Consider the following 57,671-nt stretch of genomic DNA (forward strand, 5'->3'; position numbering starts at 1 on the left):
TGAATAACCGTTTCCCTGCCAAGTTCTCTTGCTTTTTCCAACAATTCAGAAGAAGTGCGATCTTGATCAAAAACCAGTTGGGTAATGCCATAGCGATCTCTAAGATCAACCCAAGCCACAAAACCTTTGTCCCTGACCTTGTGAACCCACCCGCTTAGGGTAACATTTGAATTGGTGTCCGATGCCCTTAACGCACCACAAGTATTGCTTCTGTACATGATATTTATGCTGAAGGGGCAAATTTAAGAGGAATGTTAATATTTATTGCTAGATATATCGATTTTCTGTTGGTTGATGTTATTGGAACACATGGTTTTTTAGAGATGATGTACTGATGGGGATTACTGATTCAATAGTGGAGTTAATGGGTTTTTTGGTGCTTTTTTTTCGATGAAAATGGAAGAATTAAAAACTTAACATTGGCAATTGTTTGATTTATAGATAATTACATTTTCAATGTAAATTTAATGTTATGTAAATGTGTTTTTAATGTAAAATAATTTTTACCTTTAAAACGTTAAGATAATTCCACATTTTAAAAACCATAGCATATGAAGCAAGTAATATTTTTAATGACAGCGCTATTTTCGGTTTGTATGTACGCACAAAAAGCAGAGCCGACTTTGGAAAAAGTAGGTGAGATGGTAAAAGCCACATATTTTCACGAAAATGGTGAAATAGCCCAAACGGGACATTTTTTGGAAGGCAAGTTGCACGGCCAATGGTTTATGTACAATTTGGAAGGAAAAAAAATAGCTTCTGGAAAATACATCAATGGTGTGAAGTCTGGCAAATGGTTTTTTTGGGAGGGTGAACAGTTGAAAGAAGTCGATTATGCTGACAATCGTATTGTTGATGTGAAAAAATGGAACCAATCCGAAATCGCTGCGACAAATCGGTAGCGTAAAAAAAATTCATAAAAAAGCCCCGACCAAAGGTCGGGGCTTTTTTTGTTTTGATTCGTCACCCTGAATTTATTTCAGGGTCCCATTTAATTTCTTGAGATTCTGAAACAAGTTCAGAATGACATTAATATTGCAAATAATCTATTTTCTTAGGCCGCCATATCTAAAACCTCGTTTTTGCTTTCTTCCTTTTTTCTTCTGTTCCTTCTTATCCGAACTTTGATTCTATAGACAAGACTAAATAGAATTGGTACTACGATTAATGTTAAGAAGGTGGCAACAAACAATCCATAAATAACCGTCCAGGCCAAAGGCCCCCAGAAAATTACGTTATCACCACCAAAGTAGATATTAGGGTTGAACTCACTGAACAGGGTAAAGAAGTTGATGTTGAAACCGGTAGCTAGAGGAATAAGACCAAGGATTGTTGTAATTGCCGTTAACAATACAGGGCGCAACCTAGCTTTACCTCCTTTTACCACAGCTTCCAAAAAGTCTTTGGATTCCAACAGCTCATCGTCTTCCAATTCCAATTCCACTTTCTTTCTGTCGATCAACAATTGGGTGTAATCCAACAATACCACGCCGTTGTTTACCACAATCCCTGCCAATGAAATGATTCCCATCATGGTCATCATAATTACAAAAGCACTTCCCGTCGCCACAATTCCACCAAACACTCCTATCAAACTCAAGAAAATGGCCAACATGATGATTCCCGGTTTGGATACGGAGTTGAATTGGAAAATCAAGATGAAGAAAATCAAACCTAGACCGGTAAAGAAGGCGCCCATTAAGAAGGCCATTTGCTTGTTCTGTTCTTCAATTTGACCCGTATAATCAATTTTGATGCCAGTAGGAAGGTCCGTGAAGCTTTCCATTTCAGCTTGAACTTTGGTAACAATGGCTCCCGCATCTGTAAATCCTGGTGCTAAAGCGGAATAAACAGTTACCACCCGCTTTACGTCCCTGTGCTTAATCGCACTAAAACCAGAGGTGTTTACTTGACTTGCGACCGCCGAAATAGGTACTTCTTTTGTTTGACCAGAATTTTGATCTTTAAAAGTGATTTTTTGGTTAAAGATAGCACTGGTGTTATAGCGGTTCTCTTCATTGAATCGGACATAGATGTCATAATCCTCCCCATCTTCTTTATAAATACCGGCTTTTGCTCCGAAAATTGAGTTCCGAAGTTGCTGCCCAACCTGACCTGTGGATACTCCTAATTCGCCTGCTTTTTTACGATCTACTTCCACAAGCATGGAAGGTTTGGATTTATTCACATCTATTTTAAGTTCATCAATTCCGGGAATATTTTTTGCATTGATGTAGTTCCGCATTTTTTCCGCGGTTGCAATCAGTTCGGAATAATCATTTCCTTCCAACTCAATATTGATTGGGTATCCGGCAGGTGGCCCAACGGCATCTTTTTCAACAGAAATGGCAACACCGGGATAGACATCTTTTAATGCTTCCTGAACTTTTTTCAATAGCTCATTACTATCCGACCCTTCTCTAAACTTGTACTCGCGCATGGTTGCGGTAATCTTACCACGATGCGGCATTTCTGCGGCCGAACCACCATCGGTTTGCGGGTTACCCGCTCCCTCACCAACTTGGGAAACCGCACTTTCTGTCAGAAAGTTATAATCGCCGTGCAGATAAGCATCTTCGTTGATGATGTCATATACTCTTTTTTCAACTTCGTTGGTAATATCATTGGTCTTTTTGATATCAGTTCCTTCTGGATATTCGATGTAGACAATAATCTGGTTTGGGGTATTGTCCGGAAAGAATTCCACTTTGGTACGTTGACTTCCAACTGACGCACCGAAGCCCATAAAGGCCAAGAACAACAATACAAAAGTACCGATGGCAATAAAAATTGGTTTTCTGCCCGCCAATGCTTTACGCAACATTTTTTCATAGAATTTTTCCCATCTGGGCAACACTTTGTTCTGGAAGCCATTGGCCCAACCTCTTAGGAAAAGCCTGTATCCCCAAAGCAAAATGGCAGTTACAACCATCAATGTTCCCAAAGCGCGGTAGCTTCCACCAAAAATCATGATCAGTAACCCAATACCTGCAACTATAGAGGTTAATCTAATAATCTGTTTCAAAGGCATATCCTTGTCCTCTGTAGTCATGTATCGCGACACCAAAACTGAGTTAAAGAAGATGGCCACAAACAATGAGGATCCCAATACAACGGATAATGTCACGGGGAAATAAATCATAAATTGCCCCATAACCCCAGGCCACAGACCAAGTGGTACAAAAGCCGCAACCGTTGTAAGGGTTGAAATAATAATAGGAAAAGCAATTTCACCAATTCCTTTTTTAGCGGCTTCCAAACGGGACATGCCTTCTTGATCTATAAGGCGATACACATTTTCTACAACTACAATGCCGTTATCCACAAGCATTCCAAGTCCCATGATCAATCCAAACAGGATCATGGTGTTCATGGTATAGCCCAAAGTGCTCAATATCATAAGTGACATGAACATGGACATCGGAATTGCAAACCCAACGAAAAGGGCATTTTTGAATCCAAGGAAAAACATCAAAACGGTAACCACCAAGATGATTCCGAAGATGATGTTGTTTACCAAATCGTCTACCTGTCCAATAGTCTTGGAAGATTGGTCGTTGGCTATGGTAACGGTTAGGTCTTGAGGAAATACATTCTCAATTGCATCGTCCACTATGACCTGAATCTGCTCAGCGGCAGCGACCATATTTTTGCCAGCTCGTTTTTTAACATCCAACATTACCACAGGATGTCCAAACTCTCTTGCATAGGTAGTCTTGTCCTCTTCTTTAAAGGAAACCTTGGCAATATCTTTTAGATAAACAGGGTCGTCATTTTCTGATTTGACGACAAAGTTGTCGAGGTCTTCTGGCTTATCAATTTCACCAACAATTCTAATAGTCCTTCGTTGCCCACTGGTAATCAAATTACCTGCAGAGGTGGTCATGTTTTCGTTATTAATCGCGTTGATTACATCGTTGAAGCTTACTTGAGCTGCCATCATTTTGTAAATATCAACGGCGACTTCAACTTCTTTTTCCTGTGCCCCACGAATATCCACTTGCTTGATTTCTTGCAGCCCTTCTATTTCGTCTTCCAGATATTCTCCATACTCTTTAAGTTTATCTACAGGATAATCTCCGGACACATTGATATTTAGAATTGGAATTTCTTCGGACATACTAAGGTCAAAAACATTGGGTTCAACCTTGGCTCCATTGAAAGTAGGCCAGTCTTCTCCGGCAGTTTGGGAATCAACCTCGTCCTTTACCTTTTGTTTGGCAGCCTCAACGGAAATGTTCTCATCGAACTCCACAATGATCATGGAGTAATCTTCCTGGGAGGTGGAGGTTATTTCAACTACATTACTTACAGTTTTCAACTCGTCTTCGAGAGGGTCGGTAATGAGTTTTTCAATATCCTCAGCGGTATTTCCCGGATAAATGGAACTAATATAAATTTTGGTTTCCTTGATTTCAGGGAAGTTTTCCCTGGGCATACTAAAGTATGCTGATGCCCCCAGGAAAAGAATCACCGCAATCAAAACGTACATGGTTGTTTTGTTGTCGATGGCCCAGGACGCCAACCCAAACTCTTTATCTACTTTTTTCTTTTGTTTGCTCATTCTTTAAAAGTCTTTGGTCTATGGTTGATAGACGTTAGTTGATAGTTTTCACTACAGAATAGCCCAGTTGGCTATTTTCCATGGCCTTGATCACCATTCTTTATCCTAACTTTTTGCCCTTCTTTCACACTACGCGCGCCTTCATCAATGATACCATCACCATTCTTGATTCCGGATAAAACTTCAACATAATCTCCTTGTGTTTTACCGGTTTCTATAATCACCTTTTTAGCGATTGCATCGGAGGAAATGGAATCGGCATCCACCAAATACACGTACTGTTCACCCTCTGCATTTTCAGAAACAATGCTTTGGGGAATAAGAATGGCACTTTCATTGGTATAATCGTTAATCATTACTTTGGCGGTAAGGTTTGGTTTTACCTTTCCACCTTCGCTAGGAACAGGGATTTCTGCAGTAAAGGAACGGTTACTTGGGTTGATAAAATTACCGGTTTGCCTAACCTTAGTTGTCACGCTATCGCCAAGAACCGGAAAATATACGTGGACACTTTTCCCAGGAGTTACATTAGGGAGGTGGCTTTCAGGAACCTCAACTTCAATATACATATTGGAAAGGTTGACAATTCTAAAGACTTCAGAACCGGGACCAGGACTAACCACTGTTCCTTGATCTTTGATCACATCATCAATGATACCAGAGAAAGGAGCTCTTATGGTTGATTTGGCCACCTGGCTTTGCATTTGTTTTACGGCACTCTCTTGAGCTTCGTAAGTGGTTTTGGCCTGTAAGTATTGAATTTCAGAACCAATATTTTGCTCCCAAAGCCTTTTTTGACGCTCAAAAGTGGTCTTTGCCAATTCTGATTGTGTTTTTAATTGTGCCAATTGACTGGACAACCCCCCATCATCAATAGAAGCCAATACTTGTCCTTTTGCAACTTTTTGACCTTCCTTGACATAAACCCTGTAAAGAGTTCCTCCCATTTCTGGGTAAACCAATACATTTTGTTTTGTCATTACATCACCTTGAAGCTCCAAATAGTGGTTGAATTTTTCAGTTTTGGCCTCAATGGTGGTCACCAAAGGTAATTTGGCATTATCGTCCAAAGCAGCAATCACAGAATCCAATGATTGTAAATCTTTTTCCAAGGCTTTTTGCTGTTCGGAAATTTCGGTCCTTTTTGCTCGTATTGCCTCCAAATCGTTTCCAGCGATAACACCTTCCACAGAACCGTTGTTCCCTCCTCCACAAGAGGACAAAACTACCGCCGTGAGCACTATATATATGATTCTTTTCATGATGATATGATTTTCTTTTTTGATTATTGATTTAGTATTGTTTCCAAATTGGTCTTGCGATTGATTACAGCGACCATAGATTGTAGGTATTCTTGTTGACTTGAATACAGTTGCGTTTGAGCTTGTCTTAACTCGAAACTTGTGGCCAATCCTTCGGAATATTTTATCTGATTCTTGTTTTCGATACGCTCGGCTAATCTTAGATTTTCTTTGGAGGTTCCATATTCCTCTATAGAAAGTATGTAATCACTTTTCGCACTTTCCAACTGAAGACGAATTTGTTCCTCAGCTTCCGTTAACTGGGTTTTAGCTTTGTCGAGTGCTATTTTGGCGCGTTGTGTACTGGCGCTTCTACCCAAAGAACTGAAAATGGGGACTTTAAGATTAAAACCCAAAACTGAAGATCCAAACCATTCCTGTCCGCTGCTTAAAAAGTTGAAACTATCACTAAAAGAACTTCCTCCGTAGTTAACAAAGGCGTTTAAAGTGGGAAGGGCACGGCTTTTGGCGAGCTTGTGCTCAAAATAGCGTTGCTCATTTAAATTAAGTGCCAATTTGTAGTCCACATTGTTTTCCATTTTGAATTCGGAATCCAAAAGACCCAGGTCTATCTGTTTTTGGGTAAGATCATCAAGATTTTCGGTCAATACCGTAGGAGATTCAATGGGAAGTCCCATGGTCAGGTTCAACATTTGAAGTGTAATCTTTTCCAAACGCTTGGCATTCTTCAACTGATTTTCTATGGATGATAAGGTGATCTGCAATTGATCTACACTTTCTTCATCACCAAGGCCATTCTCATAAATGCGTTTGGTTTCATAAAGATTTTTTTCAAGTGTGGCTTTATTGTTTTCAGCGATCAACACGCTCTCTTGTGCCAAGAGTACGTTGCCATAGGCTTCAACCACAGACTTTCTAACATCTAATTCTGTCTTTTCTTTGTTGTTCTGACTAAAGCTCAAAAAAGCTCTGGTAGCCTGCACGCCTACAATATATGAGCCGTCAAATATTTGCTGTTCCAAGGTTGCGGTTGCGGTTGCAGATTGCGGTTGACCAAATACAACTTCTTGAAAAGTGCCTGGTTCACCACCAAAAAACTCTGCTGGAATCTGGGATACCGGTTGCTTAAGCTGATTTTGATAATTAATTGCCCCAGAAATTTGTGGAAGTCCCGAAGCAATGGTTTCCCATTTCTGTTTTTGGGCATCTACAATATCCCTACTGGCGTTGATTGCACTGTAATTGTGCTCCAATGCATATACTATGGCCTCGTCAAGACTATAGCTGTTTGAACTGTCTTGAGCGTGTGAGAACCATGATAATAATACAAATAAACTGATGAAGGTTGTTCGCATTTATTCTTGGTTTGAATTGATGATTGAGTTTAATATTTTTCTTCCCTTGGGAGTTACAATTCCCCGAAGGTGATATTCCAGATAATAATCCATTAATTGAGGGGTGGAGAAGATATGTTTTGGGAAAAGATCATTGTCCTTGATGCTCATCACTCCAGAAAAATATATTCTTCCGACAAAATCTACATTTAGATTGTCCCTATAAATCCCTGTTGCCATCCCTCTTTTTACATTGTCAAAGACGCAATCCTGCATTACTTCGTACTGTTTTCTTTTTAAGGTTTCATGAACTTTCGGATAGTACTTTTGCAATTGGTACTGGGGTGATGACTTTTCGTCTTTTAAGTGCAGCATTACAAATTTCTTTATCTCATAAAGCTCTTCGATTGGATTTTTTTGTAGGGCGATAATTTCATCTATTCCGTTCGATATGAACCAAAACAAGGCCATGGTACTTTCTTCTACCAGCTTGGTCTTGTTCTCATAATGGGAGTAGATCGTTTTTTTCGAAATCCCCATTTCATTGGCCAAATCGTCCATTGTCACACTCTTAAATCCAAGATTTAAGAACATTTCTGTCGCCTTATGTAATATCTTTTCTCTCATAATGGGCAGCAAAAATAGGCTTGGAAACTTTAAAAACAAAAAAAGTTTCCAAAGTTTTACATTTTTTTAACGAGAGATTGGTTTTCTGTTTTCAAAGGCTAATCAATACTATATTGACGAACATTGCTGTCAGAATTGGACTGAACTGTTGTTTTTGGCCTTGAATTCCAGAAAAAAGCCCTGCGACCGTAGTTTTCAATTCTTTGGAGGACATTATTTTTCTTCTGTGGTGCCATTAGCTGTTTCATTTTTGATGCGTTCTACATAGGCATTAAATGCCGCTTTACCTTCTTGCTGCCAATACTGATCATAGTAACTCCAGTCAGCATCTCCATTTTTAGGATCACAAAAACGATCCCATTTTCGTTGTTTTTTGTGCTTTTTGCTACTGCTTTTTGACGAATCATGTCCAAAGCCGAATATAATTTTGGCAAGTAGGAGCAAGCCAAAAGATTGCCAATAGGTCAATGTGGTTAAGCCGAAGATGTCTGGCATCAACCAGTTCCATAACCACATAAACACAAACCCCATTAAAAATATAAAGAGGATGCCAAAAACAATCATGAAAAATATCTTGAACCCTTTGGTTACGTACCTTTCCACTTTCCTTTCGAAGTATTGCTTTTTATGTTCCATTTTTTTAATTTTTAGTATTCTTATTTTTTTCGATTTCTAAATTTTTTGATAAAAGGGACAATGCCCTGTGTCGTCTAGACATTAAAGTTCCTTGGGAGATTCCTGTTTGCTCGGAAATCTCGCGGTACGAATAGCCTTCAAAATCTATTGCGATAATGATATCTTGGTATGAAGGTTTCAACTGTTGAATTGCCTTTTTCAAACCATTCATTAAACCTTCTGAATATGAATTATCGGCAATCCCATAAAAAAGTTCTGCAAATTCAGCCCATTTTGTATCAATGTCCTCACCTTCGTGTACGCTTTCTTTTTTGGTGCGCATTACGTCAATGATTTTATTTCTCACCGAGTTGTACACAAAACCTGCGATATTGGTAATAGGTGACGCATCTTCAGACCTCGAAAATATCCGTAGTGCAACATCTTGAACAATGTCTTCGGCATCACGTTCCGTGGTATCATCAACCTTAGACTGCACATAAGCCTTGAGCGAATGATATTCGTCATTGAAAAAAGCCGAAAGATTATTATAATTCTCTTTGTTCGTCACCGCTAAAAAAGACTATTTGCCGTCTTCAATAATAAAGACGAAGCTTTTCAAATCTATTGCGTTTTTTGAACAATTTTTTTTTGGATCGTGCTGATTTTGGTTTTTAAACCCGATAAAAGTGCGATAAACTCTTATCGAGGTTTCATTTATTGACCTTATTTTTGACATATGACCAATTCAAATGCCATTGCGGAGTATCGAAGCAGATTCATTTCGTATTTAGAAGCAAAGACTTCAACAAAAGAACCCAAAAACCTATACGAACCTATAACTTATATATTCAGTTTGGGAGGTAAGCGTCTGCGTCCTGTTCTCACTTTGATGACTACGGATTTGTTTGGTGGCGATGTTTCCAAAGCTCTTGATGCCGCTCTTGCCATTGAGGTGTTCCATAACTTTTCATTGGTACATGACGATATTATGGACGATGCTCCTTTGCGAAGAGGAAAGATTACGGTTCACGAAAAATGGGATGTGAATACCGGGATTCTTTCGGGAGATGCCATGTTGATCAATTCCTATCAATATTTGGAGAGCTATCCTTCGGATGTATTCAAAAAGCTTACCGCTCTTTTTAGCAAGACTGCTATTGAGGTATGTGAAGGACAGCAATATGACGTTGATTTTGAATCCCGTGACGATGTTACCATTCCGGAATATCTCAAAATGATAGAATATAAGACCGCCGTCTTGGTGGCAACAGCAATGAAAATGGGAGCCATAATTGCTGAAGCTTCCGGGGAGGATACAGAGGCGATGTATGAATTTGGGAAAAACCTGGGCATAGCCTTTCAATTACAAGATGATTATTTAGATGCCTTTGGTGACCCAGAAACATTTGGCAAACAGGTGGGAGGCGATATTATTGAAAACAAGAAAACCTTTTTGTATCTAAAAGCACTGGAGTTTACCAAGCAAAGCGAAAGGGAGAACCTCCTTCACTTATATTCCATAAAACCGGAAGATTCCGAAACCAAAATAGCAACGGTAAAATCAATTTTTACTGAAAGTGGGGCGGTGGAAGCAGCGAAGGCCGAAATACATGACTACACGCAAAAGGCTTTTGATGCTTTATCTACTATTGATTTGCCAGAAGTGAAAAAGACGGTGTTAAAAGAGTTTGGTCAAAATTTGATGAATCGGACGGTTTAGAAAAGTCTACGGAATAGGGCTTTGATAAAAGGGGTTTTTGGACAAGCATTTATAATTTGCAGGTCTTCCCAAAGGGAAGTCTCCTCATCCAAGAATTTAAGAATCAATTGTGGTTTTCTTTTTTTGAACATAGATTCAAAAATTGAACTGCCCAAATGGTTTTTGCGGTGTAGGATATCAAGAAGCAGTAAATCGTAATACCAAAACTTATCTCTTTTATAAAACTTGGACAAAGGCTTATCCTTTTTTAAGTGCTCAACCAAGGCTGAAACTTTTTTACTGGTATTATAAAAAGTAAAACCGGTACTTGGTTTGGCCCATCCGCCTGCGATACCAATATGGATTAGCCGGTCAGAGTTATGTTTATGGAACCCATAACAGGTCATCGGAATATTGCCTTGTTCTGTATGGGTAATTTCAAAATTAGTCTGGGGAAGGTTTAAGTCAAGGTAATCCTGTATCCCTTCTTCGTATTCCGATTTTTCCAAGGTATTTTCCGAGAATAAGGTATACTCCAAAAGCGCTTCTGTTTCAGAAAATGGGAGCACATACATAAACCTGGTATTTCCTTTCTGTGGAATGGCAAAATCCATGAAAGTGGCTTCATCAGTATTGAAAACCGGTTTTTCCGTTTTTACAAACCATCCCAGAAAGTGCTGCTGTAGCAAAGGGTATTTTTTTTGGGACAATACATTTTGATGGTTCAGCCAGCTATTAAAAACAGTATCTCCTGTAAAAAAACCATTTTGTGCCGTCACCAAAATTTTCTGGTCAATTTCTTCAACCAGGGTTACACGATCTTTTACCCAGGTGACATTGGGATGTTTTTTGATTTTCTCCAAATAATGATTATAAAAATCGATGCCTTTCAACATGTTGTACTGATAGGGGACAATTGAGGTGGATTTTTCAAATCCTTTCCCGGCAAAGTGGATGCTGGACCAACTTTTATGGATCAAATGGTCAAATTTTCCCTCACCTCTTTCCCAAAAACACCAGGTACGATCATTAGAAATCTTATTGTTCCTATCAATGATCAATATGGATTTTGATGCAAAAAAATCATCACTAGTAAGGGCATCGGCCAATTGCATGCCCGCGGCTCCGGCTCCAATTATTATGTAGTCAAAGTGTGACATAAATCAAAAATACGGAATGGAAAATAGTGGGATGTAGAAAATCAGTGGTTTGTTGTGTGGGATTAAGAATTAATACAATTGTCACTTCGAGCGCAGTCGAGAAGTTTTTAAAGTCTCCATTGTTGAGAGGTCTCGACTGCGCTCGACCTGACACGGTTGATTAACTTTTGATAAAACAATATAAGATTTTAGATTTTACGCCAAACTGCAGTTAAATCAAGCTTAACAAATATCCCAAAACTGCCCCGCCCAAAACAATAAAAGCACTGTTAAGTTTTTTAAAGACAAAAACAACAATGAAACTGATTGCAGCAATAACGATGGTTCTCCAATCGGTTAAGGTGTCTTTTCCCATCTCTATACAAACCGCAATGATCAGTGCAACGGCGGCAACATTCACTGCATCTAAAAGGGCTCCAAAGATTTTTGATTTCCGCATTTTGGGAATCAATGGATTTAGGATCAGTACGAAAAGAAAGGAGGGTATAAAAATGCCGAGGGTTGCCATCAGCGCACCCGAAATGCCATTCATTTGCCATCCAATAAAGGTGGCTGTTGATAATACGGGGCCCGGGGTTATTTGCCCGACCGCCACCGCATCAATCAAAGCCTGTCTGGTCAACCATCCGTTGGCCACCAATTCTGCATCCAAAAAAGCGAACAATACATAGCCACTTCCATATAATATGGCCCCTACTTTTAAGAATGTCAGAAAGATTTTAAAGGATCCTATTTTCGCAATTCCATCTATCGAGAAAAACAAAAAGGGAGCAAAGCTCTTTGCGCTGCCCAAACTCTTTTTAGCAAAATAGAGACTCAAACCTATCAAACCAGTGCCAAAAAGCGCTGCAATTTCATTCACGCCTAGTAAACAAGCTGCTAAAGCAATGATTCCCAAGATGGCAAGCTCGTTGGTTTTTATGGCCTTTTTTCCAAGTCGGAAAGCGGCCATTACAATAATGGCGATCACGGCAGGTTTAATACCATAAATAAAAGGTTCTACTTTGGGCAACTGTCCGTATTCTTGATAGAGCCAAGCAAAAATGGCGGTAATCACAACTGCAGGGAAGATAAAACAGATGCCTGCGATAAAAAGCCCTTTCCAACCAGCACGTTCATGCCCGCAATGCATGGTCATTTCGGTGGAGTTTGGTCCCGGAATCAGATTGGTGGCCCCTACAAGATCCAGAAAATGTTCTTGGGTCATCCATTTTCTTTTGGTGACCACTTCGTCCTCCATCATGCCCACATGTGCTGCGGGACCTCCAAAAGCAATGCACCCCAGTTTAAAGAACAGTTTGGCGATTTCTTTTAACTCGTTTTTTTGGGACATTTTGGTTTGGCTTTTTTCGGTTGGATGAACTCATTTAGAATAAGGGCAAAAATAGTAAAAGGAAGGGTGGGTAAATTTCTGAAGATTAAAAATAATAGCATGGTGTCATTCCAAACGATTCCGATAACTATCGGAAGAGGAGGAATCTCTTTTGAATGAGATGTCTCGTCGTTCGTTCCGCTCTCCGTCGACATGACAAATCATGAATCCTCAAGAATTAAAACCAAAACCTTGTTTTCTTGAATGACCTTGACCGTTTTGCCCTTTTCAAAACCAAGTTCTTCCAGCCACTTTCCCTCCAAACGGATTTCGGGAACGGTGGTATGATCCCAAGCACGACGACGGAATTTAGAGTGGATCTTAAGTTTTCGAAGCTTTTTCAATGACAAATATTCGTTGGAACGAATATAAGATGAAGTTTTTAGCACTTGTTCGGTATAGTGAACAACAACTCATAAATTATGTTAAATAGGGTCTTTGAGTTAAAGAATTATAGAAAAATGGAAAAGCCAATCCAAGATTATTGACTTTGACTAAAATTGCGGATGGGTTGGGGATAAGTCTGCCGGAACTTTTTATGTTTTAGGAGGACTGTAAATTGAAAAAGCTTCAAATGAATTATATGGGTCGTTGATGCTAATCTTTGGTTGTTCCAATTGCTGTACCGAATGGAACTTCGTATGATTTTCCATATTTGTTTTCAGTTTTCAACCAGCCTTGGAAATAGTTTATTTCGGAATCCAATTTTCTTTCTAACCAAAATCCACCCTTGAATAAATTCAATGTATCCATTTTGAGGGTTTTGACTCCACTAGTTTCGGTTACACTATCCTTAATTATTACAGACGTGTTTCCATTTCCGTTATAACCAACAAAGACAATTTCAGTTTTGAAGACGGAATGTAGTTTGTTGGTATTTTCGTAATGTGGAATATTTCGAATAGTTATACTATCAAAAACATATTTATCATTAATCTCTTCCACAATATTTTTAAGAGAATCATTTTCTTTTTTCAAATTCTCTATAACTCCATTAAGTTTTTCCAACTGATTGTTGTTTCCGCAACCTAATGTTAGAAACACAAAGAAAAATAGGATTGTTAGTTTATTCATCTGACTGAAATTAGCACAATAAGCGGATATGATTTTAACCGTGTATCAAAAATAACAAAACCAACTAGGTCCTAAAAAACCGTATACCGTAACCCAAAGAAACCTCTAATCCCTTGGTTGGGGCCATACACATAACTGGGATCAAAAGTAAGGGCATAGGGGTTGTCCACGGTGGCCACCACATTTCCTTGTGGGTCAAACTGTACGTCTCTATCAAAAGGGTCATGCGAACGGGCAATGATAAAGGGGTTACCACGGTTGGGGGTCCAGTCCAACAGATTTTTAATACCTCCGTAGAGTTCAAAATCTTTGATCCCTTTATAGGTAAACTGAATATTCTGGATGCTCCAAGTGGGAGATTCAGGGGATCTTGGGTCCAAATCGCCCAAAACAGGCAATCGCATGGGGCCATATAGGTTTCCGGTATAGTCCACACTCAGATCCAACGAACGGAAGGTATAGGATACGTTCCAGGTTCCCGTAAAACTTTCGGTGAGGATTTGCTGCTCCGTAACCCCATTTTCGGTTTTGCTCACATCTTGCCAAGTAGCCCCCACCAAAAACTTAAGTCCGTTGGGCAACACAAAATCCAAGTTGGCACTTACACCTTGCGAGACCGATTTTCCATCCAAATTATCATAGATGATCTGATTGGGATTGGTGTCGTAATCCGGTAAAATAATGTTGGAAAAATGGGTATAAAAAACGGAGGCATCAATACCTATAAAAGTGCCATTGTCACTATAGATTTTTTTCAGATAGTTGAGGTTGACATTGACGGAACGCTCCGGTTTCAATGCATTGGCAATGACAACATCCCTGGCACCGGTCAACGCTGCATGCTCTTCGGTAAATAAGTTGACCACCCTAAAACCTGTTCCGGCGTTCACTCTAAAAATATCATGGTCACTGATTTTCCATTTGTAAGCGGCCCGCGGAGTGAAAATATTGCCGTGTCTTTTGTCGTAATCGTATCGGAGTCCGGTTAAGAGGGAATGTTTTTCAGCCAATGCAATTTCATCCTGTACAAATACGCTGGGAATCCAAATATTGTCTGCGGATGAGGTTGCTGGCGTGTTGTCGTCATAATAATTGTATCTCACAGAACTTCCAAAAAGCAAATCGTGTTTGCCAAGGGATTTATCCCAGGTCAATTGTCCAAAACCGATGCGCTGGTCGGCCAAATAAGGCACATCGCCATACACCGAATTTTGATTGTGATCGTTGTACGAAAGGGAAAGCATTACTTTTTCTTTAATGGGCAGTTGGTATTTGCTCAATATTTCCCACCTACGGGTATAAATGCTTTCGCCATAAATTTCATCCCCGCCACGGAACTCGGGCGTCCAATTGAGGTCCCCTCCCCAACGGTCTTCGTAAAAGAATCTACCTGCCACGGAGAATATCTTGGAATTATTTCGTTTAAAATTCCATTTCTGGAAAACCGAAATCCGATCTTGAAGTGTAAGGTCGGTAAAGTTGTCACCATTATTATCGACCACTTCGTCAAAATTAAAATAGTTGACGCCTAGGAGCAAATCAGTTTTCTTGCCCAGTTCAATTTTACTTCCAACATCCAGATTGTATTCGCCCCAACCGGTCACAAAACCATCGGCAAAAAACTCGGGAGCGTTGGGAGCGTGCTTGGTGATAATATTTATGAGTCCACCTACGGCTTCACTTCCATATAAAGTAGATGCCGGACCTTTTACAATCTCAATCTGCTCTATTAAGGAATTGGGAATTCCTGAGAGGCCATACACAGTTCCCAAACCACTTACAATGGGCATGCCATCTATCAAGACCAAAGTATATGGCCCTTCCAGTCCATTTATATGGATGTCGCCCGTATTACATACATTACAATTGATCTGCGGACGTACACCATTTACATTTTGAAGCGCGTCAAAAATGCTGGGTGTCGGGTTCTTTTTTAAAAAAGAAGGTTTGTATACTTCAACAGGTACCGGACTTTCCAACCTGCTTACGGGTTTCAGGGTTCCGGTGACCACAGTTTCGTTCAAGGATTCTGCGGAAGCCTCCATTTTAATATTTACCGTTTTTGTTTCCCCTTGCCGTACTACAATTGTGGACCTATATGGAATGTATCCTATGGAGGAAGCCGTCAAGACATATTCGCCCGGTACAATGTTGGTCAAACTGTAAAAGCCATCAAAATTGGTGGCTGTGCCCACCTTGGTTCCTTTTAAAAGCACATTGACATAGGCCAGTGGTTGACCATTTTCGGTAACCTTACCTTTTATTGAAGTTTCTTGTGCCCAAGCTGTAGCATGAAGGGTTAGGGCTAACAACAATGAAGAGAGATATTTAAGTTGATTTTTCAATTACAGTAAAATTAATTTTAGACAAATCTAAAAATTTGTTTTTACAAATAAAAATGTATTTTTGGAAAAATTAAACATAAGGTCGGTCCGAGCGCAGTCGAGGACCAAAAAATATAATGACCTCTCGCTTGCTCCTTCGACAAGCTCAGGATGACAGCTCGAGGGGACATTTAGATAAGTTATGACCCGATCGGAAGAGAATTATATCAAAACCATTTTTCATTTAGGGGGGAGCAATTCCACCACCGTGGCCACCAATGCCATTGCGGAGCAGATGGAAACCAAACCTTCTTCCGTTACCGATATGGCAAGGAAATTGGCCGATAAAGGGTTGGTGCACTACAAAAAGTACCAAGGCGTTTCTTTAACCGATATTGGGGTAAAAACTGCGCTTTCCATTATTAGAAAACATCGGTTATGGGAGGTATTCTTGGTTAAAAAACTGGATTTTTCCTGGGATGAGGTACATGAAGTTGCTGAACAACTGGAGCACATTAAAAGTGAAAAACTCATTGATAAAATTGACGAACTTCTTGACTTTCCCAAATACGACCCACATGGGGATCCCATTCCCAGCAAGGATGGAAAGTTTATGGAACGGGACAAGCAATTGTTGAGCGATGTTCCCATATCTACCAAAGGCGTTTGTGTGGGAGTAAAAGATACTTCGTCCACCTTTTTAAAGTTTTTGGACAAGAACAACATCGCTTTGGGAAACACTATAGAAGTTCTTGAAAAAGAAGAGTTTGATCAATCGTTGCATATAAAAATGAACGAAAAAGAACTTCATATTTCGCATCAAATAGCATCTAATCTTTACGTAAAATTGAATGATTAATGGAAGAAGTAATTCATTATTTTGAAAGTATAAACCCAATTTTGGCAGCTTTTTATGCCACCCTCTTTACTTGGGGATTGACCGCCGCTGGTGCGGCTTTGGTGTTTTTCTTTAAGGGAATGAACCGAGCGGTTTTGGATGGCATGCTCGGCTTTACCGGAGGGGTGATGGTAGCCGCCAGTTTTTGGAGCTTATTGGCGCCAGGGATTGAAATGAGCGAAGGTGAAGGTTTTGTAAAAGTGATTCCCGCAGCAGTTGGTTTTTTGTTGGGGGCCGCCTTTATTTTTGGATTGGACAAAATTTTACCCCACCTGCATATCAACTTTAAGGAAAGTGAGGCCGAAGGGGTAAAAACACCTTGGCATAGAACAACATTATTGACTTTGGCCATCACTTTGCACAACATCCCCGAGGGATTAGCAGTCGGAGTTCTTTTTGGAGGTGTGGCCGCCGGTTTTGATGGTGCCACCATAGGTGGGGCTGTTGCGTTGGCTTTGGGAATTGGCCTTCAAAACTTTCCCGAAGGCTTTGCCGTTGCCATGCCATTGCGTAGACAAGGATTGAGCAGGACTAAAAGCTTTATGTATGGGCAAGCTTCGGCCATGGTAGAACCCATTGCCGCCGTTTTAGGAGCTTGGGCAGTACTTACTTTTGAGCCTATTTTGCCCTATGCACTGTCTTTTGCAGCTGGCGCTATGATCTTTGTGGTGGTGGAAGAGGTGATTCCGGAAACCCAACGAGACAAATACACGGACATTGCCACAATGGGCTTCATTGGTGGATTTATTATTATGATGATGTTGGATGTGGGCTTAGGTTAAAACCTATTCTTTCTTGGCGATGGGTGTTTTTATTCCCATGATCAACAACCAAAGGCATGTACCCAGTTCCCCAATGCTGGCTGGAATGGTTATGTAATCTGAAATCCAAAGTTGGTTATAATCGGGACAAATGACCCTGCCCAAAAAGTCCATAAAATAGCCGCAGCTCCCAATCATTAGAAAGAGGCCTAAAAGTTTAGGGAGAAATCCGGATTTAAAAACGAGATACCCAAAAGGAAACAGCCACAGACCCCAAAATATTTGGGACACCAGAATGCCCCGATAATATGATTTAAAAGCCAGCATTACTTTTGCCTGGATTTCATTTGGACCATACACATTTAAATACTCGGCGTCAGTTAACAAGGATAGCACATCAAATTTGTGTACCACACTTACCATTGAAATAGGAACACTAACGATGGCTAAAACTACCATGAGCGTTGCAAAATCCTTTTGGATGTCCTTGAACAATTTATAAAGTATCAAAGGCAAAAGAACAAAAATCAGATAGCACAGTAGTTCGCATAAAATTTCCATTCGGAATAGAAATTCGGAGGATTTAATATTCGCAACAGTTTCTGCCGGATTGTCCCAAACTATAAGTTGTGAGGGCACATACATTAGGCTAAATATGCCCGTTACGGCAATTAAAAAGTACAAAAGCCCTGCTAAGTGGGCAGTTTTATTGTTTGCTCCCATTTTTTGATTGATAAAGGTTGTTAGTGAAAAGACGCAAACAAAGAGAGGATGGTTGCCTAGAGCTCTATTAAATCTTCAAGAGCCTGACCATAATCATATTGTAAATCTTCGTGAAGTGCTGTTATCTTTTTTTGGATGTAGATCAATTGCCTTTCATACAAATTGTGCATGGCGATATTGTTTTTTATGGAAGGTCGAAACGATTTTAGTTTTTGGCAGAAGTATAAAAGGAGCTCTACTTCAGTTTCTTTATTTCCCGAGTATCGAATGTACTTTTTAATGTTCCTCAAAATCTTGCGGATACTTTTTTTGATATAGAAAAAGCTGTTGACGTTAATGTCAAGGAATTGTTCATCGATTTCAGATTTTACACTTTCAATAAAACCAGCTTCATGGTCCGCTTCAAAGAGCAGGTAGGTGAGGAGTTCTTTATTTTCCTTTTTAAATCGACCCAAACGCAGACATAAATTCAAAAGCTCCTCTGGAGAACGATGTTGAAGTTCTTTTTTAAGTTGGGCAATGGTTGCGGATTTCATAGTGCGAAATTAGTCATTTCGAACCGAGCATGCGAGAGTGGGAAATCTTAATAAAGGGATTGGATTTCTCAGTCGGAACGCCTTCGAAATAATGCTTTAACATTTAACTCCTTAAATACGAAGCGCCATTAACATCGATGATAGTTCCTGAAGAATATTCAGCTCCCTCCGAGGCCAAAAACAAAATGGCATGGGCTACTTCTTCGGGTTGTGCCATCCGTTTAAAAGGAGATTCCTGCAACAAATTTTCACGTTCTTTGGGCGTTAGGGTAACAGCGGCCATTTCGGTTTCTGTAAAACCGGGTGCTACTACTCCGACATAAATGTTGTGCGGGGCCAATTTTTTAGCAAGGGATTGACTCATGGCATTTAATGCAGCTTTGCTGGCTCCGTAAGCGGGCTTGGTCGGCTCTCCTCTAAACGCTCCCCTGGATGATACATTTATAATACGACCACCACCCGATTTCATCATGGCCTGTGCCGCACAATAACACATATTGGCTGCCGCGAACAAGTTGGTTTTAAAAGTGTTTTCCCAAGCATGGGTCCACTGGTCAAAATCTACCTGATCAATGTCATGGAAAATGGAAATGCCGGCATTGTTCACCAGAATGTCCAAGGAACCATAGGTAGCAACAAAATCTGCTACGAGTGCTTCACAGTTTTCTTTTTGAGCAATATCTTTTTGAAAGAGTTGATGTCCTTCACCGGGTAATTCACTTAGAGTTTTTTGCGCTTCCGCCAAATTGCTGCGAAAATTAATGCCAATTTGGGCCCCTTTTTCAGCAAATGCAATTGCCGTGGCTTTGCCAATTCCACGAGAAGCTCCGGTGATCAGTACTTTTTTATCACTAAAGTCCATTTCTTTAGATCAATGTTTCCCATAAATATAACAAGTTCCTCAGGATAAATCTCTGTGTGTATTTAGGAATAGAACTACTCCATGGCTTCTACCAATGCCGCCTTTAGATCTTCTTTTAAAGATGGACTTAAAGTGTTGTCTTCATCTAACAGATTTTTTGCCTGCCGATAATGGGACTGCGATTTTTCGGTGAAGTTGTTCTTTTCCAAATAGTAGCCAAGACGATAATGGTTCAAAGCGGATTCGGGGTAACTTTCCACAGCCATTTTGTATAAACGCATTCGATTTACATAGTCCGGGTCTTTTTTCCAGGCCAACCAGTTTTTAAAATCAGTATAAAAGCTGTTTGCAAATGGTTTCGGATTTCCTTCGGAAATATGGGATTGATAAACACTGTCAATGGCAGAGATGCCTTTAGTGACAAAAAGGTTCTTTAGTATAGCCATATTGGGTGGGGGATTAAACCCCTCCAATCTAAAAAGTGTATCCACGGTCTTTTCAAACTGTTTGGGTATTCCACCACCGTAAAATTTATTCAGTTTTTCCGATTTTCCTTTCAGTTTGGCATCCAAAAAAGCCAATACCAGATCAGAAGTAGCTTTAAATCCTTTTTTGGTATCTCCTTTTGGCTTTCCGATGATATTGGGAATGAAATCTTCAAAAACCCCAAAATTTAAAACATGAAACTCGGTCATGCCCGGGAAATGAGCAAAATAGCGTTCGCTATAGGCTAAATCATAAATGTAATGGGGAGAAATATTGGGGTGGGGTGCATATATCGCCATGATGGGAATGGCCATATTTTGAGGTTGATAGAAACTGGTCTCATTTAAGATGTCCTGCTCAAACTGACTTAAAAACCCACCTTCCAAACTGATAAGTGCTTTGATCTTTTCATTGCGGGAAGCCAAAGCGGCACAGAAAGATGATTCAATGGCATTGCCCATTAAGGCAATTTGGTCTTTATCCACATTGGGTAGTTTCAGCAATTCTTGAAGGGAAAATTCCAAATCATCCACAGCAACTTCCAAGCCTCTAACCGAGGCATCAACAGGATGGGAAAATTGACCTTTCAACGATCCACCAGCAACGATGTAACCATGACTTGCAAGTAATTCACAGAGGATGCTTTGAAAGGTCGGACTTGACCCATTCGGAAATATGACCAAAGGAAATTTTTGTTGAAGTGCTGTTGGATTTAACGAAGCATTTGTATTTAGGCCCAAAAGCGTGTCCATTTGAGCAGGGCCAAAACCCTTATCTCCTCCAAGTTCACGAACCTGATACGAAAAAACTTGTTTGTAGAAAGAATCATTTTGTTTTAGGAGTTGATTTTCGGTCTCAACAGTGTTCAATTTTGCAAAGTGATCATAGGATAAACGTTCCATCGAGTTTTCTTCCGAAGGATACCAAATATGCAAGGGCAAATTTCTTCCGGTAGATTCCTCTTTTTGCGGATAGAGTTTTCCACCCCAATCAGCATAAGGGACGTTTGCTCGGGAGAGATCGGATACAAAAAGGGTCCTAAAACCAACTGGGTGTTCGCCGTAGTCCAGAAAATCTGTGAACGCTTCTTGATTTTTATTTTTAGAGGGTTGTTGGCATGCACCAAAAGAGAATAGAAGAATCCAAAGCAGTTTTGTCCTTTCCATTTTGAATTATTTTACCCTGGTGGCTACATCATTAAAAATCTGTTTCCAATCCTTGTCTTTTTTGAAAACGCTGGCCCATCCGTTCCATACCAGTTTGTCCTTATTTGCGTAGGAGATGGTTGCCCTAAAAAAGCGATCTTCGATTACATTTTTGGGAGTGATGGCAATAATGCGCTTGTTTTCCTTGTCCAAAAACCATTTGAATTGCCCGTGCAGCGGAAAATCATTGGCAAAGTTGGTAGCCCTAAAGCAATTTTCCTTTTTATCGTAGTTGATTATATAGGAATAATACCTTTTCCTTCCATTTTTTTGAATGACTGTTTCGGATTCGCATTTAATAAAACTTCCGTTCAGGTAATACGAACAGGTTCTGGTTCCGATTTCTTGATACGCTTTCTCCGTACCAGGTAAAATGGTTTCGACAACTTTCCAGGTGCCAATTAAAAAATCCAAATCCTTTATGGATTGTGAAAATGAAGATGATGAAAATGTAATGAACAAGAGAATTAAAATTGTTTTTTGCATGATGTGATTTTTCCCTGAATGTAGGAATGAAGTCTATCTGCAAAAGTCTCACTGCCCGATTATACGTCTCAAAACATGTTTTTTAACCTAAATTTTGGTTTTTAAATTCCTTGGGAGTCAAACCGGTATAGCCTTTAAATAAACGGTTAAATGTGGCTTTGGAGTTAAATCCGGCGTCGAACGCCAAGCTGAGGATTTTTAAATGGGAATTATTGGGGTCCATCAACTTTTCTTGAACATCTTTGATACGATATTCGTTTACAAATTGATAAAAGTTCTTATTGAGATGACCGTTCAAAGCTTCGGAAATAGATCGTTCGGAAATTCCAATGGCCTTGCTCAAACCAGTTAGGTTTAATTCTGGATTTCTAAAAAGTTTCTCGCCTTGCATGGCATTGTTCAATTTATCGATAATGTCTTTTGATTCTTTATCAGGAAGATTGACAGCCAAATCCTTCGGTTTGGATATTTTGATGGTTTGCGCTTGTCGATAACCATGGATACTTATCCAATACAACATACATGCATACAGCAGCAAAATAGCTGCCCTATATTCGTCCCATTGGTGGAAGAAAACCATCCCGCTAATGCCACTGCTCACACATAGAAAAATGAATATCAACACAAAGGAAACAACAATAACCACTATAGTTTTTTTAATCCATTCAAGGTCAATTCTGGTGATGTTGGAAACCTTGTTCAAAAGTTGTTGCTGATATTTTTTCACCAATTTAAAGGAGAGTACCATATAAATTAAAATGGAAATAATTGCTGCTGACTCAAAAAGCTCGGCCACAAAATGGAACCAATGATATGGATGATGGTTTCCGGAATAAATGGTGTGATAGATACTGTGAAGGTAATTGAGAATTAGAGGTGAAAAATGCCAAAGATGCGTTTTTGTGAATCGAAAACTTGGATTGGTAAGGGTTCGAACATAAAAGTAGAAAGCAGGCCCGATCCAATATGTAAATGAAAAAGGCATCCAGGCCAACCATCTATATTTATTCCAAATGGATGGATCCAGCATATAAGGGGTAAAGGTCAGACACATACATATCAGCGTAAGTGAAAGAAATCTGTTGGCAAACCGATTTTCTTTTTTTTCCAAGAGTAAAAAGGCAAAAACAAATCCATTGACAACCGAACAAATGGTAATAAGCTGAACGATGGAAATGTTGAGTTGCATTGGCAATTTTGTTTTTAAGGATCTTCCTTTTGCTTACCTTTAAAACTACAAATTTCAAAACTATGCGGAGACTTCTTCTTTTTGTTCTTACAGTCAGTACCCTGCAATTTTCAATAGCACAAAAACAAAATTTTTCATATCTCGATGTATTTGGGTTACAGTATGTTTCGGACCCCCAAATCTCTCCAAATGGCGAGTGGGTGGTGTATCGGAGAATGGGTTTTGATATCATAAAAGACAAATCCGTTGGCAATTTATGGATGATCAAAACAGATGGAAGCCAACATCAAAAGTTAACTGCACGGGAGTCTAACGAAAGTGGTCCCGTATGGTCACCTTCGGGAAATCGGATTGCTTTTTCGAGCAGTACGGAAGAAGGCTCGGAAATTTATATGTATTGGCTGGATTCAGGAAAAGTGGCCAAACTGACCCAATTACCTTTTAGTCCAAGTGCATTGACCTGGTCTCCAAATGGTCAGCAACTTGCTTTTTCCATGAACGTACCCAAAGCACCACCAGTTATTGCCAAAATGCCTAAAAAACCAAAAGGGGCAAAATGGGCTGAAAAACCAAGAATCACTGATCGTGTGTATCACGAAGCAGATGGAAGGGGATACATAAAGCCTGGCTTCAACCATATTTTTACCATTCCGGCAGATGGTGGCGCGCCACGTCAAATTACCTCTGGAGATTGGCATCATAGAGGCACACTTTCATGGGCCAATGATGGGAGCAAAATCTATTTTTCTGCCAATAGGGTGGAAGATTGGGAATATCGTTTCCGCAATAGCGAGATTTACTCTGTCAATATGGAAAACCGAGAAATCAAAGCCTTGACCAATAGAAACGGACCAGATTATAGCCCAAAAGTATCTCCAAATGGAAGGTATATTGCCTATTTGGGCTTTGAGGATAAAGTTCAGGCGTATCAAACTAGAAAAGTGCATATTATGAACGTTGATGGAAGTGGTAAAAAGGTCATTTCCGAAGGATTGGACCGCACAATTTCCGATATGCAATGGAATGCAAAAAGTGATGGCCTCTATATTGCGTATGATGACAAGGGCAATGGAAAGGTTGGACAGGTTTCCCTTTCAGGGACCGTTTCAAAATTGATTGACAATATCGGTGGTACCACGTTGGGCAGACCCTATGCAAGTGGTTCTTTTACTGTTTCTAAAAATGGGACAATTGCATATACACAATCACGCCCCAGCTATCCGGCAGAATTGACCATTCTTAAACCGAAGGCTAAAAGCCCAATCAAGATTACCAATCTGAACGGAGCGCTGCTCAATTATCGCGAGCTGGGCAAAGTAGAAGAGGTTTGGTACAAGTCATCGGTGGATGGACGCGACATTCAAGGTTGGGTGGTTTATCCACCCAATTATGATGCTTCCAAAAAATATCCATTTATGGTGGAAAACCATGGAGGTCCCATTTTGAATTATGGTGACCGATTTTCCATAGAAATGCAGCTCTACGCAGCAGCTGGATATATCGTTTTTTACCCCAATCCCAGAGGTAGCACGAGTTATGGAGAAGAATTTGGGAATTTGCTCTATAACAATTACCCTGGGGAGGATTATAATGATGTGATGGACGGGGTGGATTATTGCATTGAAAAAGGAATTGCCCATGAAGACCAATTGTTTGTGACCGGTGGAAGTGCTGGAGGCATCATGTCAGCCTGGATGATTGGGAAGAACAACCGATTTGAAGCTGCTGTTGTGGCAAAGCCAGTAATGAACTGGATCAGTAAGACCTTGGTGGCCGATAATTACTTTTACTATTATGATCATCGCTATCCAGGACAGCCTTGGGAAAATTTTGAGGGCTATTGGAAATTTTCTCCCATTTCGCTCGTTGGTAATATAGAGACCCCAACAATGGTTATGGTGGGAATGAACGATTTACGTACACCGCCAAGTGAGGCCAAACAACTGTACCATGCCCTTAAACTGCGCAAAATTGAGACGGTTCTGGTTGAAATTCCTGGAGCAAGTCATGGCATTGCAAGTAAACCGAGCAACCTGATTACAAAGATTGCGCATACGGTAGCGTGGTTCGATAAATTCAAATAATGATTGTCATTCCTGCGACTTGTGCTGAACTCGTTTCAGTAAGGCAGGAATCTCAATATAAAAGGATTCCCATTTTCATGGGAATGACAAAGATGACTCATGAATAAAAAGAAAAGACACGGGTTTTGGAATGTGCTCATAGTACTTACCTTGATTGTCTGTGTTTTGGCCTTCATACTTCATTATAAAAATTGGCATAAAATCGAAGAAGGGGAGCTTAGGCTCCTATCTGGAATCTATTACCAAAAGATTCCCATTTCGGAAATTGATAGTATTATGTTTGTTGATAGGATTCCGGAAATGGAACGGTCCAATGGCTTTTCATGGGCAGCAACCGAGAAAGGAGTTTTTAAGGATTCATTGACCGAGACCAAGGTCTATGTTTTTGTAGATGACCTCAGGCAACAAAAAATAAGATTGGTGCATGACGATTCACTTAAACTCTTTCTCAATTTTAAAGATAGTCTGGAAACTCAAAAAGTGTTTCATCTTTTGAATGAAGAATTGTTGGCCAAGCTCCAAGACCCAAATTAATTTTGCATGCGTATATGCTTAAGAACAATTACTTATCCCAAATTTGACATGAAAATACTCACTTTAAGCACTTTTGTGATTCCTGTATGGCTTTTTTCCCAAAATACCATCTCTGTAAAGGTGCACAACGTTCCATCTGAAGATGGAAGAATTAATGTTGCCGTTTATGACTCGGACGAATCTTTTTTAAAGTTTGACAAAGTTGTAAAAACCGGTTCGGCAGAGGCGCATGAAGGTGTTGTAGCCTTAAAAATTGAAAATATGCCTGCAGGGGAATATGCTTTGGCGGTTTTTCATGACGAAAACGCCAATAACGAATTGGATACCAATTGGCTTGGCATTCCAAAGGAAAAGGTGGCCTTTTCAAAAGCTAAAATGCACACTTTTGGCCCTCCTAAATATAAAGAATGTGTTTTTAGTGTAACCTCAGATTATGAAATCAATATTGAGCTCTAACCACTTAAATTACTAGCACAATTATGGAAACAATATTATTGACCCAATTTATGGGTGGTCTTTTTGGTCTATTGGCAGTCATTTTTGGTGCGTTTGGCGCCCATGCGCTAAAAAAGAGACTGACTCCAGATCAATTACAAAGTTTTGAAACCGGAGTCAGATATCAAATGTATCACGCAATAGTGCTATTGGTTTTGAGCTATAATTTTGGTTTTGACCAACCTTTGGAAAAGTACATAGTCAACTGCTTTATTTTTGGCACCCTGCTTTTTTCTTTTAGTATTTATGGTCTATGTTTGAGTGCTGCCAAAGGCAAAAAACTTCGTTTTCTAGGTCCTGTAACTCCATTGGGAGGTTTGTTGTTGGTTATTGGATGGGGACTGCTCTTGTATTCGTTTATTGCACCGATGTTATAGGCGCTATTCAATTTTTACTGGCTCAATTTTCTTGTAAAACCATGGTGTATGTTGATTGGTAACGGCGACCCATTTCCATTTTTCGTTTTGTTTTTGTGCGTTCAGGGTCATTAGACCAATTTCTTTAAAGGTTGTATCGGCCGGGTTCTCTTTTTTGAACCAAAACATTTTCCAAGAATAATAGGCAAGGGCATTATTACCGTCCAAGAAACGTATTCTTGGATTTCCGATTTCATAATAATAATTCAAAGAATCGTTTTCGGCGAACATCACATGGAACTTTTCCAACTCTTTTTTCCCTTCGAATAAATATCCTTGAGAGTTAATCCATGTGGCATCTTCTGAAAATTGCGGCATGACCAAATCAATATTTTTATCGATCATAGCTCTTTCCCGATCCATAATCATACTTACCAAATTCAAGGAATCAGTTGGAAAGGATTCTTGAGTTTGGTTAAGGGAGTTTTCCTTTTCGCAGGAGAATGTCAAAAAAACAAAGCCGAGTAAAAAAAGATAGCCCTTTGACATTGTTTAAAGCCTTAGGTACATATTACCATTAATGGTATTTAACCGAAGACGACTGGTTGCACCATTAAAACTTCCTTCTACTTTTTGGCCTACATGACGGTCGATTACTTTTAGTTTCAATTTTTCATCGGCGTAGATGTTCCCATGAATGGTTTCTGCAGTGAGTCGTGAATTGGCCATGACCAAATCAATTTCTCCATTTATGGTCTTCAAATCAAGATTGCCCTGGTATTTTTTAATATCAATATTTCCATTGATTAAATCTGCAGTGAAATCAGCTTCAATGATATCGGCCTTAAGGTCACCGTTTATGCTACTGACAGAAAAATTGGCATTTTTGGGCACATAGAGCACATAATTAAACTCATACATGTCGCTGGTATAGTAATGTCTGCGACCATCTTTTGGGCTATTTTTCTTCCACTCATCATGAAAAGCTTCAAGAATGTCTTTGGTTTCTGATGCAATATTGATGACACCATTGCCTTCTTTAACATTGAGCTTGTACAGTTCCAAATATTTTCCGTCTTCCGTGGTAATATCCGCCTTAAAGTAAACTGTGGATTTATCCCAGGTCTTTACTTCAATGTCCGATGCGAATTTTACCTCTACATCAATAATTTGGTTGTTGTAATTGATGTTCTTTTCAATGACTTTTTGAGCATGTAGTGATGTGCAGATGAATCCCATCACTAGAATGATTGATAAATTTTTCATGACTGTTCGTTTTTTGAAGTTGTGTTGTTTATTGTTTTCTTAGATAGATATTGCCGTTGGTGGATTTCAACGAAATATCTACACCACCTCCGTTGATTGCACTTCTAACTTTTTTTCCAGAGATAGACTTTAATCCATCTTTTTCTTCCCTTTTAATATCAAAATTGGTGTAGATGTCTCCATTTGTAGAACCTAATGTCAAATCAGCTGGTGTAGATGATGGGAGTGTCACATCCACCGCGCCATTTGTGGTATAGATAGAAATTGGAGAATTTTGTTTTACCGTTCCAAATTCCACCTTGATTTCCCCATTTAGGGCGTTTGCGGTTACCGGACCATTCACCGCTGTTATTTCTACACTGCCATTGAGTTGGGCATCCGCTTCGACCTCACCGGAAAAGCCATCGATTTCTATATCTCCATCCCAGGTGCTATGCACAGATACATTCTGATTTTTGGGCAAGTAAATTTGGGCTCCTTCACCTTTTCTCAAACTTTTTACGAGCAATGTATTTCCATCTTGAACCACATAAAACCCTACATCGGTATTGTCCGGGCCTCCTTCGCCCACAAGTTTAAGTCCTTTTGCTTTTTCGGAAACTTTTGAACTTCTACTCCCTTTGATCAATAATTGATTGGAGCTATGTGTTTTTACAGTGATATCCGACTTGGATTCGATTTTTACCCATGTAACACCGTTCAATGATTTGGTGAAATCTGTTTGTGCATTGGTAATTGCACAAAAGGCTAGCGCGATTAAAAGAATTGTTACTTTTTTCATGATTTTTCGTTTTTTGATGCTTCGACTACCTGTCCTCCGTACTAGACTTTGGAAGGTGGATGCTCAGCACGTGTGTTTATATAATTTTTGGTAATCCTAATTTGATTTCGTTTTTAATGAAGGGCTGGGTGTCCTCACGCTCCAATAATTTTTGCATGGGTCCAATGGCCTTCTTTTCCTGGATACTTACTAAGGCCTGAATGATAGCAATTTGAATACTTGGGTTTTTCTCAGTTTCCAAAGCACTGATAAAAGCGGTTTTGACAGTTTCGGAAGCCGTGAATTTTGAAAGTGCCTCAAAGGCATTCAACCTCACATTGTCATTTTCGTCATGTAGCAACCTGTTGGTCAATGCTATTACAATGGCTTCGTCAGGATTTGGAAATTCTTCAATATAGCTAACCCCTTGTATACGCTTACTGGCCGATTGGTTTTCCATTAATGAAAGCATGGCCGTTTGTTTTAGCTGCAAACTTTCGTTTTGTGCAAGCGCTAGGTCGTCATTGGATTTGCTTTGTTGAAAAACACTGCCCATTTGGAACGAACCCACAAGCAATGCAATACTGGCCGCGACTTTGAGCAAGTTGGACGCCCAGGAAGATTTTCTACTTTTCGAAGAGAATGTAATTACTTTGGCCGTGGTTGCTTTTTCCAGCTCCAATGCTTCTTCAAATTTGGTGCGAAGCCTGTCTGATGGCATTGATTCAGGTTCGCTTGCAATGGCGTCGAACAAAACTTTAAATTCTTCCAATTCTTTTTGGCACTCGGAGCAAATGGATAGATGCTTTTCTACCTCAAGAGTCTTGGTTTTTGACAGAATATTGTCCAAATATTCTGGAAGTAAATCTGAAACATGTTGTTCTTTCATGACTATATACTTTCTAAATAATATCCTTTTAGTTTTTTCAAGATTCGGCACACCCTTGTTTTTACGGCCCCAGGGGTACTTCCCGTAATTTCTGCCAATTCTTCATACCGTATTTCTTGAAATTTGTTTAAAATGACCATTTCTCTGTCAGCCTCCTCCAATCTGTTCAGTGCATTTTGCAAATGGGAATAGTCTTCTTGTTGATTTTCGCCATTCTCTACCGATTTGTATTCCAGCACACTGACATCATCATGATTTTTTACATCTCTTCGAAAGTGGCTTTTCAAATTATTGCGGGCAATGGTAAAAAGCCAGGACACAAACGAACCATTTCGATACGAGTTTCGATACTTGATCAACTTGTAAAAAACATCCTGGGTCAAATCCTCGCTCAACATACTATCTCCGCTCATTTTATATAAATAGTTGTACACGTGTTTATGGTGTCTATTAAAAAGCACTTTGAGCAAATCAAGATTGCCATCGGCAACTTTCTGCATTATTATTTCATCTGAAGGCTCTTTCAAAAGATGTTTTTAGTTGGTGTTACTTTATATAGTCAGGAAATTAAAAAAGGTTACAGCGGAAGTGAATTTTTTTTCACTCCGCAATATGAATATAAAGTATAATGGATTAAAAAGAATCAGTCGCAACCGCATCCATCCTGTCCGCAAGCCTCGGATGCATTCTTTTTTCCTTTAACCAAGGATTTGGGTAAGATAAACTTCCAAACCAGATAACCGACCGCCAGGGCCAAGGTGAGGTAAACAAGAATTTGCTGAAGAATTTCCATTAGTTAAGGATTTGAAAGGCGGTCAATGCTACAAGATAAGCAAAAACGCTCATAAAGAGGAGTTGTAGCATGGGCCATTTCCAAGTGTTGGTTTCCCTTTTTACGATAGCCAATGTGCTCATGCACTGCATGGCAAATGCATAGAATAGCATCAAAGAAATACCTGATGCCAAATTAAAAAGTGGTCGTTGCCCGGAAGTATCCAGTTCGGCGGCCATTCTATTTTTAATAGTCTCTTCCTCATCACTACCAACGCTGTATATGGTGGCAAGGGTGCCCACAAAAACTTCTCGGGCGGCAAATGACGTCAAAACGGCGATACCGATTTTCCAATCATAACCTAAAGGTTTAACAATGGGTTCTATGGCTTTGCCTGCATACCCAATATAGGAGTGTTCCAATTTATAACTGGCAATTTCCTGAGCTTTGGCCCTATCCTCTAGGATAGGAGTCATTATTTTAATGGAATCTTGTTTTGCTTGGGAATAGGCTTCAAGATTGTTTTGAATATAATTCTTACTATATGGGGTGAGCCCTTGTTCTTCGATTCTTTTGTTAACAATGCTCTCAGCATTTTTAAAATCCTCTGAAATCCCATTCGAACCTAAAAACCAGAGTACTATGGAAATGGCCAAAATAATTTTTCCGGCTCCGAAAACAAAGCTTTTGGTTTTTTCCAATACCGTATAGGCCACATTTTTAAGCAAAGGCAGTCGATAGGTAGGCATTTCAGCCATAAAAAGTGAACTACTCCTTATTTTAAGGATTTTGTTCAAGACCATTGCAGAAAAAAGCGCCATTCCAAATCCAATAAGGTAGAGCAGCATCAATGTCAATGCCTGAAAACTCAACCCCAAAAACCGTCCCTCGGGGATTACCAGGGCTATTAGGATTAAATAGACGGGCAATCTTGCAGAACATGTCGTAAAAGGAGTTACCAAAATGGTAATCAATCGTTCTTTCCAATTTTCGATAGTTCGGGTAGCCATTACTGCTGGAATGGCACAGGCGGTACCTGAAATAAGGGGAACAACACTTTTGCCGCTTAACCCAAAAGGGCGCATCAATCTGTCCATTAAAAAGACCACCCGGCTCATATATCCCGATTCCTCCAACAAAGAAATAAATAGGAACAAGAAGGCAATTTGTGGAATAAAAATTACAATGCCACCGATTCCGGCCAATATTCCTTCGGCCAACAAATCAGTAAAAACTCCGGGGGGCAATGTACTTTTGATCCATTCGCTGGCCATGGCAAACTGTGCATCGATAAAATCCATGGGATAGGTGCTCCAATCGAAAATCGCTTGAAATATCAACAATAAAATGGCAAAGAAAATGGCATACCCAAAAATTTTGTGTGTCAAAATCTTATCCAAAGAGGCTCTCAGACCTTTTGCTGCCTGAAAGTCTACTTTGTAGGTTTCTTTTAAGGTATTATTGATGAACTGATACCGCAGAACAGTTTCTTTATGTTGTAATTTTTTGAGCTCCGTTTTGGATTTGGTCGAAAAGGAAGTGGCATCTTCTATGCGCTTCTTTTCAATGGGCATGAAGTTGACATCCTGTGTAATCACGAGCCAAAGTTTGTACAGATCTTCGTTTGGGAAAGCTTTTTGCAAACGTGAAAAATACTCTGGTGAAATTCTGGAAGTATCAACGTTGGGGTTAGTGGTCAAAGACTTATAATCTGCTATGAGTTCCTTGATTCGATGAATCCCATTATTTTTTCGGGTACTGACCAATGCGATTTTAGTGTCGAGTTTTTTCTCCATCTGCCCAACATCCAAAGAAATTCCTTTTCTGGACATTCGGTCTGCCATATTAATGACCAAAATGGTTGGAATTCCAAGATCTTTTATTTGGGTGAACAGCAGCAGGTTCCGTTTCAGATTTTCCACATCGCTCACCACAACGGCAACATCGGGATAATCTTTATCATTTTTATTAAGTAGCAGTTCCACTACTACGCTTTCATCCAACGAAGTAGTGTTTAGGCTATAAGTGCCTGGAAGATCAAGGATATGGGCTTTGACTCCTCTTGGAAGCTTACAGATGCCTTCCTTTTTCTCGACCGTAATGCCCGGATAATTGCCGACTTTTTGTTTTAGTCCGGTAAGGGCATTAAAAACTGAAGTTTTACCAGTATTGGGATTGCCAATTAGTGCAACATTAATGCTTTTGCTCATATGGCTTTGGGGTCTTCTTGGATATCAATTTCAATCTGTTTGGCCAGTGACCGCCGAATGGCAATATGACACCCGTTTACGTTAATGTAGATTGGATCATTTAAAGGGGCAACTTGTATAAGTTCCACTATATTTCCTGGCAAACATCCTAATTCCAGTAACTTAATCGGAAGAATGTTATCTGAAAACTCCTTTATAACTCCCTTCTGCCCATATTCCAATTCCGCAACAGTAACCACGAATTCTTATTTAGATTGATTTTAAGTAAGGACAAAAATAGGTAAAAAAGGGAACATACATGCTGCAAAATGTCATTGGTTGATTCGGGTTACTCCGTGTAGCTTGCTTTTAGGATTTCCAAGTCGGAAAGCAACTTTGCTATTTCCTCTTTGTTTGTTCCATCATAAAAGCCGCGAATCCTACGCTCCTTGTCAACCAGGATGAAATTTTCTGTATGGATCATATCATAGGGACCTCCATCACCATCATTTTTTACCGCGAGATATGATTTTCTTGCGAGTTGATATATTTGTTTTTTATCACCGGTGACCAAATTCCATTTACTGTCAATAACTCCTTTTTCAAGGGCATACTTTTTTAATTGTGCTACCGAATCAATGGCAGGGGTAACGGAATGGGATAGCAGAAGCACATCCTTATCATTTATAATGGAATTTTGAATCTGGGCCATGTTTTTGGTCATTATTGGACAGATAGTAGGGCAGGTTGTGAAGAAGAAATCCGCTACATAGATTTTATCCCGATAGTTTTCCTGTGTGATTTTTTCCCCATTTTGATTGATGAGCTCAAAATCTGCAATGGTGTGATACTTTCTTTTGTAATGTAAGGTGCTATCTACTAATGATTGGTCAACCATTGATGGCTGAAATATGAGTAGTTTCTTTTGGGGCTGGAGCGCATTATAGAACAAGTAGATGATCACTATTGATAATCCAAGCAAGACCATTCCGAAGAACTTGTATTTTGAGAAAAAGGATAGCACTGAATGCAAAATTACAGACGACCTTCGGATTCCGCATCATAAAAATGCTTTTTTGGTGCTAAATCTTTCTTAAAACCAAGATGTGCTCCTGAGGCTGTTTTTTTATGAGTTGTTAAAAGTTTACTTTTGTGCGTTTTAACAGATTATTGCTGATGAGCCCCATTTTAATAAAGACCATACAATTCTTTCTTAGTTTGTCCTTCTTGATTGTACTTCACGAACTTGGACATTTTATACCTGCCAAAATATTTAAGACAAGGGTTGAAAAATTCTACCTCTTTTTTGATGTTAAATATTCCCTTTTTAAGAAAAAGATAGGCGAAACGGTTTATGGCATTGGTTGGCTTCCCCTTGGTGGATATGTGAAAATATCGGGGATGATAGATGAGAGCATGGATACCGAAGCTATGAAAGAGGAACCAAAACCTTGGGAGTTCCGAAGCAAACCAGCATGGCAGCGGTTAATTATTATGTTAGGTGGGGTCACCGTGAATTTTATTCTAGCCGTAATAATATACATTGGTATGGCCTATTCTTATGGCGACCAATATATTCCAATGGATAGTCTGCGTGATGGAGTTTGGGTAACCGAGAAAGAAATTGGAGATAAGCTCGGGATTCAAACTGGAGACAAGATCATTGCTGTTGATGGGGAAAAGTTAAAAACCTTTAATAGTGTTTTTATTGAGTTGATCAATGGAAATTCGATTACCATTGAAAGGAATGGGCAGCAAATTGAAAAAGAAATTCCTATCGATTTTATTTCAACCTTGTTGGAAGATGAGGAGAAGGTTCGATTTTTGAGCTTGCGAGCACCTTTTGTTGTAAATGAAGTGTCAAAGGGATCTCATAATGTTAGTGCAGGTTTTGAGGCTAAGGATGAGTTTTTATCCATTAACGGTAGCGAAGCAGTTTATAGAGATCAAGTGATGTCCCTTTTAGAAGCAAACAAGGGCCAAGAAATTAATATAAAGGTGAAGCGGGAAGATGGCAGTGTTGCCGATTTGGTGGCAAAAGTAAATGATGAAGCTAAATTAGGAATAGAAATCGGCGGCTTTACCATGGAGGATTTGGAAAACCGAGGGCTATTTAAGATTCAAACACAGAAATATACCTTTCTGGAAGCTATCCCTGCGGGTATTGATAAAGGAGTAACAACCTTATCAAGCTATGTAAAACAACTTAAAAAGATATTCAACCCTTCCACTGGTGCCTATAAAGGAGTGGGTGGTTTCGCTGCTATCGGCAGTATGTTCCCCGACACATGGGACTGGACGGCATTTTGGTCTACCACAGCCTTAATATCCATTATTTTGGCTTTTATGAACATTTTACCTATTCCGGCTTTGGATGGTGGTCATGTTATGTTTTTACTCTATGAAATGTTTACAGGACGTAAACCAAGTGACAAGTTTTTGGAATATGCCCAAATGGTTGGTTTCTTTCTTTTGATAGGACTGTTGTTGTTCGCCAATGGCAACGATTTATATAAATGGCTTTTTAAATAGAAAACCACTTTTTTTCTTTGGGACGTTATAAAGAAACTACTATATTTGCACCCGCTTAGGATAAAAAATTCCTCCTTAGCTTATCTTATCCCGATAGCTATCGGGAGGTTAGAGGAGAAAGTTCTTTAAAATTTGAAATGAGTTCTGTTTATATTATATTTTCTGAGAAACTAGGAAAGTATTATGTAGGAGAAACGATTGATGTGAGATTAAGATTGAATCAACATAATACAGGTTATTTTGATAAATCTTTCACCTCAAGTGTAACCGATTGGTCACTTTTTTTAGTTTTTGAATGTGAATCGAGAAAGCAGGCCAGAAAAATAGAAACTCATATTAAAAATATGAAGAGCAAAAAATACATTGAGAACTTGAAAAAGTATCCTGAGATGATTTTCAAGCTCAAAGAAAAATATAAATAATATTCCTCCTTAGCTCAGTTGGTTAGAGCATCTGACTGTTAATCAGAGGGTCCTTGGTTCGAGCCCAAGAGGGGGAGCAGCAATAGTAAGGCTTTAGAGAAATTAAACTCTGAAGCCTTTTTTATTTGCACGCAATTTGCACGCGGATTGGGAAAAATTTTATTTGGAGTCAAACTTTAACATTTCAGTCTAAATTTTTCCAGAATTACTTGCGGTTTGTCCCAAATACTTACCCTTAAACTTTGCGCACAGATCCTGCTCCACTTTTAAATTTCTAATTAATTCTTTAAATTATATCCTTTCAAATACAATAAGAATTGAATTTTAAAGAAACCCATAATCTTATACTTAACAATGTATCTCGTTTTATTTATTTAACTGATTTAGAAAAGCAGAAGTACATCTCTTTATTGACCGAAATTGAGGTGGAAAAGAAAACATTTCTTATGCAAGCTGGTGAGGTTGCCAAGTATGAGTATTTTATCACTAAGGGATGTTTGAAAGTATACACCTTAGATAAAGAAGGTTCACCCCACATCTCAATGTTTGCTGTTGAAGATTACTGGACGGGAGATTTGTCGAGCTTTATGACAAAAGAACCGTCGATGTATTTTATTAAAGCAATTGAAACTTCGGAATTGTTGGGTATTTCAAGAGCAAATTATGACTTACTATTTCAAGAGATTCCAAAATTTGAACGGTTTTATCGCAATCTATACCAAAAGTCTTTAATCAGTTATATACGGCGTTCAAACCACGGCATATCTTTGACCGCAGAAGAGAGATATGTTGAATTTAAAAAGAAGTATCCACAAATTGTCAGTAGAATTACCCAAAAAGATTTGGCCGCCTATATTGGGATCACCCCAGAGTTTATGAGTAAAATTATCTCAAAGGTCAACCGAATGTAAAAGTCTTAAACTAGTTCATTTTTTTTCACGCTTTCCAATTGGAATTTTGAGGTGTGAAAGAAATTAGAATCATATCGGTAACGGTCATAATGGGTTTTGTAGGTACGTTACAAGCTCAGTTTGCTCAATTGGAATTGTTCTCAGGATTTGAGAAAACAGACTTCACTTCATTCTCCAATTATTCCATTGATTCCAATAATACGGTAAGTATTGCTACCCTTGCTTTCTTTCAGAAATTCCAGAAAAAAGAAAATCAGATTTTTGATGAAGTAGGTGTACAACCAACTCTGTTTTGGAATATTAATGAAAACTTTTCTTTAGGACCTTCTCTATACCACAATAGTTTTGGGGGATTTTCAGAGAGACTTTCTGGTAAGTTCACCCTGAAAACTTCAAACGCTTTACTGGTAGTTATTCCTACCGTAGCATATTCAGAAAAGAAAGATACAGGCCTTGGCGAAATATTCGCCCAATTTCAAATACAAAAACCACTGAGTAAAACAATTTCCCTGTGGTTAAATGGACAGTTCTTAACTGTTTGGGATAAGTTCAAATCGCATTCCAGAAGCTTCCAACAACTACGTTTTGGCACATCTTATAAAGGCCATCAACTAGGACTTGGGGTCGATTTTGACCAATATGGGCCCAAACCCATTCAAAAATCCTCTTTTGGATTGTATTACCGCAAAACATTTTAAACTCGATATATTATGAAGAAAGTAGTAACAATTGCAGGCAGCAACAGTCAAAAATCAATCAACAAATCACTTTTAGGCTACACCACCAATCTTTTGAAGGAGGTAAAGACTATTTCTATCGATTTGAACGATTATATACTGCCTATCTATGGAGAGGACTTTGAAGCGGAGAATGGCATACCTACAGCAGTAAAAAGATTGGACGAAATCATTGATTCAGCAGATGGGTTTATCATATCATTAGCAGAACATAATGGCTCTTATGCCGCTGTGTTTAAAAACACCATAGACTGGTTGTCACGGTTAGACATGAAAATTTGGAAAGAAAAGCCTATGTTACTTATGGCGACCTCGCCTGGAGGAAGAGGAGGGGCAACCGTACTTCAATCTGCAAGCGCCTATTTTCCATTTCTAGGAGCAAAAGTGATAGCAACGTATTCGATGCCGTCGTTTTATGACAATTTTATAGAAGGTGAAATCATCGAGGAGCATTCTAGAAATGAGTTGGAAGATAAAACCGCTTTGTTTTTTGCAGCACTATAATGAAGACTATTGGGGCGATCCTTTAGAAAAATATAGGTAAGTCCCTTTCTAAATTCTTCTTTCAACCTCAATATTAAATTTCGATTGGTCGTGCAATGTACTTTTCGAACAAATCATACTTCCGCTCGAATAAATGATTGGAGGTATATCTCAGCAACTTTGTGTCTAAATTAATCATTAACCTATTTATAATGAGTGTACTAACAAAACTAATCATAACAACTTGTCTCTCAATTATGACAGGACTAAGCGAGTCAAAGACATCGTACGATGACTCCTATTATTTAGCAGTTACAGAACTATCCAGAGAAGACCCTGTAAAGGAAAAGGCTTTTGAAATTCTTACCGACAAATGCAACATACGCCATAGTAAGCGCAATAGACGTTGGGCATTTATAAGCAATAATATGAATGGCTGGTCGGCCGAGGTGTACGCACAAGTATTCATTAAAAAGAGAACGTCCAAAGACAAGAAAATCAAATTTACCAGCGAAGAATATCAAGATTTATTAACCTGGATATCATCCTTAAAAAACAATCAAAATGGAAATCACCTTTAAAATTATCGTCTTGATGCTAGGTATCTTATTTACGGGACTAACCGCAGGATTATGTTTTGCGTGGTCCAATGCCATAACCCCTGGTATTGGAAGACTAGATGATCTGGGCTTCTTGCAGGCATTTCAAGCGATGAATCGGGCCATCATTAACAAAAGTTTTCTAATCACCTTTTTTGGGCCTGTAATACTCTTGTTCATTAATGCCTTCTTGCATCGAAATGCACATCCAACCACATTTTGGTCATTTATGCTAGCGGCTGTGCTATTCTTTGTCGGAATCGGATTGATTACAGTTTTCAAAAATGTACCCTTAAATGAACTGCTTGATAAAACTGTGCTGGAAAACCTTTCGGATAAGGAGCTTAAAGAGTTACGAACCCAATTTGAACAACCTTGGAACAGCTGGCACGTGCAGCGTACCATAGCTTCATTCATAGCTTTTGCTTTGCTTCTTATAGGAATTACATACAACAAATAAATTATTAATCCTAAAACAAATAAAAATGAAAACAGAAAACATCTTAGTTATCGGAGGAACCGGTAAAACAGGAAAACGAGTAGTTCAAAATTTAATAGAATTAGGTTATAACGTACGTGTCGGCTCACGAAGCGCATCACCCGCATTCGATTGGCATCATCCAGAAGATTGGGCACAGGCCTTAAAAGGAATGGACAAGGTCTACATCACTTATCAGCCAGATTTGGCCGTACCTGGAGCTTTAGAAGCTATCGAACAGTTGGTCCAAGAATCAAAGCGAGCCCATGTGAAAAAACTGGTTATCCTTTCCGGTAAGGGAGAGCGAGAAGCACAGTTATGCGAGCAGGTTATCATCCATTCAGGATTGGACTACACCATTGTTCGAGCAAGCTGGTTCAACCAGAACTTTAGTGAAAACTTTCTGCTAGAACCCGTTTTGGAAGGTGTGGTGGCATTGCCACAGGCCGAAGCACAAATTCCTTGGGTTGATGCCGATGATATTGCGGCTGTGGTTACCAAAGTCTTGACCGAAGATCAATACAACGGAAAAATCTACCAGCTTACAGGTTCGCGTACCTTAACATTTGGAGAGGCCGTGGCTGAAATTGCAAAAGCCAGCAATCGTGAAATACAATTCATGCCAGTTTCCATAGAAGAATACGGAAAAGGAATGCGCGAGGCAGGAGTGCCTGAAGATTTCGCATGGCTTATTGAATATCTTTTTACAGAAGTATTGGGCAATCCCGAATTGGCAGAAGTGACCAATGACGTAGAAAAAGTACTGGGCAGAAAACCTATCAGTTTTAGTGAATATGCAACTAAAGTTGCGAAAACTGGTATTTGGAATCATTAGATTTTAGTATAAAAACATAGAATAAACTTTTAGCTCAGTCAAATCCACATATACTTACATCAAATTTCATTTTTTGGTGGTGCGGAATCGATTAATATTCAAATCAGTTGGTTTTTTGAAAGATCACAAAGGACCTACAAGATTACACACAAAACTAACAATGGATATTCTTGCGAGATAGCGATGATATTTTCTTATTCTATGGATAAATGGATACAGAAAATCATCATGGAAATTATTCAGAATTTAAATTTAGCATTGTTGACAATCCTTTTCACGATACCTTTCTGAGATCAAAATTGGTGAGACAATGGGTTGGAATGGGCAATTCTCAGATTTGTTCTGATATTCAAGGGTTGACTACCTCCTATTGGAACTGTTGATCATTCCATGTCGGTTTTAGCAAATATTTAAAATGAAAGTAAAGTATATAGCTTAAATTGAATCGATTATAACGAAACATTTGGCAAATGACAAACGAAAATCACATTGATGTATTTATTAATCATGTAAATAAAGATGTTGATTTAACCGAAAATGACATTAAAAAAATATCTGAAATTATTGAATTCAAAGAACTTAATAAAAAAGAGTTCTTAATTCAGCCAGGGGAAACTTCCAACACAATGAACTTTATAGTTAAAGGTTGCATGAGAAGTTATTATTTAGATGAAAATGCCCAAGAGCATACTTTGCAATTGGGGATTGAACAATGGTGGATTAATGATTTATATAGCTATTTGAGCAGAAAAAAATCTAGAATGTATGTTGAAGCTTTGGAGAAAACCAAATTGTTACAATTGCCAAGACTCAAACTGGAAAAGCTGTATTACGATGTCCCAGGAATCTCTCATTTCTTCCGAATTAAAATACAAAGTGCCTATGTTGCCGTTCAAGAAAGGATAATAGACAGCATGAGTGATCAAGCATATACCAGATATAAAGATTTCAGAAAAACGTATAGGGATATTGAGCAAAGGGTGCCCCAATATATTATTGCTTCATACTTGGGCATTACTCCTGAATTTCTGAGTCATCTCCGAAAAAAACACTCTTGACCTTCTTTCTTAAGGTACCTTAAGTTTATTCTTTTTTCCTGTATATAGTTTTGACCCATAAGTATTTATAGGGTCATGAAACGAACAATTCTTTTGATTCAATTTACGATACTGAGTATCTTTAGTTCCTTTTCCCAAGATACTAAGTTTACCCCGGAAGTAACTTTCGGTAATCGCGCAGTATCGTATCAACATCTGATGGATTATTCGTTATCAGAAAATTGGTCGGTTAACAATGTGACCCTTTTTGACACGGAATATGGCAATGAAGACAACAATATATTTTTTGTTAGAAATACGTTGTCGTATTCTCTGAGTCAGTCTTTCAAAACAAATATTGCTTTTGGTGTTAAAAATCCGGGGGGCTTCCTTACCGGAACTGCTCAATACTCGCTTAACACCCCAAGTTTTAAAGCAACTTATGTAGTCGGCAGTACCTATCAAAATGGATTTACACTGGAGCAATCACTAAGCTTTCAGTACACTAGACCTATAAATGAAGGAACAGAATTCTTCACGAGTCTATTTACGGTATTTAATACCGACCTGAAATACTTGGATAGAGGGATTCAACAGATAAGGGTAGGAATTAAGAAAGCTGGATTTCAAGCGGGTCTGGCATTTAATCTCGATCAATTTAAAAAAGCTGAAAAGACATTGGAAAACTTCGGCTTCGCCTTAAAGTATAACTATTAAAAAGTGCAATCATGAAAAAAGTATTAGCCTTTTCTGGAAGTAACAATCCAGATTCAATCAACGAAAAACTTGTTCAATCAATAATTCAAAGGTATTCTGATTATGACATTAGGTTCATAGACCTAAAAAAGTTCGACGCGCCAATCTATTCCCAAAGGATACAGCAAGGTGGAATACCACAGCAAATTCAAGATTTACATCAAATGTTTGAGGAGAGTGAAGGATTTATCATTGCCTCTCCAGAACATAATGGATTACCCTCAGCTTTTCTAAAAAATACAATAGACTGGCTTTCTGTCATTGCCCAGCGATTCTTCAATGACAAGCCTGTCTTATTGATTAGCACTTCTCCAGGTGCTACAGGGGCCAAGACGCATTTGGCAATATTGGCCAAATTGGTTCCTCTATGGGGCGGCATTCTACGAGGCACCTATTCATTGGGTAGTTTTAACGAAAACTTCGATACTACCTCAAATACCATTATAAAGGAGGAAGAACTAAGATTGGTCGATCGCAGATTTAAGGCATTCGTTGGTGAAGATGCGGAATTAAAAAGCAACAAAGAAGTTGTGCAAAACTACTTTAAAGCATTCCAAAGAGGAGATTTGGAGGCAGTACTGCGCACATTTCACCCTGACTGCTATATAGTTAGTGTAAAGGAGGAAGAACGTTCAACGGAGCAACTTCATGGAATTTACCGAACACGTGAAGAGGCAAAACAATTTCTCAAGAACATAGTTACTCTATTTGACACCAAGGATTTTACGGTGGACACGGTGGTTGAAGCTGAAGGAAATATGGTAGTGTCCAAGGGAACATTTTCACACTTAATAAAAAGCTCAGGAAAATTGTTCAATAGCAATTGGGCACAATGGTGTTTGGTCGAAGACGAAATGATCAAGGAATATAGATTTTATGAAGATTCCGCGGCTTTGATAGAAGCATCAAACGTTGAATTTGCTGAGCCATGAAATCTAAAGCTATAGCTCACCAATTTGAGTTTTGGAAATACCTAGGTGAAGCCGGAAATTACTTTTCATGTGATAGTGGTTATTCCACAATTTCGGCGAAAAATTTCACTTGGCCGTCTAGAATATTTAACTTGGCAAATCCTGATATCGGACTACTGAAGCAAACAATCCAATTAAAAGGAATGCCCCATTCGATTGCTGTGGAAGAAGGAGATGGCATTTGGGAGGACATGGAAAACAAAGGTTTTCAAATAAGTTCTATTGTAGACGGAATGACTTTGCTGTTGAAACCTTCCATGTCGTTTTCGGCATCAAAGAACATTGACAGGGTCAGAAACCAAGAAGATATCAAAGTATTTACCAATATTGCTTCAGAGGCTTTTGGTTATAACATTTATCCATCTTCTCTTTCAGGACTTATTGGTGAAAACAGGACGACGCTGTTTATTGGGAGATACAAAGACAACTACGTAAGCTGTGGAATTCTGTTTTTGGATTCCAACAAGGATTCCGGGTTGCACATGATAGGGACAAGAAAGGGCTTCCGAGGTTTAGGTCTGGGCAAAACGATGACAGAGCATTTATTGTATCAAGCAACTAAAAATAAAAGCGAACAAGTGCATTTGGTGGCTTCAAAATTGGGTTCACCTATCTACAATAAGCTGGGTTTTCAAAACCGTGGGTATTTAAAGTCCTACGTCATTTAAGTAAGATATTATGAAATATATATTATTAGTCATGTTCGGCACTATGTTCTACGCCAATGCACAAGATATCAATCAGTTATTGGGAAGTAAACTTGATTCCTCATCAGAGAACCCTGTGCATAGCATTTCCGTTTATGTAAAAACCAATGATAGCGTGATTGTAGACGAAGCCGTCGGACTGCGGCGAAAAAATGGAGAGAAAGCCAAGACTACGGACCTATTTAGAATTGCAAGTAGCACCAAATTATTTATAGCAACGATAATATTGCAACTTGAGGAAGAAGGTAAGCTCCAGCTTGAGGATAAAATGTATCCTTACCTAACGGATATCGATTTTTTGCGACTGGATGACTTTCATTTTTATCAGGATTCGACGAATTTGAGCCAGAGGAGTACAAGTTTTTCGAAAGCAATGACCATAAAACAACTTTTATCCCACAGAAGTGGTCTGGCAGATATTTTTAATGATAGGCAGGAGGCTTTCTTCAGTATGGTTATGAGGGAACCTGAACAACAGTATCGGCCAAGAAACATTGTCAATTTATATTTTGAATACGGGCTCAACAAAGAAGCCAAATTCAAACCTGATGAAGGTTGGCACTATTCCGATATGAACTATGTGCTGTTGGGCCTATTAATTGAAAAATTGGATGAAAAATTATTGTCCCAGTCCATGCGTGACCGGATTCTGCATCCCTTAGATTTAAAGGACACTTATTTCGAGTTTTATGAGACAACTGAAACCAAGGAAAGTCGGATACATCAATATGTAGGAGCCATCAATTTCAATAGTGTGAACACTTCATTTGATTGGTCAGGGGGTGGATTGGTAAGTACGCATCAAGACTTGGCTACTTTTATGGAGGCTTTGTTCGATAACAAGCTGATCTCAGAAAAATCATTACAAAAAATGATAAAGGCAAAAGCAACTATTAAGGATCATCTGCCTTACGGACTTGGAGTTTATAAATCTATTTACAATGGAGAAACCTACTATGGTCATTATGGATTTTACGGGACTTACATTGGATACAGTCCAAGTACCAATACAGTGCTTTCATACTGCATTTCACAGGCTATGCCTTCTTTTTATGTTTATGAGTTGGTTGATTCTTTGTTCAAAAATTTAAAATAGTCATTCTAAAATGTATTTTATAAATTAAAGAGGGGGTCTTTAAACATGGTCCTTTTTACTGGTCTCTTTGTCTGATGCCATAACCTTTGATCTACAGAGTCCCAAACACGGTCTCTTTTGGTAGTATTGTTAATTCTCTTTTATAGGACAGTTCGATGCTCATATTCTGTTTCTATAGCATTTTGATTTCAATTAATGTTAAACAGCTTCATACTTTATGTCCAACATTCTCATTTTCTTTAAACTTTAAGAATCAATGAAATTTGCAATGTTTTAGATAAATATGGTTGATGTGAAAGGCACCCAGTGTTTACATTTTTTGTCCTGCCAGCAGGACGAGAAATGTAAAGCGAGAGGGTAGCACGGCAAGCCGGTGCTACGTTTTCCGATTTCTGGCCAAAAGGCCAGTGAAATTAGGGCTTTAGTCAGTTCATTCTCATGAATGAATTTTCATTTTTTTACTGTAAAAACCCTTGAAACCCCTAAAAACATTGAAAAAGTTTACAGTAAAAACAGAAAAACCACGAATAAAGAAATGATGCTTTTTTGGTTGGTTCAAGAACACAGTGAACTAACCGTTTTCCAATCAATGTTTTTTGTGAATTGGGTCAAAACGTCTCGAAAGCCCTAAAAAAAGAGAATAAAATTGACCCATTTTTGCTTTTAATGGAACTTTTGCCTCGCTCAGTAAATTAGTTTGTGTAAGGTTTGGGACGCTTGCAGCACTTCGCCTTGCTACGTTCGCCTCTTTGATTGTAAAACATATTTGATTTGGGGATACTATTTAGGATATATTGCTTTTTTATTGGGTTTGATTTTATAAAAAAGGACGGAGAAATTATCCCCGTCCCTCGATATCAAAATATTATCCCTTCAAAAATTTAATCTATCTAAAAAGAGCTTCAAATTCTTTGGTGGTGTATACGTGACTAGCCACAAATCTATAATTAATTTCTGCAGCTGTATTGCCATCGTAACCAGGCGCAACTGCGGAAGCAGTGGCATCCTTAACAACAGCTACTTCAAAACCATCTTCCAGTAGTTCCCTTAAATGTGATTCTACACAAAGGTTACCTGACATTCCTGCTAAAACAATCTTATCAATTTTCTGTTTTCTCAATTGAAGAGAAAGATCATTTTGTTCAGGACCGTATACTTTGTGCGGACCAACCACCGTAACAAAGTCCTTGTCGATGTACTTTTTATATCGGGGTAACCAATCGGCACCAGACCCTTCAAAACCTTTTTTGTTCAATTGATCCCCACGGTCAAACATACCTATGTCATGCATTAATTTTTCAAGTGCTCCTTCAAATTGCCATTTATGGTCATGTTCATAGTAATAATGAGGAGAAATAAATACTTTGATTCCATTGGCTTCTGCAATTTTGAACAATGTCTCCAAGTTTTCAACGGTATTGTTTTTCATAACACTTTCGCCAATAACACCCCATGTGACTCCTTGAGGACTTAAAAAGTCATTTTGAGGGTCGGTAATTACAATTGCGGTAGTTTCATCAACTTTGAATCCTGGGTCTGGTATCTGGGCACTCAATTTGAAACTTGAGCCCATTATTACAGCTAGAATTAATAATGTTTTTGTTAATCTGTTTTTCATTTTTCTTGATTTTACGTTAAACGATTATTTGATTTTCAATATGTTTTAAAGCGACATTTTATTGCGCTTTTGAGAACATGCCTTCGGACACATCCTAATTGTTATTTAATCCAAAAGTAGGCCGTATAACTGGCCAGAATTGTGCAATCTTGGCTGGGATGTTCTATTATCGCTCTTTGATTATTGACTCTTTGATTTCGAAGTCTGTAGAGGTAAAAATGGTAAATCACCTAAGGAGGTGTCCAAAGGTGATTTTCATGGAAGGGAATTAATTAGGGTAGGAAGTTTTGTAGAAGCTCGAGATTAAAATGATTATTGCTATTTTCAAACAAACCAACCATTTTCGTCACAATAAAATTCTGATTGGGCACTGTGATCACAATAGTTGTTGTTATTGTAATTCTTGCTTTTTCGATAGGATTTCTTCAACCTACTGTGAAAATATGTTGCTAGGCTGTTTGATATTGTATTTATGATATTCATAGTCTTTTATTTACAAAGTGAACAGGTTCTTATTGCGCATATAGAATGGTAGTACTATCATATTTATAAACATGGGGAAGCTTAGGGCCTTTCACTTATTTCCAAGTTATTTCCTTCTGAATCCTGAAACCAAGCGGACAAGCTACCGTCGAGATTGTAAATTTTTTGCCCTTGGGATTCAAAAAACTCCACACCCTTTTCTTCAAGCTCAATTATGGCTTCTTCAATGTTTTCAACAGTAAAACTAATAGCAGTATGTTCTGCCTGGTTTTTATCGTTTCTTTTATATAGAAGAAACTTTCCATTCCCTTTCTTGGCCCAGTACATATCTAAGCTTTTGCTTAGCAAATCCAGTGTGAAGCCAAGCGTGTTCCCATAGAAATCTTTAGCTCTAATCACGTCATTTATGGGAATTGCCGCTACTATCTCATTGATTTTCATAATTGTAAATTCTTTGATGATTAAGTTCTTTATCCAAACAATCAATTTCTATTCGAGTCTAATTCAAACAAATGATCCAATCGGATTTTGATTCTTCAATATGACTTTTAATCCGCTTCATGAGCATGGTAAAATCCTCTTCAACATTGACCATTTTGAATTTGTTTTTGTTCATTTCGCGGCTGTTTCCATAGTACTCCATATCCTCTTGTTTAATGATTGACAGCTTATGATGCCGCAAGAGCCATTTGCCGATGTGCTTTCCTGAATCTCAAAGGCGTTATTCCATAACTGCTCTTGAAAAGTTGGGTAAAATGACTTGCATTGTCACAACCAACACCCATGCCAACCTGGATAATATTGTCTTCAGAGTATAACAACAATTCTTTTGCGCGCTGCATCTTTAATCGTTTGGTAAACTGTTGCGGGGTTTCTCCTGTGGTCCTCTTGAACATTCGAATAAAATGGTGGACACTTAACTTTACCAATGATGCCAAATCCGTTGTACTTATTTGGTGATCTATATTTTCAGTGATATGATGCTTTATTTTCTGCATCTGGAATGGGGTTATGCCCATCTTTAGTTCATCATTATTGGAGAGATTCCGTGAAGTCTGTTTGACCAAATAGTCAGCCATAGTGATCACCATATTCTCCAAGTACCATTTGTCATCGTAAGGACGGTATAAAAGCTCTTGAGTTAAATAAATGGCCAATTGGTTGCTTAGGGCATCATCTAAAAAAGATTGCTTTTGAAAGCTGTCATAATCAAGATCCAAGTCCATCTTACCAAATACACCATTGTATATTCCTAGGACTAAAGGTCCTTCTGTGGTATGGGAATCTGCCACCTCCAATTGAAAGATAAATTGATAATCTTTATTGACTGCATTAGATTTTTGCCCATTTCCCCGATTGTTTATTAGAAATAGAAAAACGGATTTCTTGTGAGCCAATGTTCTTACTGTTTGCTTCTCCTTTATAATCTCTTTAAGTTTCTTTACGTATTCCATGGTAGTAGATTTATTGAATGTCTGGTTTATCGTTTCATTGATTCAAAACTAGTATAGCTTTAAGGGCATTCCCAGTGGAAGTATATAAGCGTAGGCACTTTTCTAATAAGCGTAGGATCTGGCGGAAATCATTTGAAAAAGAGCCAAAATGAGATCATGATCGCTCAAAAACGATCTTCTTAACGTAGCAGTTAAACTTCTTAACGTACCCTAGTTTTATTATAAATTCACTACTTTGAAGTCTAAATGAAAGGCTATGATAGCGCCGAAAACACTGCATGTGGATCCAAGGAAAGATGTTCAGTCCAACAGGTATTTGGTCGAAGAAAATCTGAATGAAGAAATTGATCCGCATATAATACAAGAGCTAGAGAATTTTGGCTTTTTTGAATATACTTCTATCCGGGACATTGCTATTTCCGACGGTCATAGACTTTCCTATACTATACCTGCATCCAAAGAAAATTTGTTTTCAGCTCCTAAGAATAAATCTGAATTCAGCCGCTTTTTGAATTTGGCATTATTGGTGACTAAATCAATTTCCGCTGTTCATCAAGCTGGGTATTGCTTTGGAATTATGCATGAGGAACGTTTTTCAATTGATGAAAAGGGGAATCTCATCATTATTGGTTTAGGCGACATTAGAAAAGGATATAATAGTCTAAGTTTAACGGAGCACGGCAAATTGGCCTATCGTTATATAGCGCCGGAATTCAATTCAAGGACAAACCATAATCCAGACTATAGAGCTGATTATTATGGCTTGGGCATATTATTGAATTTTTGGTTGACGGGCGGTTACTTCGTTGATGGGGCTGATGTCCAGGGCATAATGCATCAACACTTGACCAAGAATTACCAAGCATCCAAAGATTGTCATTGGAGCAGTACAGGGATTTATGAGATTATTTCGGGGTTGTTACGTAAGAATCCATCCGAAAGATATCAATCTTCCACTGGCATTATTAAGGATCTAGTTACAATACAAACACATTTAGAGTCCAGCGATCATCCAGAATTATCCGAATTAAGTGTGAACCACAATCCAGGAGCATTAAATTTAGATACATTTCTATACGAGCGCGATAGAGAGTTGGCTCAATTGACCGAGTGCTATGAAGAAGTTCGAGAGGGTGCGGTTTCCATAATATTTATTGAATCTGACGAAGGATTGGGAAAAACAAAACTGGGCAATCAGTTAAAGGATATTGTTTCAGATTCAGAGGCATCATTCTGTTATGCATGTTCCGATCAATTTCAATCATCAGATTATTTAGCTTTTCACTTGGCATTCCAAGATATAGTAAGGAGAATTTTGATGAAAACCGGTCGTAGTCATTCAGAATTAAGTGAAATTTTTGAAAATGGGGTCGGAACTGACCTCTCGCTTCTGTTTGATGTGATACCTGATCTAAAAGAGTTAACAGGGTTTACGGACTCTCCAGAAAAATTAAATCCAATTGAAACACAAAATCGTTTTCTAAATGTATTTGTGAGATACTGTGGCACATTAGGTCAATTGGGATTAAAACGGCTTCTGTTTTTTGATGATGCACAATGGTGTGACGAACCATCATTGAACTTGATAAAGCACCTGATAAATTCACAAATCTCCGGTGTCATGTTCATGCTTTCCTATAACAAGACACACCTAACCGATAATCATCCCTTGCTGCGTTTAAAAAAAGAAATTTTAAAATCCGATAGGCATTCGCATACAATTGAACTGAAAGAGCTATCAAAATCCGCTACGCGAAAGATGGTGTCAGCAATGCTTTCCGAACAAAGTGAATCCATCCGGGATTTGTCAAATATAATTCACAACAAAACCCATGGAAATCCCCACCATATTAAAAACTTGGTTAAATCGCTTTATGACAGCAATATTTTATATTTCAATCGTGAAGGAAATAAATGGGATTATAGCCTGGGCCAAGTAAAATTGCAAGATGTAACGGAAAATGTTGTCGGAATTGTTGAGCATCAAATTAGACTGCAATCATATCAGGCTCAGGTACTGTTAAAAATAGCAGCTTATAACAATGGCATATTTGATATGTCCATGCTGTCAGAAATCAGTGCTACCTCTCCTCAAATCATCAATTTGCTGCTAAATGTTTTATCAGAAGCAGGGTTGTTGACTAAATTAAATCCCAGTCATGGCCCTTTTGTTTTCAATCATAAAAGAATTCAAAAGGTTGCACTAGACCTAAAAATCCCCGGGTTTGAATACAATGGTGATCAATTACACCATAAAATCGCCTTGTATAAACTTCAAAACAGCGGCATCAAGCACTCTGTTGAATTGAATCAACTTGTACAACATTTGATAAATTCAAGGGACCTACTGACAAAGCATACAGTGGAGAAATCAATGGGATTGATAGTGAGAGCGGGAAATCTGGCCAATGCTTCCAACTCTTCGTATTCTGCGAAAGTGTTTTTGGAATTTGGATTGGAGCTGGCAGAAAAATTTGGGATTCCAACTTATGAATTTGAATTACTCTATGGCTTAGCCAAAGCGTATTTTCTGATGAACGATTTTGAACAAGGAAACAATTTAGCGTTTCGTGCAAAGTCCTTGGCAAAGGATAGAAGTGAAAAAATCAAATTACTTCAATTGACGCTTGATTTTTATGAAGCCTTTGCACTATATGAGGAAAGTATAAATGTTGGTTTCGAGATACTCGCTTTATTGGACGTTCCGTTTGAAGAGAAAATTTCTGCCAATAGCAAAGATCTAGCTCATTTAATTGACTCTGAGTACAAGGCTTTTAGGAACACTGCCCGGGAATCGGATACGTTGGAAGATGATTTCAAGCAACGGATGAGTGATGAATCTGATATTTCTCTAATGAACGTTTTGGCAAACATGTCAACATCTGCAGCCTATGTCAACAAAGATTTATATATCTGGACGGTACTTAAAATGTCCAATCATACTATAAATAAAGGACTGGCAGATTCATCATCATTTGCTTTGGTACACTTGGGCTCGCTGTTGATACACAAATTTGAAGAATTCAATTTGGGAATCAAGGTTGCCAAGGCAGGATGGAATATCTTGGATCAATTGAAATCGGACAAATATGTTAACCGAACAATTCTATGTTATTATGATCTAATTGGTCATTTCAATGAGCCTTTTTTGTCACTTCAGCAAGAATTGGAAAAGAGGGTGTCCACATACGTGAGTTCCGGGGACTATCTATCCTTAAATACGCTGTGTAGAATTAGTGTTAGAAATCAGCTCTTGTCTGGAACTGCCTTGTTTGATGTGTTGAACAATTGTGAAAGAGCCATCGAAATTATGCCTGCAAGTTACAGTGAATGTTTTGGGGCTCAATTGACACTGATCAAGAATGGCTTGGCAATTTTGCAAGATGAGAATGATGATGAAACTGAAGTATCCGATAGAAAAGCAGTTGACTTATTATTAAAAAAGAAATGTTTCTTTATTCTAGCCGAGCAATATGTTTTTAAGAGTTTAATTTATTGCCTAAAAGGGGATTACGAAAAAGCATTTTATTTATTGAATGCAAATGAAGAATTCATTGGGTTGACCACAACTCAGCCCCAAGCTGTTAGGAATAATGTGCTTAGAGCGGTCTGTCAAATGATGTTGGGAAATTCTTCTAAAGAAAATTTGGTAAAAGAACTGGATACAATCCAAAATTCAATGAGGCCATTGTCGGAAAAAATCCCGGAGAATTTTAAAGCCGAATATGAACTTGTTTGCTTTTTGATAAGTCTGTGCAAGGATGATTTCCGAACAGCGGTTATAAAACTTGAGGAAGGATTAAAGTGGGCGGAAAAAGGTGGTCTAATAAGTATAAAGGTGTTGTTATGTCATATAGGCAACAAATTAATGCCCCAAGAAAGTTTTGGTTTTTTGACAAAGTATTTACGGCGCGAGATAAAGAGGATCTATAAAGATTGGGGAACATTGATCCAGGCTGAAAATTCAAGTAAAAAACCGCAAAACCTTGTTCGAAAGGACCAATCTGCACTTGCAAGTTTTGATACTCAGAGTCTTTTGAAAGCTACACAGGCAATTTCCGCGGAAGTTAACCTGGAAAGCCTTGTGCAGCAATTATTGAATATTGTTATGGAGAATGCGGGCGCAGACAAGGGTGCTCTCATACTTATTAAAAATGACACCCCTTATTTAGAATCCATTGTTCGTACTAATAACAAGAAAGCTTCCGATTTTTCTGAAATTGAATTACATGAATGTGACGAATTGCCTGTTAACATTATTGAGCATGTAATCTCCACAACCAGGGAGCTTAGTATTGATGATATCAAGAAAAACAATTATCCTGAGGAAAGTTATTTTCGAAAGAATAGGATATCCTCTTTGGTCATTTTACCATTGTTGAAGCAAAAAGACCTTGTAGGGGTACTTTATTTAGAAAACAGTCAAGTAAAGGGATTGTTTACAGAGGGAGACCTAGAAGTGCTTCGAATCATTGCCTCGCAAGCTGCAATTTCAATAACAAATACGATGCTCTACGAGCAATCCATGGAGTTGAATCAGGAACTGTCTGCATCCAAAGAGGAATTGGGTAAAGTAAATGAAGCATTGGAAGATCGTATCAAAATAAGAACTGAGCACTTACAGCAGGAAATTGAAATGAGAAAAAAGGCAGAAAAAAATCTGCTTTATGCAAAGAACGATGCAGATAATGCCAATACTGCCAAAACACAGTTTCTTGCCAATATGAGTCATGAGATAAGAACACCACTTAATGCTATCGTTGGTTTCTCGCAGATTCTTTTAAATCAAAGCAAGGATTTGGAATTGACCCAGAAGTTTGAACGATACCTCAGTAATATTCACCAAAGTGCTGAATCACTTTCAGAAGTAATCAATGATATTCTGGACCTTTCCAAAATTGAGGCGGGGAAATTTTCTCTTAGCAAGGAAGATGTCGATTTGAATCAAATTGTTACTTCTGTGTGCCGAATCAATAAGGGTATAGGTAAGGTAAAGGAAGTCAGTCTCATAAGTAATTTCAATTCAACCGTACCCAAATATATTCATACAGATGGCAGCAAGCTTAAGCAAATATTGATGAACATAATAGGTAATGCCATCAAGTTTACACCCGAAAACAAGAATGTATATGTAAACGTCCAACATGAAGATTCCTGGATTGTGTTTTCTGTAGAGGACGAAGGAATAGGAATCCCTGAAAATCAATTGCAACAAATCTTCAACCCATTTATTCAGGCAGATGCGGGGATTAACCGAAAATTTGGGGGAACCGGTCTTGGTTTAACCATTACGAAGAAGTTGGTGGAAATATTAAATGGAAAGATTGAAGTTAAAAGTCAGGTTGAACAGGGAACATCATTTAAGATTTATCTACCGTATGAACAAGCTAAAAACTCATGGGTTGATGAAAAAGAAGCTTCCATGTCTAATTTCAAAATTCCTGATCATAAAAAAATCCTAGTGGTGGAGGATAATTCCATGAATCAAGAAATGATCCGAGCACTTTTCGCTGAACTGGGGTCAGAGATAATATTGGCAAAAGACGGTGAAACGGGAATTAAGATCAGTGAAAAATACAATCCTGATATTGTTTTCATGGATATTCATATGCCTACCATGGATGGTTTTGAAACGGTAAAACGAATTCGCAAAATGAACAATAAGATTCCTATTGTTGGCCTTTCGGCAGATGCCTTTACAGAACACAGGGAAATTGCTCTCAATTCTGGATTCTGCGATTATCTTACCAAACCAATTCAGTTTCCTGAACTGGTTAGGGTATTGAAAAAATTTCTGGTTGCGGATATCGAAAAAAATAAGAATCAGGCGATTAAAAAATTGAGTGAAGAAGAAAGGCGCATTATGGATGAGGCATTCCAATCACTTGGTCAACTACCGATTTTTGAAACAGAAAAACTGGTTGTAGCCGCTGAACCTTTAAATTCAATCATGCCCCCGGATGAATTCAATAAACTTGAAGAAGCAATCTACTCGGGCGACGATGAAGCATTGAGAACACTCTTATCAAATACAATAAATGCCCAATAACGTTGCTAACATTTTAGTGGTCGACGATAACCGTCAAGTCCTTGAACAGGTCAATCACGTATTGGCCGAAGAAGGATTTAGCATCTCGTTTATACCAAAAGGTGAATTCCTTTTCCAGCGACTGGAGAGGCAACACTTCGATTTAATATTGCTGGATGTGAACTTGCCCGGAATCAGTGGTTATGATTTGCTTCGGGAAATTAGAAAGCACCCGAAGTATAAGAATCTTCCCGTAATAATTATAACTGGTGAAGATGAAGATACCACTTTAACCAAATGTTTTGCATTAGGAGCACAGGACTATATAAGTAAGCCGATAAACCATCTGGTTCTTAAGGTTAGGGTTTCATCAGTGATTTCTGCTTCCCGTTTTCACCAGAAGCAGATAAAAAGTGAACGGGAAGAAGCATTACAAGCGCGAATGAAGATGTTGTCTTCTCAAATGAATCCGCATTTTATTTTCAATGCGCTTTCATCAATTCAGGAATTCATTCTAACAAATGAAACAGAAAAAGCAATAGATTATGTCTCTGAATTTGCTGGATTAATGAGGCAAAACCTTGAAAATTCTTTGGTGCCATACATTACACTGAAAGAAGAACTACAATTTCTTGAAACCTACCTGCGATTGGAACGCACCAGGTTCAACAACTCATTTGATTTTGAAATTATTTTGGATATCGATGATTATCAAGACCTAATGGTCCCTCCAATGATTATTCAACCCTATTTGGAAAATGCCATTGTCCACGGCCTTAGAAAAGTTGACCGAATTGGAAAATTAACATTGTCGGTGAAAGAAAAAGACAATAGGATACTATGTATAATCACCGATAACGGTATTGGGAGAAAGCAAGCTGAAAAGATCAATCCAAAAAAGCATAAATCCATCGCCATGTCAAATATAGAAGCTCGGCTGGAATTGCTTAATCTTGATGCAAAAATGAAAGAATTTAAGGTGGAAATTGAGGATATTTACAATTCGAATACGCCTGCAGGAACAGCAGTTTCACTATGTTTCCCTAATGATCTACATTAACCTTTTTAGAAATTTGTCTTTTTTGCGAACGGAAACGTCAACATTTGAACCGTCTTTCATAATCACATAACCTCCTTTGCCCTTAACATATTTTGAAATGTGATCAAGATTGATCATATGGGATTTATGTACCCTGAAAAAATTGCAGGATTCCAGCATACTTTCAAACTCCCCCAATGGTTTGGACACTAATATTTTCTTACCATTTTGAAGGTAAAAATTTGAATATACCTGATTGGCCTCCACCCGGATCACATCTTTGGCTTCAACAAAATCAATTCCCTCAGAAGATCTTAAGGCAATTTTTGTTAAACTCCTATCCTCTAGTTGAATATTTGATTTTAGTGCCTGTATTTTCTCGATGTTTTCCCTGTTTTGTTTTGCAAGGACCTTCTCCGCTCTGGTAACCGCATTTTTTAACTCCTGAATGTTGATTGGCTTTAATAAATAATCCAATGCCGCATATTTTATGGCATTTATAGCATACAGGTCAAAGGCCGTGGTAAATATTACCTGAAAGGGGGGTTCTTCAAAGTGATCAAAAATTGTAAAGCCATTACCTCCTGGCATTTCAATATCCAAGAATACGAGCTCCGGCTTGTTCTGTTCAATTAGTGGAATCGCTTCACTTATGGAATAGGCATTTCCTACAACAATAATTTCTGGACAAAAATTCTTCAGCATTTTCCCAAGAACACTATGATGACGTTCCTCATCATCCACTATAATTGCACGTATTTCCACCAAATTTGACTATTTGAAATTTTTATTTCTAAATATAAATTAAATATAAAGTATTATGTTAATTTAGGACTTATAATCAGAAGTTTACAATGGAATTAGGGTTGGAAAGCAATGCGCCTAATTTTAAGGCATTGACCACAAGTGGGCCTATTGATTTTTATGATTGGTTAGGGGATTCTTGGGGTCTGCTTTTTTCCCATCCAGAGGATTATACTCCAGTATGCACAACCGAATTGGGTGCCGTTGCCCAATTGGAACAGGAATTTAGCAAACGCAATGTGAAAGCGATCGCACTAAGTGTAGATAGTTTGGAATCACATAATGGGTGGAAATTGGAGATAGAAAAATCAATGAATGTCAAAATTGGGTTTCCTATAATTGCCGATGAAGGTGCCGAAATTGCCCAATTATATGGTATGATCCATCAAGGAAGCTCTTCAAAGCATACCATTAGATCGGTTTTTGTTATTGGTACTGACAAAAAGATAAAGTTGCATTTGACCTATCCGATGTCGGTAGGTAGAAATTTTGATGAAATTCTTAGGGTAATAGATGCGCTTCAACTTAGCTGTGAACATCAGGTTGTGACTCCTGCAAATTGGAATCAAGGTGATGATGTCATAGTTGATGTTGCTTTGAGTGATGAGGAAGCCAAAAAGTTGTATCCGTATAAAGCCTCAGAGGAAGCTTCCTACCTTAGATTTACTCCTAATCCTTCCACCGACTAGGTTATGTTCTAAAGCAAAGTCATTTGCTGCTAGAATAGGTATCCTTTTCAACAACTCCTTTAAGCATTATGCTAGCTTGAAGAGTGTATGTCCCTTTAATTTTTGCCGAAAATCAATCTTCCATCAATTTTATCGAGAGCTATATGGTGCTTAATGACAATACACAGAGATTGACGATAGCAAAGCGCAATTATGCAATATAAAAGCATAATTGAAACGTATTGCAAAAATGAAATAGCGGAGTTTTGTTCTATAATATTTTGACTCATTGATAAAGCGATTTGAAATTGAGTTTAAATGTAGGTTGAGTTAGTTGTTAGAACGGTTGTCCGGACGACCAATATTATTTGAATGAAATAGATCCAAAACACCAGGTAATGAAAATGATAAAAAATCCAGTGCCACCATTTGATAAGCAAAGTGCCGAGCTAAAAATACAACTTGCAGAAGACGCTTGGAACAGTCAAGATCCAATCAAAGTATCCATGGCCTATACAAAAGATAGTGAATGGCGCAACCGTTCCCAATTCATCAATGGGAGAGAAGAAATACAAAAATTTCTGGCGAATAAATGGGAAAACGAGTTGGAATACAAACTGAAAAAAGAATATTGGGCACATTCCGATAATAGAATAGCGGTTCGTTTTATATATGAGTATCGAAACAAATCGGGTGCATGGTTTAGAGCTTATGGGAACGAAAATTGGGAATTTGATGCAGATGGATATATGCAGAAAAGGTATGCAAGCATTAATGATATATCAATTTCAGAATCAGAAAGGTTGTTATAGCTATCACCCGTAATCATTGTAAAAAGAGCCAAAGCAGGATGTATTCACATTCTGCTTTTTTTGTTTCAGAAACATTGATTTTTTTTGATTAACTGTAGTCACAATTTTAATGATTCCACAATGATATTTTAGCTCAATAAACGAATATGATCCAGCAAGAAAATAAAATTCCAAATAGAAAAGAGCAAGTATCCAATAATAAGGTTAATACGCTAAATTTTCAGTTGACGTACCGATATACTTTTACTTATAAATCATATTAAACATTAAAATGTATATCAAATGAAAACTATTAGTAATCGTAATTTAATCAAACAAGTTAGTGGGTTAGCTGTTCTTCTGTTTATGGGTATTGGAGCACTTTCTGCTCAATCCCATAGTTACAGCATTGACGACAGCAAAATTGCTTTGGAGGGGTACAGCCCAGTTTCCTATATCGATATGGGAAAGGCAGAGTTGGGTAACAAGAAACACAAATCTACTTTTGATGGGGTGGCCTATTATTTCACCAACAAAAAACAGAAGGAAACTTTTGATGCAAATCCTGCAAAATATAAGCCACAATATGGTGGTTGGTGTGCTTTTGCAGTATCCTTGGGGGCAAAATTCCAACCGGATCCATCCAGATTCAGAGTGGTACATGGAAAACTCTACATGTTTACAAGAAACGTAGAAG

Annotated in this window: 59 protein-coding genes and 1 tRNA gene (2 of these 60 only partly in view); 28 read left to right on the plus strand and 32 right to left on the minus strand. The window is 38.4% G+C overall.

What is annotated here, in order from left to right:
- Nucleotides 1-218, minus strand: the start of a protein-coding gene (gene aspS / locus ACULLG_RS04225; protein WP_452125518.1) for an aspartate--tRNA ligase. The gene continues 1,531 nt to the left of window position 1, outside the view; only the first 218 of its 1,749 coding nucleotides appear in the window; it begins with the start codon at nt 216-218; the stop codon falls past the left edge of the window.
- A 333-nt stretch (nt 219-551) separates the two neighbouring features.
- Here aspS and ACULLG_RS04230 point away from each other — a divergent pair, with 333 nt between their 5' ends.
- Nucleotides 552-902, plus strand: a complete 351-nt coding sequence (locus ACULLG_RS04230; protein WP_452125519.1) for a toxin-antitoxin system YwqK family antitoxin — start codon at nt 552-554, stop codon at nt 900-902.
- A gap of 152 nt (nt 903-1,054) precedes the next feature.
- Here ACULLG_RS04230 and ACULLG_RS04235 read toward each other — a convergent pair whose 3' ends face one another.
- From ACULLG_RS04235 to ACULLG_RS04260, 6 genes are all read right to left on the minus strand, one after another.
- Complete coding sequence (locus ACULLG_RS04235) at nt 1,055-4,564, minus strand: efflux RND transporter permease subunit (RefSeq protein WP_452125521.1); 3,510 nt, start codon at nt 4,562-4,564, stop codon at nt 1,055-1,057.
- A gap of 71 nt (nt 4,565-4,635) precedes the next feature.
- Nucleotides 4,636-5,826 carry an efflux RND transporter periplasmic adaptor subunit gene (locus ACULLG_RS04240; protein WP_452125522.1) on the minus strand — a complete coding sequence of 397 codons (1,191 nt, stop codon included), beginning with the start codon at nt 5,824-5,826 and terminating at the stop codon, nt 4,636-4,638.
- A gap of 23 nt (nt 5,827-5,849) precedes the next feature.
- Complete coding sequence (locus ACULLG_RS04245; protein WP_452125523.1) at nt 5,850-7,181, minus strand: TolC family protein; 1,332 nt, start codon at nt 7,179-7,181, stop codon at nt 5,850-5,852.
- A complete protein-coding gene (locus ACULLG_RS04250) occupies nt 7,182-7,787 on the minus strand; it encodes a TetR/AcrR family transcriptional regulator (protein ID WP_452125524.1) in 606 nt (201 codons plus the stop codon).
- A 213-nt stretch (nt 7,788-8,000) separates the two neighbouring features.
- Nucleotides 8,001-8,423, minus strand: coding sequence for a hypothetical protein (locus ACULLG_RS04255; RefSeq protein WP_452125526.1), 423 nt, complete (start codon nt 8,421-8,423; stop codon nt 8,001-8,003).
- Nucleotides 8,424-8,427: 4 nt separating this feature from the next.
- The gene (locus ACULLG_RS04260; RefSeq protein WP_452125527.1) at nt 8,428-8,973 is read right to left on the minus strand and encodes an RNA polymerase sigma factor; all 546 of its coding nucleotides are present in this window, start codon (nt 8,971-8,973) and stop codon (nt 8,428-8,430) included.
- A gap of 168 nt (nt 8,974-9,141) precedes the next feature.
- Between ACULLG_RS04260 and ACULLG_RS04265 the strand changes: the two genes are divergently transcribed.
- Nucleotides 9,142-10,125: a polyprenyl synthetase family protein gene (locus ACULLG_RS04265; RefSeq protein WP_452125528.1), complete on the plus strand. Its 984-nt coding sequence runs from the start codon at nt 9,142-9,144 to the stop codon at nt 10,123-10,125.
- On the opposite strand, the gene ACULLG_RS04270 is transcribed toward ACULLG_RS04265, so the two are convergent.
- From ACULLG_RS04270 to ACULLG_RS04290, 5 genes are all read right to left on the minus strand, one after another.
- A complete protein-coding gene (locus tag ACULLG_RS04270; protein ID WP_452125529.1) occupies nt 10,122-11,264 on the minus strand; it encodes a lycopene cyclase family protein in 1,143 nt (380 codons plus the stop codon). The two genes, ACULLG_RS04265 and ACULLG_RS04270, sit on opposite strands and share 4 nt — an antisense overlap.
- Nucleotides 11,265-11,475: 211 nt before the next feature.
- Nucleotides 11,476-12,597, minus strand: coding sequence for a chromate efflux transporter (gene chrA, locus ACULLG_RS04275; protein WP_452125530.1), 1,122 nt, complete (start codon nt 12,595-12,597; stop codon nt 11,476-11,478).
- Nucleotides 12,598-12,797: 200 nt separating this feature from the next.
- A complete protein-coding gene (locus ACULLG_RS04280; RefSeq protein WP_452125531.1) occupies nt 12,798-12,980 on the minus strand; it encodes a SymE family type I addiction module toxin in 183 nt (60 codons plus the stop codon).
- 253 nt (nt 12,981-13,233) lie between these two features.
- Complete coding sequence (locus tag ACULLG_RS04285; RefSeq protein WP_452125532.1) at nt 13,234-13,710, minus strand: hypothetical protein; 477 nt, start codon at nt 13,708-13,710, stop codon at nt 13,234-13,236.
- A gap of 71 nt (nt 13,711-13,781) precedes the next feature.
- Complete coding sequence (locus ACULLG_RS04290) at nt 13,782-16,055, minus strand: TonB-dependent receptor (RefSeq protein WP_452125533.1); 2,274 nt, start codon at nt 16,053-16,055, stop codon at nt 13,782-13,784.
- 181 nt (nt 16,056-16,236) lie between these two features.
- Here ACULLG_RS04290 and ACULLG_RS04295 point away from each other — a divergent pair, with 181 nt between their 5' ends.
- Nucleotides 16,237-16,893 carry a metal-dependent transcriptional regulator gene (locus tag ACULLG_RS04295; protein WP_452125534.1) on the plus strand — a complete coding sequence of 219 codons (657 nt, stop codon included), beginning with the start codon at nt 16,237-16,239 and terminating at the stop codon, nt 16,891-16,893.
- Nucleotides 16,893-17,714, plus strand: coding sequence for a ZIP family metal transporter (locus ACULLG_RS04300; RefSeq protein WP_452125535.1), 822 nt, complete (start codon nt 16,893-16,895; stop codon nt 17,712-17,714). The genes ACULLG_RS04295 and ACULLG_RS04300 overlap by 1 nt, the downstream gene beginning before the upstream one ends.
- Before the next feature lie 3 nt (nt 17,715-17,717).
- Here ACULLG_RS04300 and ACULLG_RS04305 read toward each other — a convergent pair whose 3' ends face one another.
- From ACULLG_RS04305 to ACULLG_RS04330, 6 genes are all read right to left on the minus strand, one after another.
- The gene (locus ACULLG_RS04305; RefSeq protein ID WP_452125536.1) at nt 17,718-18,416 is read right to left on the minus strand and encodes a DUF4386 domain-containing protein; all 699 of its coding nucleotides are present in this window, start codon (nt 18,414-18,416) and stop codon (nt 17,718-17,720) included.
- Between the two features lie 56 nt (nt 18,417-18,472).
- Complete coding sequence (locus tag ACULLG_RS04310) at nt 18,473-18,952, minus strand: hypothetical protein (protein WP_452125537.1); 480 nt, start codon at nt 18,950-18,952, stop codon at nt 18,473-18,475.
- 103 nt (nt 18,953-19,055) lie between these two features.
- Nucleotides 19,056-19,814, minus strand: coding sequence for an SDR family NAD(P)-dependent oxidoreductase (locus ACULLG_RS04315; protein WP_452125538.1), 759 nt, complete (start codon nt 19,812-19,814; stop codon nt 19,056-19,058).
- Between the two features lie 74 nt (nt 19,815-19,888).
- Nucleotides 19,889-21,466: a hypothetical protein gene (locus ACULLG_RS04320; protein ID WP_452125539.1), complete on the minus strand. Its 1,578-nt coding sequence runs from the start codon at nt 21,464-21,466 to the stop codon at nt 19,889-19,891.
- A 6-nt stretch (nt 21,467-21,472) separates the two neighbouring features.
- A complete protein-coding gene (locus tag ACULLG_RS04325; RefSeq protein ID WP_452125540.1) occupies nt 21,473-21,991 on the minus strand; it encodes a hypothetical protein in 519 nt (172 codons plus the stop codon).
- Nucleotides 21,992-22,073: 82 nt separating this feature from the next.
- A complete protein-coding gene (locus tag ACULLG_RS04330; RefSeq protein WP_452125541.1) occupies nt 22,074-23,180 on the minus strand; it encodes a helix-turn-helix domain-containing protein in 1,107 nt (368 codons plus the stop codon).
- Nucleotides 23,181-23,242: 62 nt separating this feature from the next.
- Between ACULLG_RS04330 and ACULLG_RS04335 the strand changes: the two genes are divergently transcribed.
- The 4 genes from ACULLG_RS04335 (at nt 23,243) to ACULLG_RS04350 (ending at nt 26,670) form a co-directional block, all read left to right on the plus strand.
- The gene (locus ACULLG_RS04335) at nt 23,243-25,264 is read left to right on the plus strand and encodes a S9 family peptidase (RefSeq protein WP_452125542.1); all 2,022 of its coding nucleotides are present in this window, start codon (nt 23,243-23,245) and stop codon (nt 25,262-25,264) included.
- A gap of 99 nt (nt 25,265-25,363) precedes the next feature.
- Nucleotides 25,364-25,798, plus strand: a complete 435-nt coding sequence (locus ACULLG_RS04340) for a hypothetical protein (protein ID WP_452125543.1) — start codon at nt 25,364-25,366, stop codon at nt 25,796-25,798.
- 6 nt (nt 25,799-25,804) lie between these two features.
- Nucleotides 25,805-26,254 carry a DUF2141 domain-containing protein gene (locus tag ACULLG_RS04345; protein WP_452125544.1) on the plus strand — a complete coding sequence of 150 codons (450 nt, stop codon included), beginning with the start codon at nt 25,805-25,807 and terminating at the stop codon, nt 26,252-26,254.
- A 23-nt stretch (nt 26,255-26,277) separates the two neighbouring features.
- Nucleotides 26,278-26,670 carry a DUF423 domain-containing protein gene (locus ACULLG_RS04350; RefSeq protein WP_452125545.1) on the plus strand — a complete coding sequence of 131 codons (393 nt, stop codon included), beginning with the start codon at nt 26,278-26,280 and terminating at the stop codon, nt 26,668-26,670.
- Between the two features lie 3 nt (nt 26,671-26,673).
- On the opposite strand, the gene ACULLG_RS04355 is transcribed toward ACULLG_RS04350, so the two are convergent.
- The 9 genes from ACULLG_RS04355 to ACULLG_RS04395 form a co-directional block, all read right to left on the minus strand.
- A complete protein-coding gene (locus ACULLG_RS04355; protein ID WP_452125546.1) occupies nt 26,674-27,078 on the minus strand; it encodes a nuclear transport factor 2 family protein in 405 nt (134 codons plus the stop codon).
- A gap of 123 nt (nt 27,079-27,201) precedes the next feature.
- On the minus strand, nt 27,202-27,915 hold the full coding sequence (locus ACULLG_RS04360; protein WP_452125547.1) for a hypothetical protein: 714 nt from the start codon (nt 27,913-27,915) through the stop codon (nt 27,202-27,204).
- 28 nt (nt 27,916-27,943) lie between these two features.
- Nucleotides 27,944-28,696, minus strand: coding sequence for a DUF4097 family beta strand repeat-containing protein (locus ACULLG_RS04365; protein ID WP_452125549.1), 753 nt, complete (start codon nt 28,694-28,696; stop codon nt 27,944-27,946).
- 76 nt (nt 28,697-28,772) lie between these two features.
- Complete coding sequence (locus ACULLG_RS04370) at nt 28,773-29,564, minus strand: HEAT repeat domain-containing protein (protein WP_452125550.1); 792 nt, start codon at nt 29,562-29,564, stop codon at nt 28,773-28,775.
- Nucleotides 29,565-29,566: 2 nt separating this feature from the next.
- Nucleotides 29,567-30,091, minus strand: coding sequence for an RNA polymerase sigma factor (locus ACULLG_RS04375; RefSeq protein WP_452125552.1), 525 nt, complete (start codon nt 30,089-30,091; stop codon nt 29,567-29,569).
- 116 nt (nt 30,092-30,207) lie between these two features.
- Complete coding sequence (locus tag ACULLG_RS04380) at nt 30,208-30,357, minus strand: hypothetical protein (RefSeq protein WP_452125553.1); 150 nt, start codon at nt 30,355-30,357, stop codon at nt 30,208-30,210.
- Entirely contained in the window at nt 30,357-32,546 is a 2,190-nt protein-coding gene (gene feoB / locus ACULLG_RS04385) for a ferrous iron transport protein B (protein WP_452125554.1), read from the minus strand. The genes ACULLG_RS04380 and feoB overlap by 1 nt, the downstream gene beginning before the upstream one ends.
- Nucleotides 32,543-32,785, minus strand: coding sequence for a FeoA family protein (locus ACULLG_RS04390; protein WP_452125555.1), 243 nt, complete (start codon nt 32,783-32,785; stop codon nt 32,543-32,545). The genes feoB and ACULLG_RS04390 overlap by 4 nt, the downstream gene beginning before the upstream one ends.
- 89 nt (nt 32,786-32,874) lie before the next feature.
- Nucleotides 32,875-33,549, minus strand: coding sequence for an SCO family protein (locus tag ACULLG_RS04395; protein WP_452125556.1), 675 nt, complete (start codon nt 33,547-33,549; stop codon nt 32,875-32,877).
- On the opposite strand from ACULLG_RS04395, the gene ACULLG_RS04400 reads away from it, so the two are divergent.
- From ACULLG_RS04400 to ACULLG_RS04470, 15 genes are all read left to right on the plus strand, one after another.
- The gene (locus ACULLG_RS04400) at nt 33,482-33,622 is read left to right on the plus strand and encodes a hypothetical protein (RefSeq protein WP_452126549.1); all 141 of its coding nucleotides are present in this window, start codon (nt 33,482-33,484) and stop codon (nt 33,620-33,622) included. The two genes, ACULLG_RS04395 and ACULLG_RS04400, sit on opposite strands and share 68 nt — an antisense overlap.
- A gap of 79 nt (nt 33,623-33,701) precedes the next feature.
- Nucleotides 33,702-35,057, plus strand: coding sequence for an RIP metalloprotease RseP (gene rseP, locus ACULLG_RS04405; protein ID WP_452125557.1), 1,356 nt, complete (start codon nt 33,702-33,704; stop codon nt 35,055-35,057).
- 137 nt (nt 35,058-35,194) lie between these two features.
- A complete protein-coding gene (locus ACULLG_RS04410; RefSeq protein ID WP_452125558.1) occupies nt 35,195-35,479 on the plus strand; it encodes a GIY-YIG nuclease family protein in 285 nt (94 codons plus the stop codon).
- Nucleotides 35,480-35,482: 3 nt separating this feature from the next.
- Nucleotides 35,483-35,556: transfer RNA gene (locus tag ACULLG_RS04415), tRNA-Asn, on the plus strand.
- Nucleotides 35,557-35,796: 240 nt separating this feature from the next.
- Nucleotides 35,797-36,390, plus strand: coding sequence for a Crp/Fnr family transcriptional regulator (locus ACULLG_RS04420; protein ID WP_298793312.1), 594 nt, complete (start codon nt 35,797-35,799; stop codon nt 36,388-36,390).
- 53 nt (nt 36,391-36,443) lie between these two features.
- Entirely contained in the window at nt 36,444-37,088 is a 645-nt protein-coding gene (locus ACULLG_RS04425) for a hypothetical protein (protein ID WP_298793315.1), read from the plus strand.
- 12 nt (nt 37,089-37,100) lie between these two features.
- Nucleotides 37,101-37,631, plus strand: a complete 531-nt coding sequence (locus tag ACULLG_RS04430) for an NAD(P)H-dependent oxidoreductase (protein WP_298793317.1) — start codon at nt 37,101-37,103, stop codon at nt 37,629-37,631.
- 191 nt (nt 37,632-37,822) lie between these two features.
- Nucleotides 37,823-38,191 carry a hypothetical protein gene (locus tag ACULLG_RS04435; protein ID WP_298793319.1) on the plus strand — a complete coding sequence of 123 codons (369 nt, stop codon included), beginning with the start codon at nt 37,823-37,825 and terminating at the stop codon, nt 38,189-38,191.
- Nucleotides 38,175-38,669 carry a DUF1772 domain-containing protein gene (locus ACULLG_RS04440; protein WP_298793321.1) on the plus strand — a complete coding sequence of 165 codons (495 nt, stop codon included), beginning with the start codon at nt 38,175-38,177 and terminating at the stop codon, nt 38,667-38,669. The genes ACULLG_RS04435 and ACULLG_RS04440 overlap by 17 nt, the downstream gene beginning before the upstream one ends.
- A gap of 25 nt (nt 38,670-38,694) precedes the next feature.
- Entirely contained in the window at nt 38,695-39,522 is an 828-nt protein-coding gene (locus ACULLG_RS04445; protein ID WP_298793322.1) for an NAD(P)H-binding protein, read from the plus strand.
- Between the two features lie 470 nt (nt 39,523-39,992).
- Nucleotides 39,993-40,580, plus strand: a complete 588-nt coding sequence (locus tag ACULLG_RS04450; RefSeq protein ID WP_298793324.1) for a Crp/Fnr family transcriptional regulator — start codon at nt 39,993-39,995, stop codon at nt 40,578-40,580.
- 75 nt (nt 40,581-40,655) lie between these two features.
- Complete coding sequence (locus tag ACULLG_RS04455) at nt 40,656-41,276, plus strand: hypothetical protein (RefSeq protein WP_298793326.1); 621 nt, start codon at nt 40,656-40,658, stop codon at nt 41,274-41,276.
- 11 nt (nt 41,277-41,287) lie between these two features.
- Nucleotides 41,288-42,247 (plus strand): NAD(P)H-dependent oxidoreductase, encoded by a 960-nt coding sequence (locus ACULLG_RS04460; protein ID WP_298793328.1) that lies wholly within the window; start codon nt 41,288-41,290, stop codon nt 42,245-42,247.
- Nucleotides 42,244-42,954: a GNAT family N-acetyltransferase gene (locus ACULLG_RS04465; RefSeq protein ID WP_298793331.1), complete on the plus strand. Its 711-nt coding sequence runs from the start codon at nt 42,244-42,246 to the stop codon at nt 42,952-42,954. The genes ACULLG_RS04460 and ACULLG_RS04465 overlap by 4 nt, the downstream gene beginning before the upstream one ends.
- A gap of 10 nt (nt 42,955-42,964) precedes the next feature.
- Nucleotides 42,965-44,089, plus strand: a complete 1,125-nt coding sequence (locus tag ACULLG_RS04470) for a serine hydrolase domain-containing protein (RefSeq protein ID WP_298793332.1) — start codon at nt 42,965-42,967, stop codon at nt 44,087-44,089.
- Nucleotides 44,090-44,975: 886 nt separating this feature from the next.
- On the opposite strand, the gene ACULLG_RS04475 is transcribed toward ACULLG_RS04470, so the two are convergent.
- From ACULLG_RS04475 to ACULLG_RS04490, 4 genes are all read right to left on the minus strand, one after another.
- Nucleotides 44,976-45,707: a cysteine hydrolase gene (locus ACULLG_RS04475; protein ID WP_190810656.1), complete on the minus strand. Its 732-nt coding sequence runs from the start codon at nt 45,705-45,707 to the stop codon at nt 44,976-44,978.
- Between the two features lie 564 nt (nt 45,708-46,271).
- On the minus strand, nt 46,272-46,631 hold the full coding sequence (locus ACULLG_RS04480; RefSeq protein WP_298793333.1) for a VOC family protein: 360 nt from the start codon (nt 46,629-46,631) through the stop codon (nt 46,272-46,274).
- A 58-nt stretch (nt 46,632-46,689) separates the two neighbouring features.
- Entirely contained in the window at nt 46,690-46,833 is a 144-nt protein-coding gene (locus tag ACULLG_RS04485; RefSeq protein ID WP_298793334.1) for a hypothetical protein, read from the minus strand.
- Nucleotides 46,834-46,858: 25 nt separating this feature from the next.
- Nucleotides 46,859-47,644 carry a helix-turn-helix domain-containing protein gene (locus tag ACULLG_RS04490; protein WP_298793335.1) on the minus strand — a complete coding sequence of 262 codons (786 nt, stop codon included), beginning with the start codon at nt 47,642-47,644 and terminating at the stop codon, nt 46,859-46,861.
- Between the two features lie 256 nt (nt 47,645-47,900).
- Here ACULLG_RS04490 and ACULLG_RS04495 point away from each other — a divergent pair, with 256 nt between their 5' ends.
- Both ACULLG_RS04495 and ACULLG_RS04500 read left to right on the plus strand, forming a co-directional pair.
- Complete coding sequence (locus ACULLG_RS04495) at nt 47,901-53,693, plus strand: ATP-binding protein (RefSeq protein WP_298793336.1); 5,793 nt, start codon at nt 47,901-47,903, stop codon at nt 53,691-53,693.
- On the plus strand, nt 53,683-54,732 hold the full coding sequence (locus ACULLG_RS04500) for a response regulator (RefSeq protein WP_452125560.1): 1,050 nt from the start codon (nt 53,683-53,685) through the stop codon (nt 54,730-54,732). Before ACULLG_RS04495 ends, ACULLG_RS04500 begins: the two co-directional genes overlap by 11 nt.
- Here ACULLG_RS04500 and ACULLG_RS04505 read toward each other — a convergent pair.
- Nucleotides 54,724-55,476, minus strand: coding sequence for a LytR/AlgR family response regulator transcription factor (locus ACULLG_RS04505; protein ID WP_190810662.1), 753 nt, complete (start codon nt 55,474-55,476; stop codon nt 54,724-54,726). The two genes, ACULLG_RS04500 and ACULLG_RS04505, sit on opposite strands and share 9 nt — an antisense overlap.
- 89 nt (nt 55,477-55,565) lie before the next feature.
- Between ACULLG_RS04505 and ACULLG_RS04510 the strand changes: the two genes are divergently transcribed.
- The 3 genes from ACULLG_RS04510 to ACULLG_RS04520 all read left to right on the plus strand — a co-directional run.
- On the plus strand, nt 55,566-56,204 hold the full coding sequence (locus ACULLG_RS04510) for a peroxiredoxin (RefSeq protein WP_190810663.1): 639 nt from the start codon (nt 55,566-55,568) through the stop codon (nt 56,202-56,204).
- A 383-nt stretch (nt 56,205-56,587) separates the two neighbouring features.
- The gene (locus ACULLG_RS04515; protein ID WP_452126529.1) at nt 56,588-56,995 is read left to right on the plus strand and encodes a DUF1348 family protein; all 408 of its coding nucleotides are present in this window, start codon (nt 56,588-56,590) and stop codon (nt 56,993-56,995) included.
- 282 nt (nt 56,996-57,277) lie between these two features.
- Nucleotides 57,278-57,671 carry the 5' portion of a YHS domain-containing (seleno)protein gene (locus ACULLG_RS04520; RefSeq protein ID WP_298793339.1) on the plus strand. Its footprint extends 95 nt past the window's final position, so only the first 394 of its 489 coding nucleotides appear in the window; the start codon lies at nt 57,278-57,280; the stop codon falls past the right edge of the window.

The sequence above is a fragment of the Flagellimonas sp. 2504JD1-5 genome, assembly GCF_053618295.1.

Coding starts and splice junctions, on each gene's coding strand:
- ACULLG_RS04230 (WP_452125519.1), top strand. CDS start 552: ATGAAGCAAGTAATATTTTTAATGACAGCGCTATTTTCGGTTTGTATG.
- ACULLG_RS04235 (WP_452125521.1), bottom strand. CDS start 4,564: ATGAGCAAACAAAAGAAAAAAGTAGATAAAGAGTTTGGGTTGGCGTCC.
- ACULLG_RS04240 (WP_452125522.1), bottom strand. CDS start 5,826: ATGAAAAGAATCATATATATAGTGCTCACGGCGGTAGTTTTGTCCTCT.
- ACULLG_RS04245 (WP_452125523.1), bottom strand. CDS start 7,181: ATGCGAACAACCTTCATCAGTTTATTTGTATTATTATCATGGTTCTCA.
- ACULLG_RS04250 (WP_452125524.1), bottom strand. CDS start 7,787: ATGAGAGAAAAGATATTACATAAGGCGACAGAAATGTTCTTAAATCTT.
- ACULLG_RS04255 (WP_452125526.1), bottom strand. CDS start 8,423: ATGGAACATAAAAAGCAATACTTCGAAAGGAAAGTGGAAAGGTACGTA.
- ACULLG_RS04265 (WP_452125528.1), top strand. CDS start 9,142: ATGACCAATTCAAATGCCATTGCGGAGTATCGAAGCAGATTCATTTCG.
- ACULLG_RS04270 (WP_452125529.1), bottom strand. CDS start 11,264: ATGTCACACTTTGACTACATAATAATTGGAGCCGGAGCCGCGGGCATG.
- chrA (WP_452125530.1), bottom strand. CDS start 12,597: ATGTCCCAAAAAAACGAGTTAAAAGAAATCGCCAAACTGTTCTTTAAA.
- ACULLG_RS04285 (WP_452125532.1), bottom strand. CDS start 13,710: ATGAATAAACTAACAATCCTATTTTTCTTTGTGTTTCTAACATTAGGT.
- ACULLG_RS04295 (WP_452125534.1), top strand. CDS start 16,237: ATGACCCGATCGGAAGAGAATTATATCAAAACCATTTTTCATTTAGGG.
- ACULLG_RS04300 (WP_452125535.1), top strand. CDS start 16,893: ATGGAAGAAGTAATTCATTATTTTGAAAGTATAAACCCAATTTTGGCA.
- ACULLG_RS04305 (WP_452125536.1), bottom strand. CDS start 18,416: ATGGGAGCAAACAATAAAACTGCCCACTTAGCAGGGCTTTTGTACTTT.
- ACULLG_RS04310 (WP_452125537.1), bottom strand. CDS start 18,952: ATGAAATCCGCAACCATTGCCCAACTTAAAAAAGAACTTCAACATCGT.
- ACULLG_RS04315 (WP_452125538.1), bottom strand. CDS start 19,814: ATGGACTTTAGTGATAAAAAAGTACTGATCACCGGAGCTTCTCGTGGA.
- ACULLG_RS04320 (WP_452125539.1), bottom strand. CDS start 21,466: ATGGAAAGGACAAAACTGCTTTGGATTCTTCTATTCTCTTTTGGTGCA.
- ACULLG_RS04325 (WP_452125540.1), bottom strand. CDS start 21,991: ATGCAAAAAACAATTTTAATTCTCTTGTTCATTACATTTTCATCATCT.
- ACULLG_RS04330 (WP_452125541.1), bottom strand. CDS start 23,180: ATGCAACTCAACATTTCCATCGTTCAGCTTATTACCATTTGTTCGGTT.
- ACULLG_RS04335 (WP_452125542.1), top strand. CDS start 23,243: ATGCGGAGACTTCTTCTTTTTGTTCTTACAGTCAGTACCCTGCAATTT.
- ACULLG_RS04340 (WP_452125543.1), top strand. CDS start 25,364: ATGAATAAAAAGAAAAGACACGGGTTTTGGAATGTGCTCATAGTACTT.
- ACULLG_RS04345 (WP_452125544.1), top strand. CDS start 25,805: ATGCGTATATGCTTAAGAACAATTACTTATCCCAAATTTGACATGAAA.
- ACULLG_RS04350 (WP_452125545.1), top strand. CDS start 26,278: ATGGAAACAATATTATTGACCCAATTTATGGGTGGTCTTTTTGGTCTA.
- ACULLG_RS04355 (WP_452125546.1), bottom strand. CDS start 27,078: ATGATTATGGATCGGGAAAGAGCTATGATCGATAAAAATATTGATTTG.
- ACULLG_RS04360 (WP_452125547.1), bottom strand. CDS start 27,915: ATGAAAAATTTATCAATCATTCTAGTGATGGGATTCATCTGCACATCA.
- ACULLG_RS04365 (WP_452125549.1), bottom strand. CDS start 28,696: ATGAAAAAAGTAACAATTCTTTTAATCGCGCTAGCCTTTTGTGCAATT.
- ACULLG_RS04370 (WP_452125550.1), bottom strand. CDS start 29,564: ATGAAAGAACAACATGTTTCAGATTTACTTCCAGAATATTTGGACAAT.
- ACULLG_RS04380 (WP_452125553.1), bottom strand. CDS start 30,357: ATGGAAATTCTTCAGCAAATTCTTGTTTACCTCACCTTGGCCCTGGCG.
- feoB (WP_452125554.1), bottom strand. CDS start 32,546: ATGAGCAAAAGCATTAATGTTGCACTAATTGGCAATCCCAATACTGGT.
- ACULLG_RS04400 (WP_452126549.1), top strand. CDS start 33,482: ATGATCACTATTGATAATCCAAGCAAGACCATTCCGAAGAACTTGTAT.
- rseP (WP_452125557.1), top strand. CDS start 33,702: ATGAGCCCCATTTTAATAAAGACCATACAATTCTTTCTTAGTTTGTCC.
- ACULLG_RS04410 (WP_452125558.1), top strand. CDS start 35,195: ATGAGTTCTGTTTATATTATATTTTCTGAGAAACTAGGAAAGTATTAT.
- ACULLG_RS04430 (WP_298793317.1), top strand. CDS start 37,101: ATGAAGAAAGTAGTAACAATTGCAGGCAGCAACAGTCAAAAATCAATC.
- ACULLG_RS04435 (WP_298793319.1), top strand. CDS start 37,823: ATGAGTGTACTAACAAAACTAATCATAACAACTTGTCTCTCAATTATG.
- ACULLG_RS04440 (WP_298793321.1), top strand. CDS start 38,175: ATGGAAATCACCTTTAAAATTATCGTCTTGATGCTAGGTATCTTATTT.
- ACULLG_RS04445 (WP_298793322.1), top strand. CDS start 38,695: ATGAAAACAGAAAACATCTTAGTTATCGGAGGAACCGGTAAAACAGGA.
- ACULLG_RS04450 (WP_298793324.1), top strand. CDS start 39,993: ATGACAAACGAAAATCACATTGATGTATTTATTAATCATGTAAATAAA.
- ACULLG_RS04455 (WP_298793326.1), top strand. CDS start 40,656: ATGAAACGAACAATTCTTTTGATTCAATTTACGATACTGAGTATCTTT.
- ACULLG_RS04460 (WP_298793328.1), top strand. CDS start 41,288: ATGAAAAAAGTATTAGCCTTTTCTGGAAGTAACAATCCAGATTCAATC.
- ACULLG_RS04465 (WP_298793331.1), top strand. CDS start 42,244: ATGAAATCTAAAGCTATAGCTCACCAATTTGAGTTTTGGAAATACCTA.
- ACULLG_RS04470 (WP_298793332.1), top strand. CDS start 42,965: ATGAAATATATATTATTAGTCATGTTCGGCACTATGTTCTACGCCAAT.
- ACULLG_RS04475 (WP_190810656.1), bottom strand. CDS start 45,707: ATGAAAAACAGATTAACAAAAACATTATTAATTCTAGCTGTAATAATG.
- ACULLG_RS04480 (WP_298793333.1), bottom strand. CDS start 46,631: ATGAAAATCAATGAGATAGTAGCGGCAATTCCCATAAATGACGTGATT.
- ACULLG_RS04485 (WP_298793334.1), bottom strand. CDS start 46,833: ATGGAGTACTATGGAAACAGCCGCGAAATGAACAAAAACAAATTCAAA.
- ACULLG_RS04490 (WP_298793335.1), bottom strand. CDS start 47,644: ATGGAATACGTAAAGAAACTTAAAGAGATTATAAAGGAGAAGCAAACA.
- ACULLG_RS04495 (WP_298793336.1), top strand. CDS start 47,901: ATGATAGCGCCGAAAACACTGCATGTGGATCCAAGGAAAGATGTTCAG.
- ACULLG_RS04500 (WP_452125560.1), top strand. CDS start 53,683: ATGCCCAATAACGTTGCTAACATTTTAGTGGTCGACGATAACCGTCAA.
- ACULLG_RS04510 (WP_190810663.1), top strand. CDS start 55,566: ATGGAATTAGGGTTGGAAAGCAATGCGCCTAATTTTAAGGCATTGACC.
- ACULLG_RS04515 (WP_452126529.1), top strand. CDS start 56,588: ATGATAAAAAATCCAGTGCCACCATTTGATAAGCAAAGTGCCGAGCTA.